Here is a 57,034-nt window from a genome sequence, read left to right on the forward strand (position 1 = left end):
GATAGGCCGGAGATGGAAGCCCTGTGAGGGGTGGAGTTGACCGGTACTAATAGGCCGAGGGCTTGCCACAACGAGTTGTTCGCATCCACTGTGTGACCCTGAGTCCACAACCATCCACGTCCCCCGGGTGACATCGGGGGGTGTGGGGTGGTGTGTGTGCTCGGCCCCTGTCCCGGGTTCGGGGTAGGGGTGATAGTTGATAGTGTTGTCGGTGGTCATTGCGGTAGGGAAACGCCCGGTCCCATTCCGAACCCGGTAGCTAAGCCTTCCAGCGCCGATGGTACTGCACTCGCCAGGGTGTGGGAGAGTAGGTCGTCGCCGACATTCAACTTCATGGGAGATGCCCCGGACTGTCGAGTCCGGGGTATTTCTCATTTCTGGACTCTTTTCGCGCCGCGGCGTATCGGGTCCGGGGTGTGCTCCGTTGTGGAGTTCCCCGCGCCGCCGGTGGGCCGGCGCACCTCGCATGCTTTCCTGCGACCTCGCACCCTCTGCAGGGGCTGCGAGGTCGCAGGAAGGTGTGCGACGTGGGGTGCGCGGGGAGCGGCGGGCGGGAACACCGGCCGCCGCAGGCGTCAGAGATCGGCGCCCACGGCGTCGTCGACGCACGAGAAGCCGTCGGCGCGCAGCAGCGCCGCGAGCTCGCGGTGGACCCGGGCGGGCCAGAGCAGACCGCCGTAGACGAAACCGGTGTAGGCCTGCACCAGCGCCGCGCCGGAACGGATCCGACGGTAGGCCTCCTGCGAGTCGGCGATCCCGCCGACGGAGACGACGACCTGGTCGTCGTCGAGGCGGGTCCGCAGCTGCCGCACGACCGCACGGGCCCGCTCGGTCAGCGGACGGCCGGACAGGCCACCCGCACCGGTGGCGGTGACGACGTCCGGCGCGGTGCGCAGGCCGTCGCGGGAGACGGTCGTGTTCGTGGCGACGACCCCGTCGAGCCGCATCCGGCGGGCCAGGTCGGCGACGGCGTCGAGATCCTCCGGCGCCAGGTCGACCGTGATCTTCACCAGGAGCGGCACACGACGGTCCCCGGACACCCGGTCCAGCTCCTCACGCACCGCGACGAGCAGCGGCTCCAGCACGTCGACCTGCTGCAGGTCCCGCAGCCCGGGGGTGTTCGGGGAGCTGACGTTGACCACGACGTAGTCGGCGTAGGCGCCCAGCGCGGCGGCGCTCGCACGGTAGTCGGAGGCGGCGTCCTCGGCGGGTACCGCCTTGCTCTTGCCGATGTTGACCCCGAGCACCGGCATCCCCGGCCCGGAACGGGCGCGCAGCGCGGCGAGGCGGGGCCCGACGGTCCCGGCGCCGGAGTTGTTGAAGCCCATCCGGTTGACCAGCGCGGCGTCGTCGACGAGCCGGAACAGGCGGGGCCGTGGGTTGCCGGGCTGCGCCCGACCGGTCACCGTGCCGATCTCGACCGCGCCGAACCCGAGCCTGCCGAGCGCGAGGACACCCTCGGCGTCCTTGTCGAAACCGGCGGCGAGACCGAGCGGGCCCGCGAACTCCAGACCCAGCGCCCGCGTGCGCAGCACGGGGTCCGACGGGGCGAACCGCTCCGCGACCCGCTCACCCACGACGGGCGCGGTCCCGAGTGTGCGGACCACACCGAACCCCATGCGGTGCGCGGGCTCGGACGGGACGTGCCGGAGCACGTGGCGCATCAGGGCGTCGTACATGCCCCCATCCTCACACCGGCCTAGGAGGTGCGGCGGGACAGCCCCAGCTGGTCGAGCATGCGGCGGTCGCGCTTGGTCGGGCGGCCGGCGCCGCGGTCGCGGTGGGCGAACAGCGGTTGCCCCGCGGTGCTCGGCTCCGGCGGGGTGTGGTCGACGTAGCACTCCTGCGCGACCGGCGCCCCGACCCGCTTCTCGATCACCCGGGTGACCTCGACGATCCGGTTCCGGTCGTACACCCGCGCCCGCACCCGGTCCCCGACCTGCACCGTCGCGGCCGGCTTCGCGGGCCGGTCGTTGATCCGCACGTGCCCGCCGCGGCAGGCGGTCGCGGCGTCGGCACGGGTCTTGGCCAGGCGCACCGACCACAGCCACCGGTCCACGCGGGTCCCCTCCATCGGACCATCGTGCCATCCGGGACGGCAGTCCGGGCCTCAGTAGTGCACGACGCCCGGCGTCCCCCCACCCGCGGCGACGGCGTCGCCGGTGATCGCGACCGAACGGGGCGAGCACAGGAACGTGATGACGTCGGCGACCTCCGCGGCGGTCGTGATGCGGCCGATCGTCGTCGTCGCGTCCAGTTCTGCGCGGGCCTCGGCCCCGGTGATCCCGGCCGACCCCGCCCGCGCGGCGACGGCGTCGGGCGTCCGCTCGGTCTCGGTGACACCGGGGTGCACGACCGTCACGTTGATGCCGTGCGGACCCAGCTCCTGGGCGAGTGCCGCGGTCATCGAGGCCACCGCGACGTTGCGCACCGACCCCACCAGCGACGACGACTTCCGCGCGTTCAGACCGCTGACGTTCACGATCCGGCCCCACCCCTGCGCGCGCATCAGCGGCGCGACCGCCCGCGCGCACCGCAGGTAGCCGAGGACCTTCGTCTCCAGCTCGACCCGCACCGCGTCGTCGGTGATCGACGCCAGGTCGGTCGGCGGGCCCGCGCTCGCCGGCCGCGCGGCGGCGTTCACCAGCACGTCCACCCCGCCGAACCGGTCGGCGACGGCGGCGACCCCGCGGCGGACCGCGTCGTCGTCGGTGGTGTCGACGGCGACGGCCGCCACCTCCGGCGCACCCCCGGCGCGCAGTGCGGCCGCGGCGGCCTCCAGTGCGCCGGCGTCGCGCGCGAACAACGCCACCCGGGCGCCCTCGGCGGCGAGCGCCCGGGCCGTCGCCAACCCGATGCCGCGGCTCCCACCGGTGACGATCGCCCGGCGCCCGTTCAGTTGCAGATCCATGATTCCCACCGTGCCGCAACGGTGGCGGGACCGCAGGCGTCTACGGTGTGCGCGTGGCTGAGCCGATCGACTCCGTGCTGGTGGTCTTCAACCCGGGCAGTACGGGGGACGCCGACGTGCTCGCCGAACAGCTGCGCGACGAGCTCGCCGCCGCCCGGCCCGAGCTGGCCGTGCGGCTGGTGCCCACCGAGTACGCCGGGCACGCCCGCGTCATCGCCCGCGAGGCCGCGTCCGCCGGCGGGCGCCCGCTCATCGTGTCGGCGTCCGGCGACGGCGGCTACAACGAGGTCGTCAACGGGATCATGGACGTGCCGGGCACCGACGCCTCGGCCGCCGTCCTCGCCGCCGGGAACGCCAACGACCACGACCGCGTCACCGCACGCCGTCCGCTGGTCGAGGCGATCCTCGACGGCCGCCCCGAGCCGATGGACCTGCTCGAGATGCACCGCGACGACGACCCGCCGCACTACGCGCACTCCTACATCGGGTTCGGGCTGACCCCCGTCGTCGCACTGCAGATCGAGAAGGGCGGCAAGGGCAGCATCCGCGAGCTGATCACCACGGTGCGGGCGTTCTGGGCGTTCACCCCGTTCGAGGTGGAGTTCTCCCGCGGCGACCGGCGCCGGATCGACAACCTGGTCTTCGCCAACATCGGCGAGATGGCCAAGGTCGCCGAGCTGTCGGCCACCAGCCGTCCCGACGACGGCCGGTTCGAGGTCGTGCTGCTGGAGCACCGTCCGAAGTGGAAGCAGCTGTGGGTGGCGGCCCGGGCGGCGTTCGCCGGGCTCGGCCGGCAGCCCGCGACCTCGGACTTCCGGTTCATCGCGTGCGGGCCGATGCCGGTGCAGATCGACGGCGAGGTCGACGAGGTCACCGGCGGCACCGCGATCCGCGTCCGCTGCGCGGCCGGGGCACTGAACGTCGTGCGCTGACCCCCGCCCGTGCTCACGGGGCGAGCGTGAACTCCACCGCGCCGAGGCCGTCGCCGAAGCTCGCCCGCACCCGGGCGCCGCGGTGCACGGGCATCGGGACGGTCGTCGTCCCGGTGGTGACGACCGCGCCCGCCTCGAGCCGCAGGCCGTAGCCGGGCAGGAGGTCGGCGAGCCACGCCAGCGCCGTCCACGGGTCCCCGAGGACGGCCGCGCCGGACCCGGCCGCCTGCTCGTCGTCGACCTGCAGGGTGGTCGGGGTCGCGGCGAGGTCGAGGTCGAGGGCGCCGGGGAGCTCCGGGCCCAGCACGAACCGGCCGGCGCACGCGGCGTCGGCCATCAGCGACGGCGCACCGGCCGCGACGAAGTCGGTGAACCGGGACTCCGGCAGCTCCACCGCCCCGTGCACGGCGGCGACCGCGGCGCGCAGCTCCTCCCGGGTCGCGTCGGCGCCGACCGGCGCACCCATGACGAACGCGAACTCCGCCTCGGCGACGGCCATGTGCAGGTCGTCGGACGGCACCACGTCACCGGGGGAGTGCCGGAACCGCTCGAACAGCGCCCCCGGGAGCGGGGCGTCCACCCCGATGTGGGCCTGCCCGGCGGGCGCGGTCGCCGCGAGCTTCCAACCGTAGGACGGCCCGGCCCGCTCCGACAGCCTGCTCTGCGCGGTGAAGCCCTCGGCCAGGCTGCGCGGACGCAGCAGCTCCGGCAGCGCGGCGATCCGCTCGCCGGTGGTCCAGGCCTGCCACAGCGCACCGGCGGTGCCGTCGGCCCGCACGAGGTCGACGGCGGTCGGGTCCATGCCCGCGGAGCTGTTCTCGGCACCCATCGGGGCGGCATCCTGCCAGGGCCGCGGATCAGCCGTCGTCGCCGGTCCGGGCGCGCAGCACCGCGGCGACGCGGCGGACCCGCTCGTCGGCGAGCGCGTCCTCCAGCGACACCGGCAGCGGGATCCGCCAGTTCGGGTACTCGTCGACGGTGCCGGGCAGGTTCGGCTGCCGCGTCTCGCCCAGCACGTCGTAGAGGGAGGCCAGGACCAGCCTTGACGGCGCCGACGCCAGCAGCGCGTGCAGCGCCAGGACCACGGTGTCCTCGGCCCCGTCCTCAGCCTCGTCCGGGGAGCCGAGCAGCCCCTCCGAGGCCAGCAGCGCCAGCAGCTCGTCCCGCTCGGCGCCGGCCTTGGCCTCCTCGGTCGTCGGGTCGTCGAGGAGCCCCAGCTCGGCCCGCACCCGCACCTGCTCGCCGGCCAGGAACCCGGGCGCGGTCGGCAGGTCGTGGGTGGAGATCGTCGCGACCGACCGCTCGGGCCAGCGCCGCGGCGGACGCAGCGGGCCGTCGTCGCCGCCGGTGACCGGGTCGGGGTCGCGGGAGAACCACAGCACCGTCGAGCCCAGCAGGTTCCGCTCGGCCATGTCCTCGCGGATCCGCGGGATCACCGTGCCCAGGTCCTCGCCGACGACCAGCGCGCCCGCGCGGTGGGCCTCCAGCAGCAGCACCGCGAGCATGGCGTCGGCGTCGTAGCGGACGTAGGTGCCGCGGTCGGCCGTCTGCCCCGACGGCACCCACCACAGCCGCCACAGCCCCATGACGTGGTCGATCCGCAGGCCGTCGGCGTGCGCGAGCAGTGCGCGGGTCATGTCGCCGAACGCGGCGTAGCCGGTGTCGGCGAGCCGGTCCGGGCGCCACGGCGGCAGGCCCCATGTCTGGCCGCGCTGGTTGAACGCGTCCGGCGGGGCACCGACCGTCGCGCCGAGCGCGAGCACGTCCTGCAGCATCCACGCGTCGGCGCCCTCGGGGTCGCAGCCCACGGCGAGGTCGTGGATGACCCCGACGGGCATCCCCACGTCCTTCGCGGCGGCCCGGACCCCGGCCAGCTGCGCCTCGGCCTGGCGCTGCACCCAGGCGTGGAACGCGATGCGCGGCGCCAGCTCGGTACGGGCGGCGGCGACGCCGGGGGCGTCGGGACGACGCAGGTGCTCGGGCCACAGCGACCAGCGGCCGCCGTAGCGCTCGGCCAGCGCGCAGTAGGTCGCGAAGTCGCGCAGGTCGGCATCAGGGTCGCCGTCGGGGTACCCGGCACTGCGCCACAGCGCCTCCAGCGCGGACCGCTTCGCCGCCCAGACCCGGTCGTGCGCGATCCGGTCGCCGGTCGTCTCCGGGCGCAGGGCGTCGACCTCGGCGCGGGTGGCCGCGTCGGCGGCGGCGTAGGCCGGGAGGGCGGTGACCCGCAGGCACAGCGGGGTGGCGTAGCGACGCGAGGACGGCGTGTACGGCGACGGCTGCACCGGCGGCACCGGGGTGATCGCGTGCAGCGGGTTGAGCAGCACCGCGCCCGCGCCGTGCCCGCCGCGGATCAGCGTGGTCAGGTCGCCCAGGTCGCCGATGCCCCACGAGTCGCGTGAGTGCAGGGCGTAGAGCTGCAGCATCCAGCCCCACGTCCGGGGCGGGTCGGGCAGCGTGGGCGGCGCGACGACGACGTGGGCGCGCCCGGCCGTCGTCTCGCACGTGTAGCGGCCCGGCTCCAGCCCGGCGGGGAGCTCGCCGTCGACGTCGCGGGCCCATCCCTCGTCGCCACGCGCACCGTCGACGGCGGTGAGGCGCCCGCGGCCCGGCACGGTGCGGGAACGGTCGCTGCGCAGCCCGATCGTCGGCGGCAGCGCCTCGGCGCCGGCGCGCTCGCGGGCGCCGGCGAGCGCCACCCGTCGCGCGTCGGGGGAGGCGACGTCGACCTCCAGCAACCCGAGGACGGTGCGGACCACCGCCGCGTCGATCCGCTGCTCGGTCCTGCTGCCGTCGAGGTACGAGGTCGCGACGCCGTACGCGTCGGCGATCTCGGCGAGCTCGGGGGTCACCGGGTCGCTGGTCATGGGTCGATCCTGGCGGATGGGCGGCCGCCCGGCCCGGCCGCCCGGGGTGAGACGGGCGACCTCCGCGACCGACACGCGGGACGCCTCCGATCACCCCCGGTCAGGGGGCCCACGGTGCTACGGTGCGTCGCCGGATGCGCCGACCCGGTCACCGTGGCCGGCCGGGCAGCGGGGCCCGGCGACGGGCACCTCCTCCCGGGCCGCACCGTGTCGTGGACGACGGTTCGCGCAGCTCCGGCAGGAGGACTTCCAGATGTCGACGTGGGCCCTGCTCGGGCTGGTAGTGGTGGTGGTGCTGGTGGCCGTCGGGATCGCCGGATTCCTGCGGTGGGGGCGGGGCCGGGAGGACGACGTCGCGTCGTCCGAAGGGGACCGTCCGCGCACCGTCGCCGATCTCGTCGACCGCCGCGCCCGCGGCCTCGACGACGGGCCGCGCAGGCCCGCGCCCGACCCGTCTGCGCCCCCGGTGTCCCCGGGTTCTCCGGCGCCTCCGGTCGACGATGCCCCGGAACCCGTGGTCGACGAGGAGCCGGCCCCGGACCGTGAGGTCGCCGGGTCCGACGCCGCGGTGGACGACGATCCCGAGGACGCGGTCTCCGCGACCACGCCCGTCGCCGCGGTCCGTCCTCAGGAGGAGCGCCCGCGGCCCGCCGCGGAGGCCGCCCCGGACGTCGGGCCGTCGTCGTCGGCGCCCGACATCACCGAGGCGGTCGGCGCGGCCGACCCCACCGACGAGCTGCCGACGGTCCCGCGGGTCACGCCCGACGTGAGCGCGGGCCCGGTCGGCCCGCCCTGGTCGCGCGGATTCAAGGACGGCAAGCCGCTCGAGCCCGTCGAACCGGCACCGGCCCGGCGGGCCCCGGCCCCGACGCCGTTCGTGCGGCGACGGGCCGTCGCGGACCCCGCTGCCCGCACCGCCGACGAGGCGACCGCGGCCACCGGTTCCGGCCCGGACAGCTCGGCGCCCGACATCAGCACGCCCACCTCCGGGACCGCGGTCGTCGGGGGCGCGTCGACGACCACCCCCGAGGCGCCCGCCGCCGCGGACGGGACCGCCGCCGGTGAGGGCGCGTCCACCGACGTCACCACGCCGGGTGCCGCGTCGGCCGGGTCCACCGCCTCGGCCGGGGACGCCGCCTCCGTGGAGGAGGCCCACGAGGCCCCGCCCGCCGCGACGACGCAGTCCCGCGCGCCCTTCGACCCGGACCTGGTCCGGCGGGTCACGGCACTGCCGTCGGAGCGCACGTCGGTCCGCGCCCCGGCCGACCCGGACACCGAGCGGGAGTTCCGCGAGGCCCGGGACCGCATCTCGACCCCGCACACCTGGGCGGGCCGCGTCCCCGAGCAGGCCGCGGCGCCCGAGACGGCCGGCGACACCCCGCCGGTGAGCCGGATCCCGTCGATCGGGCTCGCCGCCACCGGCGCCCGCTCCGTGCGCGAGACCGGTGACAACCCCGAGCCGCCGCCCCGGCCCGCCCCGCGGGTCCTGCGGTCGGCGCGTCCGGGGAGCGGACCGCGGCATCTCGCCCCGTCGCTGCGCGGGACCTCCGTGACCGACAGCGGCCCCGACGAGGACGCCGCTTCTCCCGGGGACACCGCTTCTCCCGGGGACACCGTTGTGTCCGACAGGACCGGGGACGCCGGTTCTCCCGCGGGCTCCGGCGGCACGGTGACCACCGACCGCACCGCCGGTGCGCACGACGCCGTCGACGTCCGTGGCCCGGCCGGGGACACCGACGCCTCCGTGCCGGACACCGGCGAGACCGAGGCCCTGACCGGGGCCGCGGCGGGGCCCGGCACGACCGACGACGCCGTGACCGACGACGCCGTGACCGACGACGCCGTGACCGACGACGCCGTGACCGACGACGCCGTGACCGGCACCGACGCGACCGGCACCGACGAGGCCCGCACCGACGAGGCCCGCACCGGCACGACCGAGGGCGCCACCCGCACCGTCGCCCCGCTCGCTGCCGCCGCGGTCGTCGCCCCGGTCGCCGCCGTCGCGACCGCGCCCGACACGACGGTCCCGGACCCGCCCCGCCAGGCACCGCAGGAGCAGGCACCGCCGGAGCAGGCCCCGCGGGAGCAGGAGCAGGACCCGCAGGCCGAGGCCCCGACCCCGGACCCCACCACCCCGGAGCGGTCCACGACCGCGCCGGAGGCCGAGGAGACCCCCGTGCGCGCCGGCCCGACCACCGCCACCCGTCCCGACCACGCCGAGGACGTCTCCCTGTCGGTGCTCCGGACCGGCCCCGTGCCGTCGGCGGTCGTGCCGGACACGGCACCGCAGGTGGTCGCGGTCCGCGTCGTCGACGCCACCGACGCCCCGCTGTCCGGCGCCGAGGTCGCGCTGCGCGACCGCTCCGGCGGGCCGATCGGCTCCGCCACCACCGACGCCGACGGGACGGCGCACGTCACGGCGCCGGGCGCCGGGGCGTTCGTCGTCGTCGCCCGCGCCGACGGGTACCTGCCCGGCGTCGCCACCTGCACCGTCGGCGACGACGACGCCGGCACCACCCTGCGTCTGGCCGCTGCCGCCGCCGTCCACGGCTCGGCGCCCGCGGGCACCGGTGTCGTGCTCTCCCAGGACGGCGAACCGGTCGCCTCGACGACCGCCGCGGCGGACGGGACCTACCGCCTCACCGACCTCGGCCCCGGCCGCTACCTGCTCGCCGCGGGCGACGGCCCGGGCGTGGAGGTCGACCTCGCCCCCGGCGGCGACGAGCGACGGGACCTGGCGGGCTCGTGACCGGCGCCACGGAGGTCCACGGCCGGCTCCCCGGCGTCGGCGGCATCGAGCTGTTCTGGCAGGGCCGCCTCCCCGAGGGCGACCCGGGCGGTGTCCTGCTGGTCAGCCACGGCATCGGTGAGCACTCCGGCCGCTACGACGCCGTCGTCGACACGCTGGTCCCGGACGGCTGGGCCGTGTACGGCCTCGACCACCGCGGCCACGGCCGCTCCGGCGGCACCCGGGTGCACGTCCGCCGCTACGACGACCTGCTCACCGACTTCGAGACCTTCCGCCGCGAGACGATCGCCCGCCATCCCGGCGTCCCGGTGTTCCTGCTCGGGCACAGCCTCGGCGGCCAGATCGCGCTCGCCTTCGCGCTGCGCCACCAGAACCGGCTCGACGGGCTCGTGCTGTCCGCGCCCGCACTGGCCTCCGACGCCGTCCCGGCGGCGCTCGTGCCGCTGCTGTCGGTCGTCGCGAAGGTCGTGCCCACGGTCCGCCCGGTCGGGATCGACACCTCCGCGATCAGCTCGGACCCGGCCGTCGTCGCCGACTACGACGCCGACCCGCTCGTGCATCACGGCCGCCCCACCCTGGCCCTGGGCGCGGAGATCTACCGGCAGATGGCAGAGCTGCCCGTCCGGGCCGCCGAGCTGCGGATCCCGCTGCTCGTGCAGCACGGGACCGCGGACCGGCTGACCGACCCGGCGGGCACCCGGCTGCTCGACGAGCGCTCCGGGTCCGCCGACACCACCGTGCTCTGGTACGAAGGCTTCTGGCACGAGATCTACCACGAACCGGGCCGGGCGACCCCGCTCGCGGACCTGCGGGACTGGCTCGACCGGCGCCGACACGCGGCCCGTCAGGCGACCTGACCCGACCGATCCCCGTCTCACCGCGCCGGACCCGCCCCGGTGATGCCATCCTGGGGCCGGCACGGCGGAACGGGGTGGCGCGCACGGTGGATCGGTTCGACCGGCGGACGGAGGACGAGTACGTCCCCGTCCGCGACCTGCTGGCGGCGACCGACTGGTCGGCGACCCCGCTCGGCGCGCGAGACACCTGGGACCGCGAACTCGAGGACACCATCCGGTTCATCCTGGAGAGCCGCCAGCCGCTCGTCGCGTGGTGGGGACCCGAACTCGTCCTGTTCTACAACGACGAGTTCGCCCGGCACTCCGGCCTGCGCCACCCCCGGTCGTTCGGCAGACCGCTGCGGGAGGGCTGGCCGGAGACCACCGCGCACCTCGGGGGCCACCTCGACGAGCTGCTCTCCGGGGACAGGGAGGGCATCTACCGCAGCGACGACCGGATCGTGCTGCATCGCTGGGACACCCCGGAGGTCACGTGGTGGACCTACTCCGCCACCCCGGTCCGCGGTCCCGACGGTGGCGTCCTCGGCCTGATCGTCTTCACGGCCGAGACCACCCCGCAGGTCGTCGGCGGCCGGCGGATGGCGCTCCTGGCCGCGCTCGGCGAGGTGGCACGGGACGCACCGACGCTGGACATCGCCGTCGAACGGCTCTGCACGGTCCTGACCGACCTGCCCGACGACGTCGGCTGCGCCGTGGTGACGACGGTCGGCGCCGACCCCGGCCCACTGGCCACCGTCCGCATCGACGCGCCGCCCGCGGGCTGGCTCGCGGACGACCTCGACCCCGACCACGCCACCGACGTCGAGTTCCTCGCCGTCGATCCGGTCGCGGTCCACGGCGAGGACGGCGTCCCGGTCACCGACGTCGTCCGGGCGACGGTGCACACCCCCGACGGGTCGGCCGGCATCGCCGTCGTCATCGGGGCGCCGCCGCTGCTCCCGCTCGACGAGGACCACCGCTCGTTCCTACGGCTGATCGCGGGCACCATCGGCGGCCTGCTGTCCGCCGCGCTCGCCCGCGACCGCGAGCGCGACCGGCGCGACGACGCCGGGCTGATCGAGCAGGCCCGCGCCGAGTACTACGCCGGCCTCGGCGACGAGTTCCGCGACCCGCTGACCCTCGTCCTCGGACCGCTGGAGCGGCTGCGCGACCACGACGACGCCGCCGTCCGCACCCAGGTGGAGCTCGCGCAGCGCAACGCGCAGCGGATGCTCAAGCTCGTCGACGGGCTGCTGGACGTCTCCGCCCTGCAGACCGGCAGGCACGACGGCCTGTTCGCCCCGACCGAGATCGGGACGACCACGGCGGCGCTCGTCGACGCGTTCGCGCCCGTCGTCGAGCGGGCGGGGCTGGAGCTGTCGGTGTCCTGCCCGCCGCAGGTCCGGCCGGTCTGGGTGGACCGCGACGCCTGGGAGAAGGTCGTCCTCAACCTGCTCAGCAACGCGGTCAAGTACACCCGCGAGGGCACGATCACCGTCGACCTCGCCCAGGACGGCGAGCAGGTCGTGCTGCGGGTCGCCGACACCGGCGCCGGCATCGTCGACGGCGAGCTCGACGCGGTGTTCGACCGCTTCCACCGGCCCACCCGGCGGCACGGCCGCAGCGGCGACGGCAGCGGCCTCGGTCTGCCGCTGATCCGCCAGCTGATCCGTCTGCACGGCGGCACCATCGGCGTGAGCAGCGATCCCGGCGCGGGCAGCACGTTCATCGTGCGGCTGCCGCTCGGCTTCGCCCACCTGCCCCCCGAACGCCTCGTCCGGGCCCGGGTCGGGTCCCGCACCGCCCCGCAGCTCGCCGCGCCCTACGTGGCGGAGGCGCTGCGCTGGCTGCCCGACGCCCCCGAGCCCGCGGGCGCCCCGCCGGTCCTCGCCCGGGGACGCTCGGTGGACGGGTCGGTCGTCGACGGGCTGGAGGTCGACCACCGCGACCGGGTGCTCGTCGTCGACGACGACCGCGAGATGCGCGGCTACCTGCGCGACCTGCTCGTCGAACGCTGGACCGTCCGGGTCGTCGCCGACGGCGCGGCCGCGCTGGAGTCCGCCCGCACCGACCCGCCGGACCTGGTCGTCGCCGACGCGGCGCTGCCCGGCAACGGCGGTATCGAGCTCCTGCGGGCGCTGCGGTCGGACCCCCGCACGGTCGGGGTGCCGGTCGTGCTGCTGTCGTCGCGGGCCGGGGAGGAGGCCGCCGTCGAGGGCTTCGCCGCCGGCGCCGACGACTACCTGGTCCGCCCGTTCTCCGCCCGCGAGCTGCTCGCCCGGGTCGCGAACCACCTGCAGCTCGGCCGGGTCCGCCGGGCCGCCGAGCTGCAGTTCCGGGCCATGGCCGACTCCACCCCGGCGCTGATCTGGGTCGACGACCCGGGCGGGCACCGGCTGTTCGTCAACCGGGGCTGGCTGGACTTCACCGGCGTCGAGGACGCGGCTCAGGAGCTGGGCCACGACTGGCGCCGCCGCATCCACCCCGACGACCGCGAGCGCTACCGCTCGGTGACCTCCGCGGCCGCCCGGGCGCACGCGCCGTTCGAGGTCGAGTACCGGCTCCTGGACCGGGCGGGCCGCTACCGCTGGGTGCTGGACCGGGGCGCACCCGTCCGCGACGGCGAACGCTCCGCGGGCTACGTCGGCGGCTGCCTCGACATCGACGTCCAGCACCGCGAGCAGCGCAGGCACCGCATCTACTCCGAGGTCGCCGAGTCCCTGGAACGGGAGATCACCCGAACCGGCCGCACCGACCGGCTCGTCCGCGCCGTCGTCGAGGACCGGCTCGCCGACATCGCGGTCGTCCACGACGCCGACGCGGACACCGGCACCGGCACCCTCGCCGTCTCCGCGGAGCGCTCGGCGCTGGAACCCTCGCTGTGGCGGCTGGCCCCGCTCGTCCCCGCCGACGACGACGGCCGACCCGAGATCCTCGACGCCGCCCACCTCGACGAGGTCCTGAGCAGGCTCGCGCCCACCCAGCGCCGGGCCTGGACCCGGCTGCGCATGACCTCGGCGATGGTCGTGCCGCTGCCCGCCCGCGGACGTACCAGCGCCGTGCTGACCGTCGTCCGCACCGAGGCGGGCGACCCCTACACCGACGACGACCTGGACCTCCTGTCCGAGATCGGCCGCCGGGCCGGGCTGGCCGTCGACAACGCCCGGCTGCTGGAGCAGGAACGCGCCTCGGCCCAGCGCCTGGGCCTGCTGCACCGCGCCACCGCCAAGATGTCGGCCGCCGCGACCCCCGGCGAGGTCGCCGCGATCGCCGCGGACCACATCGTCGACCTGCTCGACGCCGACCACGCCGGGCTCTGGGAGATCCGCGGGGAGTGGCTGCAGGCGCTCACCGGGCACGGGTGGGACCGCGAGATGTGGCAGCGCGCCGCCCGGATCCGGGTCGACGCGCCGCTGGCGTTCACCGAGGTGCTGTCCGGGCACGAGCCGGTGTGGTTCACCACCGCGCACGAGTGGGCGACGCGCTACCCCGCGGCCATCGGCATCGCACCGGACCACGCCCAGACCATCGGCTACCTGCCGCTCATCGCCGGCGGGCGTTCGCTGGGGGTCCTCGCCGTCGCGATGCTGACCGAGCGACGGCTGTCCGACGCGGACAAGGAGGCGGCCGTCGCCGTCGCCGAGCTCGCCGCGCAGGCGCTGGACCGGGCCTCGATGCTGGACGCCGAGACCGAGGCCCGCCGGCTCGCCGAGCGCCTCGGCGCGGTCGCGACCGGACTGGCCCGGGCCACCGACCTGGAGTCGGTCGCCGAGGTCGTCGTCGAGCACGGCCGGATCTCGATCGGGGCCGACGCGGTCGCGGTGCTCGTCGTCGACGAGGGCGGCGCGCTCTCGCTGCTCCGGGAGGCCGGCTGGCCCGCCGACGGCCCGCCGATGCGCACCCCCGGCCGCGCGCACCCGCTGAGCCGCGCGGTCAGCAGCGGCGAGCCGATCTGGAACGCGGCCGGGCCCGCCGACGGCGAGGTGCGCCGCTACCCGGTGCACACCGCGGTGCCGCTGATGGTCGCGGCCCGCCCGATCGGGGTCATCGGGCTGCGGTTCCCGGTCGAGCCGGTGTTCACCCCCGAGCAGCGCAGCTTCGTGCTGACCCTGGCCAACCAGTGCGCGCAGGCGATCGTCCGCGCCCAGCTGCACCAGGCCGAGCACGAGGTCGCGGTCACCCTGCAGCGCAGCCTGCTGCCCCAGCGCCTGCCCGACATCGAACGGCTGTCGCTGGCCACCCGCTACCGCCCCGGCACCCAGGGCACCGAGGCCGGTGGCGACTGGTTCGACGTCCTGGACCTCGGCGACGACCTGGTGGCGCTCGTCGTGGGCGACGTCGTCGGCCGCGGTCCGGCGGCGGCCGCGGTGATGGGCCAGCTGCGGTCCGCGGTCGCGTCGAACCTGGTCAACGGCCAGCCCCCGGCGCGGGCGCTCGAGCAGCTCGACCAGTACGCGCTGCGGGTGCGCGGGGCGATGGCCAGCACCGTGGCCATCGCGACGATCGACACCGGGACCGGCGAGATGCGCTACGCCAGTGCGGGCCACCCCCCGCCGCTGGTCGCGGGCCCGGACGGGGTGCGGACCCTGTCCGAGGGCCGCGGCGTGCCGCTGGGGATCTCCGGGCGGCCCCCGTTCCCCGAGGCCGTCGACCGGATGGAGCCCGGCGAGACGATCCTGCTCTGCTCCGACGGCCTGTTCGAGCGCCGCGACGAGATCATCGACGACGGCCTGGCCCGGCTGTCCGCCGCGTTCGACGAGCTGTCCGCCGCGCAGCCCCGCGACATGGCGGACACGCTGCTGCACCGCATGTCCGAGGGGATGGTCATCCCCGACGACACGGTCGTCGTCGTCGCGCGGCTCATGCCGCCGCCGCTGCGGATCGCGATCGAGGCCGACCCGAAGCGGCTCGCCCCGCTGCGCCGCGCGGTGGCAGCCTGGGCCGCGCAGTGCGGGATGGGCCCGGACGCGGTCAGCGACCTGCAGCTGACCGTCGGCGAGGCCGCCACCAACTCCATCGAGCACGCCTACCTGCCCGAGGACACCGACGGGCGGGCCGGGGTCGGTCTCGACCTGGCGCTGACCGCGGACGGCTCGGTCGCGGTGCGCGTCACCGACGGCGGACGCTGGCGGCCCCCGCCGCCCGACCCCGGCTACCGCGGCCGCGGTATCGCGCTCATCCGCGAACTCGCCGGGGACGTGCACATCGACCCGTCGGACTCCGGCACCACCGTGCGGTTCCTGCTGCCCGCGATCCCGGTCGAGGTGGGCACCCCGGGCGCGGGCCCGCCGGTGGAGTTCGTCGCCGGGGAGCCCGAACCGGACCGCGACCGGGTCGACACCCCGTCCGGCGACGGCGACGACGGCACCGTCCGGGCCCGGCTGCGTGCCGTCCCGGACGCGCACGGTGTGCGGATCGGGATCGTCGGGGACCTCGACCTCGGTGGGGTCTCGGCGATCCGGGCCCCGCTGATGGAGCACGTCGACCGCGGGCTGCCCATCACGCTGAACCTGCCGGGGGAGGCGTTCGTCAGCAGCGCCGGGATGGCTCTGCTGTCGGAGGTCGCGCGCCGGATGCGCACCCACGGGGCGGCGCTCACCCTCGTCGCGCCCGCCGGCAGTCAGGCCCGTCGCTCGCTGGTGCTGTCGGGCCTCGACACCGTGATAGGGATGTCCGACGACGACGGCGTCTGACCTCCCGACCTGTCCGGACACCTGCGGGGTCCTCCCGCGGGCCGGACGGCGGGTTGAAACGGTGCCCACCGCTGTGATGCCATTCCCGACATGAGTCAGGCAGCGACCCTCGGACCCCTGTGGGGCACCCGTCGCGCCGACCACTTCGACCAGGGCTGTCGCCCGAGCTGAGTCCCCCGACCACGCTCGTCCGACCTTTCCCTGGAGCACCACCGTGTCCGCGCCTGCCTCCCTGCCCGCGTCCCGCCCCGCCCGCCTGCGCGTTCCGCACGCGCGACCCGTCACCGCGCCCACCCCGTACGGTCTCGAGGACCTGCAGGAGCTGACCCGCGAGATCGCCGCCGAGGTGCGCTCCGGGGGGCACGAGGTCGTCGTCGACCCGGACCGCCGCTGGTACCGGCTGCTGCGCAGCGACGGCTTCGTCGACGTCTGGCTGATCAGCTGGGCCACCGAGCAGATCGCGGAGCTGCACGACCACGCCGGGTCGCTCGGCGCCCTCACCGTCGTGTCCGGCTCGCTGACCGAGCGCCGCTGGAGCGGCCCGTCCGGGCTGCGCACCCGCACCCTGCGCCACGGCCGCGGCGCCGGGTTCCCGCTGGGCCACGTGCACGACGTCGCGAACACCGCCGACGCACCCGCGGTGAGCGTGCACGCCTACTCGCCGCCGCTGTCGGCGATGTCGTACTACGACGTCGAGGAGGTCGCGGGCACCACCGGGCACCAGCGCCTGCGCCGCACCCGCACCGAGCTCGTCGAACCCGGCCAGGGTGTGGGATGAGCCGCACCGTCGCCGACCTGCTCGCCGCCGCCCGCGCCCGGCTCGACCGGCCCGACCCGCGGCGGGCCGCGGAGCTCGCCGCCGCCGGGGCGCACCTGGTCGACACCCGGCCGGGATGGCAGCGCCGCGAGGAGGGGCAGATCCCGGGCGCGCTGGTCATCGAGCGCAACCACCTGGAGTGGCGCCTCGACCCGACCTCCGACGCCCGCGTCCCCGAGGCCGTCGACCACGACGTGGCCTGGGTGCTGTTCTGCTCGGAGGGCTACAGCTCCAGCCTGGCCGCCGCGTCGCTGCAGGACATCGGGCTGCACCGGGCCACCGACGTCGACGGCGGGTTCCGCGCCTGGGCCGCGGCCGGGCTCCCGGTCGAGGCCGGTCAGGACGACCCGTCCGACGCCACCCGCCCGCCGGACAGGCGCGCGTCGAGGTAGCCCGCGACCAGCGCGGTCAGCTCGTCGACGACGACCGCCCGCGCGAACCCGGGCCGCTCCAGCACGTAGCCGGTGGTCAGGTGCTCGACGGTCCGCACGACCGTCCACGCCGCGGCCCGCGCCGCCTCGGTGTCCCCGGCGCCGCGGGTGAGCAGCACCGTGGTGACCAGGTCGTCGATCCGGGCGGCGAACGCGGCCCGGCGCCCGCCGGGGGAGCGCGGCAGCTGCTCGACGATCACCCGCAGCAGGTCCGGCTCCTCGCCGAACGTGTCGAGCAGCGCCTCCAGGGTCGCGCGCACCGCCGGCGCGGTGCCCGCCCCCGGTCCGGCCGCGGCGACCGAGTCGAGGAACTCGCGCGAGACGCGAGCCTCCATCGCGTCGAGGTAGCGGTCCAGCACCTCGGTCAGCACCGCGTCCTTGTCCGGGAAGTACTGGTAGAGCGACCCGGGGGACACGCCGGCGGCGGCCGCGATCCGGTTCGTCGACGCGCCGTCGTACCCGCGGGTGACCAGCACGTCCCGGCCCGCCGCGACGATCCGCTCCACCATCGCCCGCGAGCGCTCCTGGCGCGGCTCGCGCCGCCGGGCCCCGCGGCCGCTCACCGGGTGCCCCGGAACGCGCGTTGAAGGCGAGCATTCGCTCGTGTCAGCATCGGTCCATGCTGGCAGAGCCGCCCGTCGCCCCGCGACGCTTCCGCAGTGCGCCCGAGCGCGCGGCGAGGATCGCCCGTCCGCTCGGCCTGGTCGCCGGGGTCCGCGACCCCGACCCCGCGCTGCTCGCCGAGATCGGCCGCCGGATGCTCACCCGCGACGAGACCGGCGCCGCGCTGGCCCGCGCGATGGGCCGCGACCGCGGTCGGGCCGACAGCGGTGACGCCGGCCGCGCGACCATGCGGGCACTGCACACCGCGCTGGCCGCGGGCGCCGCGCCGGCCGACGCGCCGCCCGCGTTGCGGGACTTCCTCGCCGCGGTCACCCCGGACCCGGACTGGCTCGACCGGGACCTGCTCGAACGCGGCGCCCGCGCCTACCGCAGGCTCGGCCGCAGCCGCGACGACGTGCTGCTGGGGCTCTCGCTGATCGGCGGCTACCGCTACGGCGGCCCCACCGAGCTGCTCGTCCGCACCGGCGGGCTCACCGGCGCCGGCGCGATGCGCCGCCTCGGGGAGACCCAGGCGTGGGCGTTCGCGGTCAGCCGTCCCGGCGGCATGGAGCCCGGCGGGGAGGGCTGGGCGGCGACGCTGCACGTGCGCGCCATGCACGCGCTCGTCGCGGAGCGCTTCGAGCGGGGCGACCGCTACGACGTCGCCACCCACGGGCTGCCGATCAACCAGGCCGACGCCGCGGCCACGCTCGGGCTGTTCAACAGCACCGCGATCCTCGGCTGCCGGCTGCTCGGACGGCACGTCCCGCGCGCCGACGGCGACGCGATCATGCACCTGTGGCGCTACGTCGGGTGGCTGATGGGCGTCGACGGCGACTGGCTGTTCGACACCGAGCGCGCCCAGAACGCGTTCAACCACCACATCGTGCTGGCCCAGGGCGACGTCACCCCCGCAGGCCCGCTGCTCGCGGGCGCGCTCGTCGAGGGGCTGCGCAGCGAGCGGACCGGTGGCCCCGCCGACCGGCTCCGCGGCGCCTGGGAGCGACGGCGGCTGCTGTCGCTGCTGCGGGTGTTCCTGCGCGCCGAGGGCCTGCGCGACCTGGACCTGCCGGTGACCGCGGCGTGGATGTGGCCGTCGCAGGTGCTGCGCAACCTGGTCGAGTCGCTGCTCGTCGCGCGGACCGCACGGGGGCGGCGGTGGCTGGAGCGCCGCTCGGACCGCCGCGTCGAGGCCGACCTGGCCCGCCGCTTCGGCCGTGATACCCCCGGCCCCCGCGACCTGGCCGCCTGACCCCTCCCGCCGGGATCAGGTGAACGCGCTGATCCCGGTCACGTCCCGGCCGACGATGAGGGTCTGGATCGTCTCGGTGCCCTCGAAGGTGTGGATGGCCTCGATGTCGGCCCAGTGCCGCACGACGTGGTGCTCCAGCAGGATCCCGTTGCCGCCGAGCAGGTCCCGGGCCTCGGAGAGGATCTTGCGGGCGGTCCGGGTGTTGTGCATCTTCGCCAGCCCCGCGACGGTCGGCGACAGCTTCCCCACCTCGGCGAGCCGGGCTGACTGCATGCAGTAGAGCTGCATCCCGGTCAGGTCGGCGAGCATCGCGACGAGCCGCTGCTGCACGATCTGGAAGCTCGCCAGCGGCTTGCCGAACTGCTCGCGCTCCAGGGAGTAGCGGAGGGCGGCGTCGTAGCCGGCGGTCGCGTGGCCCAGGGCCATCCAGGCGCAGGTGCCGCGGGTGGTGGCGAGCACGGCGGCGCAGTCGGCGAAGGTCCGCGCCTGCGCCAGCCGGTTCTCCTCCGGCACCCGGACCCCGTCCAGCTCGATGTCGGCCTGCCAGAGCGCCCGCAGCGACACCTTGCCCGGGATGACGGTGGCCTCGTAGCCCTCCGCCGGGGTCTCGACGACGAACCCGAGCACCTCGCCGGAGTCGGTGTCGCGCGCCCACACGACCACCAGGTCCGCGACGCTGCCGTTGCCGATCCAGCGCTTCGACCCGCGCAGCACCCAGTGGTCGCCGTCGCGGGTCGCGGTGGTCCCCAGCGCGACCGAGTCCGAACCGTGCATCGGTTCGGTCAGCGCGAACGCACCCAGCTTGTCCAGTGTCGACATCGCCGGCAGCCAGCGCTGCTTCTGCTCCTCCGAGCCGCACATCGCGATCGCCTTCATCGCCAGGCCCGCGTGCACCCCGAGGAAGGTGCCGAGCGAGCCGTCGCCGCGGTGCAGCTCCATGTGCACGAGGCCGAGCGCGAGCGGGCTCATCCCGGCCGCGCCGTAGCCCTGGATGTCCTCGCCGACGATCCCGAGCTCCGGTAGCCGCCGGAACAGGTGCCAGGGCAGCTCGGCGCGCTCCCAGTAGTCGTTGATGCCGGGGAGGACCTCGGCGTCGACGAACGTGCGGGTGTCGGCGAAGCGCTGCCACTGCTCGTCGGTGAACTGGTCGCGCACCGAGAAGAAGTCGGTGCCCAGGGCCTCGCCGAGTTCGGTGTACGGGGTGGTCGGTGCGGTCATGATCGCGGGCCCCTCGCCGTCGACGGAGACCTGATCCTCACACCGATCCGTCGATCCCGCTGTGCCCGACGAGGACAGGAACCGTCCGGGTCGTCCGGTTCAGTGGACCCATGACCGACGAGACCGTCCACCCGTTCCGGATCGACGTCCCGCAGGAACAGCTCGACGACCTGGCCGACCGGCTCTCCCGGACCCGCCTCCCCGCCCCGCTGCCGGGCGACGGATGGGACACCGGCGTCCCCGTCTCCTACCTCGCCGAGATCGTGGCGCACTGGCGCGACCACTACGACTGGCGCGCCGCCGAGGCGGGGATCAACGCGTACCCGCAGCTCACGACCACCATCGACGGGCAGGACGTCCACGCCCTGCACGTCCGCTCCCCGGAACCGGGCGCCCTACCGCTGGTGCTCACCCACGGGTGGCCGGGCTCGGTCGTGGAGTTCCTCGACGTCATCGGTCCGCTGACCGACCCCGCGGCCCACGGTGGCGACCCGGCGGACGCGTTCCACGTGGTGGTCCCGTCGCTGCCGGGATTCGGCTTCTCCGGCCCCGTCGCCGACGACGGGTGGACGACCGCCCGGATCGCCCGGGCCTGGGACGAGCTGATGCGCCGGCTCGGGTACGACCGCTACGGCACCCAGGGCGGCGACATCGGGGCCGCCGTCGCCCCCGAGGTCGCCCGGGTCGCACCGGACCGCGTGGTCGGTGTGCACGTGAACGGCAGCCTCGGCGCGCCGATGCACGCCCTGACCGACGACGAGACGGCCGCGCTGACCGACGCCGAACGCGACCGCGTGCGGCGGATCGGTGCCTTCATGCAGGAGGAGTTCGGCTACATCGCGATCCAGTCCACCCGGCCGCAGCTCGTCGGCGCCGCGCTCACCGACTCCCCGGTCGGGCAGCTCGCCTGGATCCTGGACAAGTTCCGGGAGTGGACCCACCCGCGGCACGAGCTGCCCGACCGCATCCTCGACCGCGACCGGCTGCTGACCAACGTGATGCTCTACTGGCTGACCGGCACGGCCGGGTCGTCGGCCTACGTCGGCTACGCGCTCGACGCCGGCAGCTGGGGCGAGCCCGAGCAGCCCTCCGGCGTCCCGACCGGGGTGATCCAGTTCGCGCACGACGTCGGGATCCGGCGCTACGCCGAGCCCGCGCACCGCATCACCCGCTGGACCGAGGTGGACCGTGGCGGGCACTTCGCGGCCCTGGAGGAGCCGGAGCTGCTGGTCGCCGACGTGCGCGCGTTCTTCCGCGAGCTGCGCTGAGCCCGCGCCTCCGGGACTACTCCCGGACCAGGCAGAACGGGTGTCCGATCGGGTCGAGGAAGACCCGGAAGCTGTCCGGTGCGGGCTGGACCTCGTGCTTGGTGGCCCCGAGCGCCAGCACCGCGGCCTCCCCGGCGTCGAGGTCGGGCACGTTGAAGTCGACGTGCCCGCGCTGCGGGCGCACCTGCCCGGGCCACTCGGGCGGGGTGAACTCCCCCTCGGAGATCTGCTGGAAGGCCAGGGTGGCGCCGGCCGCGCCCGGGTCGAGCTCGACCCAGTCGGGGTCGGTGTCGGTGGGCCCGCCGATCGGCCAGCCGGTGATCGCCGAGTAGAACCGGGCGAGGGCCACCGGGTCCGGGCAGTCGAGCGCGAACAGTGCGAACCTGGCGATGGGTGCATCGGTCATGGCGGCAGTGTGCCTGCGACCCCCGACAGTCACGCCTCAGAGCGCGTCGATCGCCCGCTCGATCCGCTGCACCGACACCGGATGGCGGGTCTTCATCGGGTGCGCGTACAGCGAGATGCGCAGCTCCTCGACCATCCAGCCGATCTCGCGCAGCGCGGGCGACGGCGGCGTGTGCTCGGGCAGGGCGGCCAGCAGACCGCGGTACTCCGCCTCGACCGGCGCGATCTCGGCGGTCCAGCGGGCGTCGCGGGCGGGGTCGGCGCGCAGCTTCTCCAGGCGCAGCTCGCAGCCCTGCAGGTAGCGCTTCACGTCGCCGATCCGGGTCGCCCCGGCGGCGGTGACGAAGCCCGGTGCGGTCAGCCGGCCCGCGACCGCCGTCACGTCGGCGACGCCGTCGCGGGTGGCGGGGCCGCGCAGGTCCGCCAGCTCCGCACCGACCCGGTGCCAGACCTCCAGCGCGCCGCGCACGGCGTCGAGGACCTGCAGCGTCGTCGACGGCAGCCGCATCCGCAGCAGCTCCGCGAGTCGCGCGTACTGCGCCTCGTCGAACGGGTCGCCCCCGCCACGGGCCATCAGGTGGTCGGCCGCGGCGGTGGTGCAGTCGTCGAGCAGGGCGTCGAGCGAGCCGTGCGGGTTGCGCGACAGGGCCAGCCGCGCCCGGTTGTCCAGGCCGCGCTGCACCTGCTTCCCCGGGTGGGTGGTGTCGAGCAGCAGGAGCCGCCGGGCGCCGCGGTGGTGGGCGGGATCGCGCTCGGGCGCCGTCGCGTACACCCGGACGTCGGCGCTCGTGCCGCGGTCGCGCAGGCCCGGGTAGCCGGTGACCGTGTGCGCGCCGCGCCGGATCGGCAGCTCGCGGGGGAGCTCGCCGATCGTCCACGACGTCAGCCCGGTCGCCTCGACGTCGCTGCCCGCGGCGGCCAGCTCCTCGCGGACCTTCGGGGCGAGGGCGCGGCGCAGCCGGTCCAGGTCGGTGTCGCGGGCCAGCTCGGCACCGGACTCGTCGAGCACCCGGAAGGTCACCGTCAGATGCTCGGGCAGCCGCTCCAGCTCCCAGTCCTCGCGCCGGATGTGCACGTCGCGCATCCGGCCGAGCTCGTCCTCCAGGACGTCCAGCAGCGGGCGCCGGCCGGTCTCGCCGCGCAGCCGGGCGAGCACCGCCTTCGCGTGGTCCGGGGCGGGGGAGAAGTTGCGGCGCAGGTTCCGCGGCAGCGTCCGGATCAGCGCGGTGACGAGCTCCTCGCGCAGCCCGGGCACCTGCCAGGTGAACGGCGTCGGGTCGACCTGGTTGAGCGCGGCCACCGGCACGTCGACGGTCACGCCGTCCTCGCGGTGGCCGGGCTCGAACGCGTAGGACAGCGGCAGGGTCAGCCCGCCCGCCTCGACGTGGTCGGGGTAGTGGGCGCGGTCGACCTGCTTCGCGGCCTCGGTCGCCAGCATCTCCTCGGTGTAGGTCAGCCGGTCCGGGGCCTGCCTCGACTCCTTCTTCCACCACCGGTCGAAGTGCGCACCGGAGACGACGTCGGCGGGGACCCGCTCGTCGTAGAAGGCGAACAGGGTGTCCTCGTCGACGACGAGGTCGCGGCGCCGCGCCCGGTGCTCCAGCTCCTCGACGCTGTCGAGCAGCTCCCGGTTGGCGTGGAAGAACGGGTGCCGGGTGTCCCAGTCGCCCTCGACGAGGGCGTGCCGCAGGAACAGGTCGCGGCTCACCTCGGCGTCGATCCGGCCGTAGGCGACGCTGCGGTCGGCGACCAGCGGCAGGCCGTGCAGGGTGACCCGCTCGGTCGCGACCGCCGACGCGCGCTTGCGTGACCAGCGCGGTTCTGAATACGTCTTCTTGACGAGATGTCCGGCGAGGGGCTCGATCCAGTCCGGCTGCACCGGGGCGACCGTGCGGGCCCACAATCTCGTCGTCTCGACGAGTTCGGCGGCCATCACCCAGCGCGGGGGCTTGCGCGCCAGTCCCGAGCCGGGCCAGATCGCGAACTTCGCGCCGCGGGCGCCGAGGTAGTCCTTCGGACCCCTCCGCTCCTTCTTCCCGTCTCTACCGTCCCCACCGCCCTTCCCTCTGACCTTCTCGGAGAGGGGGTCCTGCATGCCGACCTGCGACAGCAGCCCGGCCAGGACGGACTGGTGGATCCGGTCGGCGTGACGAGGCCATTCGGGGTCGTGGTCGCCTCCGTCCATGCCGGAGCTGCGGGCGGCCTGGCGGAGCTGGCCGTGCAGGTCCCACCACTCGCGCACCCGCAGGTAGTGCAGGAAGTCCTCGCGCAGCTCGCGGCGGAACCGGCTGCCCGACAGCTCGTCGCGGCGGGCGTTCAGGTGGTCCCACAGCCGCAGGTAGGCCAGGAAGTCCGAGCCGTCCTCACCGAAGCGGCGGTGCTTGTCGTCGGCGGCCTGGCGCTGCTCGGTGGGCCGCTCGCGCGGGTCCTGCACGCTCAGTGCGGCGGCGATGACCAGCACCTCGCGCAGGCAGCCGTTGCGGTGCGCCTCGACCAGCATCCGGCCCAGCCGGGGGTCCACCGGGAGCCGGGCCAGCGAGTGCCCGACCGCGGTCAGCGAGCGCCGGTCGGGGCGGAGCGCCCCGAGCTCGTGCAGCAGGTCGAGGCCGTCGGCGACGGCGCGGCGGTCCGGCGGCTCGACGAACGGGAACTCGGAGATCTCGCCGAGATCCAGCGCGATCATCTGCAGCACGACCGAGGCCAGGTTGGTCCGCAGGATCTCCGGGTCGGTGAACTCGGGGCGGGCGTCGAAGTCGTCGACGGCGTAGAGCCGGATCGCGATGCCGTCGGAGGTACGGCCGCAGCGCCCGGACCGCTGGTTCGCCGAGGCCTGGGAGATCTTCTCGATCGGCAGCCGCTGCACCTTGAGCCGGCGCGAGTAGCGCGAGATGCGCGCGGTGCCGGTGTCGACGACGTAGCGGACGCCGGGGACGGTCAGCGAGGTCTCGGCGACGTTGGTGGCCAGCACGACCCGGTTGCCGGCGTGCGGCGCCCAGACGTGCTGCTGCTCGGCCGTCGAGAGGCGGGCGTAGAGCGGCAGGATCTCGGTGTTCCGCAGGTTGCGCCGCTCCAGGGCCTCGGTGGCCTCGCGGATCTCGCGCTCACCGGGCAGGAACACCAGCACGTCGCCGGGGCCCTCGCGCTGGAGTTCGACGACGGCGTCGCCGATCGCGTCGTCCAACTCGCGGTCGGGGTCGGCGTCCGGGTCGTCCGGGTCGACGACGGGGCGGTAGCGCACCTCGACCGGGAACGTGCGTCCCGAGACCTCGACGATCGGGGCCGGGGTCGGGTCCCCGCCGTCGGTGGCCGCGCCGAAGTGCCGGGCGAAGCGCTCCGGGTCGATCGTCGCCGAGGTGATGACGACCTTGAGGTCGGGACGGCGGGGGAGCAGCCGGGTGAGGTACCCGAGGATGAAGTCGATGTTGAGGCTGCGCTCGTGCGCCTCGTCGATGATCAGCGTGTCGTAGGCCAGCAGGTCCTTGTCGCCGGCCAGCTCGGCCAGCAGGATGCCGTCGGTCATCAGCTTGACCATGGTGGAGTCGCCGACGGCGTCGGTGAACCGGACCTTCCAGCCGACCGCCCCGCCGAGCTCGACGCCCAGCTCCTCGGCGATCCGGGTGGCGACGGTGCGCGCGGCGAGCCGCCGCGGCTGGGTGTGCCCGATCATCCCGTGCACACCGCGGCCCAGCTCGAGGCAGATCTTCGGCAGCTGCGTCGTCTTCCCGGATCCGGTCTCTCCGGCGACGATCACGACCTGGTTGTCGCGGATCGCGTCGGCGATCTCCTCGCGGCGCGCGGAGACCGGCAGCGTCGCGGGGTAGGAGATCCGCGGCAGCGCGGCGCGGCGGCGCTCCACGCGGTGCTCGGCCTTCGCGACGGCATCGGCGACCCGCTGCTGGGCGCGCCCGTCGCGGGCCCGGTCCAGCCGGCCGCGCAGCCGCTCGGCCTCGGCCGGGCCGAGCGCGTCGAGGCGCTCGCGCAGGGCGGCGAGCTCGGCGTCGTCGAGCGGGGGGAGCGGCGGCTCGGCGGAGTCGCGGCCGTCGCCGGCGCGACGGCGCGGGCGGCCGGCGTCGGTCTCCCCGGCCGGGGCGGGGCCCGTCTGGTCCGGGCCGTCGCGGTCGGGGCCGCGACGGCCGGGCTGGTCGGGGCCGGGCGCCGTGACGGCAGCGCGCCGACCCCGAGGCCCGCGGCGGCGCTGCGTCGATGCACGGCGGCGCTGCTGATCGCGGGCCGGGACGCCGCGCGCGGCGCCCTCCGTCCCGGGGGCGGCCTGCGCTGCGGCGAGGTCCGATGAGGTGGTCTCGTGTGGAGGTGTGTCCTGCGGGGTGCCGGAGCTCCCGCCGCGCGGCTGGTGGTCGCCCCGTGCGCCGGGACGGCGGCGGGGTCGGCGCGGACGGTCGTGCGACGACGGCTGTGCGGAAGTCGGAGACGGGACGGGTTCGCTGGACATCGTTCGTTCAGTCTGCCTGCTCGCCCGGGACCGGGCGTGCGCCGACCATGGTGACCGGCCTCGCAGGCGTCGTCGAGGGGATTTCGGGAAGGGCAGGTATGGGGTCCGAACCGGACGCCGGTCGCCTCGCGGCGAGTGGCGCACCGCGGCTCCAGCCGAACGGAATTCCACGGCGGCGGTTGTCTATTGCGGCCCGGGGACTCGGTTCGCCCGGCTCGGACAGTCGTTCCAACGGGCGGGGGGCCGGGATCATTCCCGGCCACCCGGGATTTCTCCGGGCGCGCTCCCGTCGCAGGTCAGGGGCGGGGCAGCGCCGCCAGCACCCCGTCCGTCCACGGCGTCCACGCCTCGATCGCCCACGGCCCGAAGTCCCGGTCGGTCAGCACGACGGCCGCGGCGCCCGCGTCCGGGTCGACCCACAGGAAGGTGCCGGACTGGCCGAAGTGCCCGAAGGCCCGCGGCGACGAGCCCTCCCCGGTCCAGTGCGGGGACTTGCCGTCGCGGATCTCCAGGCCGAGGCCCCAGTCGTTCGGCTTCTGCCGGCCGTAGCCCGGCAGGAGCCCGTCGAGGCCGGGGTAGGCGACCGTGGTCGCCTCGGCGACGGTCCGCGGGTCCAGCAGCTGCGGGGCCTGCAGCTCCGCGGCGAAGCGCGCCAGGTCGTCGACGGTCGACACGGCACCGGCGCCCGCGGAGCCCTCCAGCCGGGTGTGCCCCATCCCGAGCGGGGTGCAGACGGCCTCGTGCAGGTACTCGGCGAACCCGATGCCGGTGGCGGCCGCGATGGTCTCGGCGAGCACCGCGAAGCCGGTGTTGGAGTAGATCCGCTTCTCACCGGGGGCGGCCTTGACCTCGTCGGTGTCGAACGCCAGGCCCGAGGTGTGCGCGATCAGGTGCCGCACGGTCGCGCCGTCCGGGCCGGCCGCGTCGTCCCAGTCGACGGCGCCCTCCTCGACCGCGACGAGTGCCGCGTAGGCCGAGAGCAGCTTGGTCACCGAGGCCAGCCCGAACTCGCGGTCGGTGTCGCCCGCGGTGGCGAGGACCGTGCCGTCCGCGGCGACGACGGCGGCGCCCACGTGGTCGACCGGCCAGTCCAGGACCCGGCGCACCGCCGGGGCGAGATCGGTCACGACGCGAGGTGCGGTCGGGTACGCATGACGTCCATCCTGGCAAACGGTCGGCTGCCCGGTCGCCCCGAGACCGCCCCGGGAGGACGCGTGCCCCTGCACCACGAGGTGACCGGCTCGGGACCGCCGCTGCTGCTGATCCAGGGCGGTGCGTCCGAGGCGGGCGCGGCGCGGATGCTCGTCGACGAGCCGGCCGTGACCCACCGGGTGCTCACCTACGACCGTCGCGGGATCGGTCGCGGCCGCCGCGGCGCTGCGCGGGCTGGTCGGCGGCAGGTGAGCGGAACGGCGCTGGTCGGCACGTCGGGATGGCGCCACCCGCCGTTCGACGACGACGCGAAGGTCCACGCACCGACCGGCGTCCGCGCACTGCCCGGCCGCCTCGACTGACCTGTTCGGTCCAGTACCTGCACGGCTGAACGGACCTGTCCTCACATTTGTTGATAAGCGTGGGTCGGCTGATACGCGGGCCGTCGTCGCCGCGACAGCCGTGACGTGACCACTCCGCAGAACCGCCACGGCGCCCCGGACCTCTCCGGCCCGCCGCAGCAGCAGTCCGGCCCGCACCGCGTCCCGCAGCAGAACCCGGGGCCCCAGGGCCCCGGCCGCCACCAGCAGCAGTACGCGCAGGACCCGCGCGGCGCCGCTCCGCAGGGCTGGGCGCCGCACCACCAGCCCCGGCCGCAGCACTCCGGCGGGTACCCGAACCCGTACTACGACGGCCACCCCGAGGTCCCCTTCGGCGGGCCGCCCTTCGGCCGCACCAACCCCGGTGGGCTGCCGCAGCAGGACCGCGGCCCCCGGCAGCAGGCCGCCGGCGCGCAGCCCTGGCCGAGCGCGGCCCAGCGGGCCGGCGTCCCGCAGCAGCGCACGGCGGCCCCCGTCGTCGCACCGGCCGGCGCGCCGCGCAACGGCTTCGGCGTCACCGCGCTGGTGCTCGGCATCCTGGGCCTGCTGTTCTCCTTCATCCCGATCATCGGGATGATCGCCTGGCCGCTGGTGCTCCTGGGCCTGCTGTTCGGTGTGCTCGGTGTCGTCCGGGCGAGCAGGGGCCGCGCGGACAACCGCGGCGTCGCGATCGCGGGCACCGTGCTCTCGGCGATCGGCCTGGTCATCTGCATCGCCTACGCCTCGGTCGTCGCCGCGGCGGTCTCCGGCCTGCCGACGACCCCGCCGACGGCGGCCCCGGCCGCGCCGGCCGTGACCGCGCCCGAGTCCGACGCCGTCGCGTCGGCCCCCGCCGCGTCCACCGGCGGCGACGTGATCACCTACGAGGTCACCGGGTCCGGCACCGCCGGGAACATCACCTACGTCAAGGACGACAAGATGGGCATGGAGCAGGTCAACGGGACCTCGCTGCCCTGGACCAAGGAGGTCACCTTCGACAGCGGTGTCTTCACCGTCCAGCCGCTGTCGCTGGTGGCCCAGTCCGGGTCCGGCGGGAACGGCGAGATCACCTGCCGCATCCTGCGCAACGGCGAGGAGCTCACCTCCTCGACCAGCTCGGGTCCCTACGCCGTCGTGAGCTGCAGCGGCAGCTGACCCACCACCCGTACGCCGGGACGCTCCACGGCGACGCGCCCGCGCAGTCGCCGGAGTGGTCACGCACGACGAGCGTCCCGACGGACGACGAGGCCCTCCCCGGGGACGCCCGGGGAGGGCCTCCCCACGTCCGAGGTCAGACCGCCGGCCCCACCGCCGGGGCCGGCACGCCCAGCAGCGGCGGCCCAACTGGATCGAGGCCGGTCGCCGCTTCGACGGGTCCGGCAGCAGCAGCACCGGCGGCAGCGGGGTCAGCGGCTCGCGGCCCGCCGGTACTGCCGGCTCGCCAGCGGTGCGAACACCGCGACGATCACGACCGACCAGATCAGCACGTAGAGCACCGGGTGCTGCAGCGGCCAGGCGTCGGAGGCGGACGCCGACGCCGGGATCGCGCCGTCGTTGCCGAACAGGGTCCGCGCGGCCGCGGTGACCGCCGACACCGGGTTCCACTCGGCGAACACCCGCAGCGGCCCCGGCAGCGAGTTCAGCGGCACGAAGGTGTTCGCCAGGAACGTCACCGGGAAGATCACGATGAACGACGCGTTGTTCACGACCTCCGGGCTCGGCACCAGCAGCCCGACGAACGCCATCACCCACGAGAACGCGTAGGCGAACACGATCAGCACCGCGAACCCGGCGAGCGCCTCGCCGACCGAGGTGTGGATGCGCCAGCCGACCAGCAGCCCGGTCAGCGACATCACGACCAGCACGATCAGGTTGTTCACCACGTCGGACAGGGTCCGGCCGGTCAGCACCGCCGACGACGACATCGGCAGCGAGCGGAACCGCTCGATGATGCCCTTCTTGACGTCCTCGGCGAGCCCGGCTCCGGTGTTCGTGGCCCCGAAGATGACGGTCTGCGCGAAGATCCCGGCCATCAGGAACTCGCGGTACCCGGCCCCACCGCCGGTCGGGTCGATCGCGCCGCCGAAGACGTAGGCGAACAGCAGCACGAACATGATCGGGGACAGGGTCGTGAAGACCAGCAGGTCCGGCACCCGCTTGATCTTGATCAGGTTGCGCTTCGCGACGACGGAGGCGTCGGCGAGCATGGTGGCGGCGGCGTTCACGGGGTCGGCTCCTCGGCCTGGTCCGCCTCGTCGGCGGGGCGCCCGGTCAGGGTGAGGAAGACGTCGTCGAGCGTCGGGCGGCGCAGCCCCGCGTCGTCGACCTTGGTGCCGGAGTCGGCGAGCCGGTCCAGCGCGGCACGCAGCACGTCGACCCCGCCGCTGACCGGCATGGTCAGCGAACGCCGGTGCCGGTCGAGCACGGCCTCGCCGACGCCGAGCGGGGCCAGGTCCGCCGCGGTCGCGTCGAGGTCCGCGCCCGCGCTGACGGTCACCTCGAGGCGTTCACCGCCGACCTGGGACTTCAGCTCGTCCGCGGTGCCGCGGGCGATGACCCGGCCGTGGTCGATGACCACGATCTCGTCGGCCAGCGCGTCGGCCTCCTCCAGGTACTGGGTGGTGAGCAGCAGCGTCGTCCCGCGCGCGACGAGCCCGCGGATCACGTCCCACAGGTCGTTGCGGCTACGCGGGTCCAGCCCGGTGGTCGGCTCGTCGAGCAGCAGCACCGGCGGGTCGGCGACGAGCGCCCCGGCCAGGTCGAGCCGGCGGCGCATCCCGCCGGAGTAGGTCCGGGCCGGACGGTCCGCGGCGTCGGTCAGGCCGAAGTCGGCCAGCAGCTCACGGGCCCGCTCCCGGGCCCGGCGGCGCCCCAGGTGGTAGAGCCGCCCGACCATCTCCAGGTTCTCGAAGCCCGTCAGGTACTCGTCGACCGCCGCGTACTGCCCGGACAGGCCGATCCGGCTCCGCACCGCGGCGGGGTCGGCCAGCACGTCCACGCCGGCGACGGTGGCCTCGCCCGCGTCCGGCGTCAGCAGTGTGGTCAGCACCCGGACGACCGTGGTCTTCCCGGCGCCGTTCGGGCCCAACAGGCCCAGCACCGTCCCCTCCGGCACCGACAGGTCCACCCCGTCCAGTGCCCGCAGCGACCCGTAGGTCTTGACCAGTCCCGTGGCGCGGATCGCGTCCGGCATCGTGATGTCCCCCTCGAAAGGCCTGAGCGGACGCCACTGTGCCCTATCACCCCGACAGTTCCGGCCCTGTTTCCGCTCGGCGACGCGCGTGCGCGACCAGCATCCGTCGCCCGACCAGCATCAACGCCGCCGACACCAGCATCGCGACGGCGTTGACCGTCCACGCGGTCGGGAAGCCCGCGTGGGTGGCGAGCGAGCCGAAGGCGATCGGTCCGGCGAAACCGCCGGCGTAGACACAAACCTGCACGATCGACGTCGCCGCGGCCGGGGCGGACGGGTTGAGCCGCACCACGGCGAACTGCAGCAGACCCGGCCACGCCCAGCCCAGCCCGAACGCCAGCACCACCCCGACGACCAGCGCGGGCGTCCCGGGCACGGCGAGCAGCAGGAACCCGCCGGCGCCCGCGGCGAGGCTCGCCGCGACGACGGCGACGTGGCCGCCCGAGCGGTGCTGGTACTCGTTCCGGCGAGCCTGCTCTCGGAAGTCGGCCAGCCACCCGTGCAGCATCCGCACCGACAGCCCGACGACGCTGCCGAGGGTCAGCATCAGCCCGGCCGTGCCGGGGTCGATCCCGCGGTCCACCGCCGAGGCGACCAGGAAGATGCCGAGCGCGGTGGCCGTCCCGGCGGCGAGCCCGGAGGCCGCGCCGATCACCGCGAGCGCGGCCGTCGCCCGGTCGCCCTTCCCTGCGCGTGCCGCCGGACGGGCGTCGGTGCGCGGGCACGCGAACAGCGCGGCCAGGGCCACCACCGCACCGGTCGCGACGCGGAAGGCGGACGGCGACGCGGTGTCCGTCGTGCCCGGTTCGGTTGCGATGCTCACGTTCAGCAACGCTCACCGATAGGGGTCATCCCTGGATGCGGGAGTCCCCGCGACCTGCCCATTCCTTCTCACGCAGCTCGAACTTCTGCACCTTGCCGGTGGAGGTCTTGGGCAGCTCGTCGACGACCTCGACGTACTTGGGCGCCTTGTAGCGGGCGATCCTCGTCTTGACGTGGTCGATGAGCTCCTGCGGATCGGCGGACCGGCCGGGCTTGAGCACGGCGAAGGCCTTGCAGACCTCGCCCCACTTCTCGTCCGGCACGCCGACGACGGCGGCTTCGAGGACCGCGTCGTGAGACACGACGGCCTGCTCGACCTCGACGGTGGAGATGTTCTCCCCACCGGAGATCACCACGTCCTTGGCGCGGTCGCGCAGCTCGACGTAGCCGTCGGGGTGCACGACGCCCAGGTCCCCGGAGTGGAACCAGCCGCCGCGGAACGCCTCGGCCGTCTTCTCGGGGTCGCGGTGGTAGCCCTTCATGACGTTGTTGCCGCGCATCACGATCTCGCCCATCGTGGCGCCGTCGCGGGGGACGTCGGCCATCTGCTCGTCGACGACCCGCACCCGGTCCGCGCACACCATGCCGACGCCCTGGCGGGCCTGGAGCCGGGCGCGTTCCTCGGCGTCGAGGTCGTCCCAGGCGTGCTGGTACTGGTTCACCGCGTACGGCCCGTAGGTCTCGGTGAGCCCGTACACGTGCACGATCCGGAACCCCATCCGCTCCATCTGCAGGATCGTGGTCGGCGACGGCGGCGCCCCCGCCGTGGTGATCACCAGCCGGTAGTCCAGGGTGACGGCCTCGGCCGCGTTCATGATCGTCGTGACGACGGTCGGGGCGCCGTTGAGGTGGGTGACGCCGTGCTCGCCGATGAGCCGCCAGATGGTGTCGCCGCGGACCTCGCGCAGGCAGACGTGGGTGCCGCCGATCGCCGTCACCGCCCACGGGGTGCACCAGCCGTTGCAGTGGAACATCGGCAGCGTCCACAGGTAGACGCTGTCCGCGGTGTGCCCGGAGTGGACGATCTCGCCGAAGGAGTTCAGGTACGCACCGCGGTGGTGGTACTCGACGCCCTTCGGGTTGCCGGTCGTCCCCGAGGTGTAGTTGATCGTGATGGTGGCGCGCTCGTCGTCGACGGCCCAGGGCCGCGGGTCGTCCGAGCCGCGGGCGAGCAGGTCGGCGTAGCTCGTCCCGGAGCCGTCGCCGTCGCCGGGCGCCGCCGGGTCGACGACGGTGACGATCTCGCGGACCGTGGTCAGCTCGTCGGCGACCGGGCGGACCTTCTTGTACAGGACGGCGTCGACGACCAGCACCGTCGCCGCGGAGTGGTCCAGGATGTAGCGGACCTCCTCGGTCGACAACCGCGTGTTGATCGCGACCAGGACCGCGCCCGCGAGCGGCACCGCGAAGTGCGCGACGAGCATCTCCGGGACGTTCGGCAGCAGGTAGGCGACCCGGTCACCGGGTCCGACGCCCGACGCGGCGAGTGCGTTCGCCACCCGGGTCGCCTCCGCCGCGAACTCGGCGTAGGTGTGCCTGCGGTCGCCGTAGACGATCGCCGTGGACTCCGCGAACACCTCGGCCGATCGGCCCAGGAAGGCCAGCGGGGTGAGCGGGGTGGTCCAGACGTCGGTCGTCGCGCCCTGTGTCACGGTCGGCTCCTTCTCAGGCGGTGCACTCGTCGCCGCGATCCTGCTCGCCGCGGGGAGTACCCGGCAACCCACGCCCGCGGAGCCTCGGCCCCGGGCTCAGCCCTCGATCGTGATGGCGGCCTTGGGGCAGCTCCGTGCCGCCTCCTCGACCTTCGGCCGCAGCGACTCGGCCGGGTTCTCGTCGAGGATGTAGAGGTAGTCGTCGTCGCGCACCTCGAAGACCTCCGGCGCGACACCCATGCAGACCGCGTTGCTCTCGCAGCGGTCGAAATCCACGATGACCTTCATGGCACCCATGGTGCCCCCGCCGGGACGACGCCGCAGGACTGAGGGCTCCCTGACCTGCGGTTATGCTTCCCTTCCCCGCTCGGAAAGGCTGCAGGTCAGCGGCTGTCGCGGGGCTGGGCAGCGGTCGGCAGCGGCTGCGGCGCGGGGTTCGCGCGGGCCTGCACGGGCGTCGGCGGCGGGGTGGTGTGCGGTATCCCGGTGAGGATCGCGGTCGTCGCCCGGGTGGTGACCGGGATGCTGCCGACCGCGGGCAGGCGCACCTCGTCGGGTTCGAGCATCGCGGCGACGCCGAGCAGGGCGCCGAGCGCCACCGGGGCGGCCAGTGCCGCGAGTCGCAGTCGCGCCGGGTCCACGGCACACCTCCACGTCGACGACCGCGCGGGGGATGCCGGGGAGCAGCAGCGGCCGTCGACCAACCATCGGGACACGGCCGCCCGCCGTTACCGCCATCGGGTGATCCGGGTCAAGCGGGACGCGTCCGGACCACCCGATGGAGGGGGTTCACTCCCTGCGCAGCACCGGACGGAGGGTGTCCAGCACCGACGCGTCGTCGATGGTGGAGGGCACCGGCTCCTCGACGCCGTCGGCGATCCCGCGCATCGTCTTGCGGAGGATCTTGCCGGAGCGGGTCTTGGGCAGGGCCGGGACGACCGCGACGTCCTTGAGCGAGGCGACCGCGCCGATCTGGTCGCGCACCATCTGCACGAGCTCGGCGCGCAGCCCGTCCTCGTAGCCCTCGGCATCGCTGTCGACGCCGGACTTCAGCACCACGAACCCGCGCGGGATCTGACCCTTCATGGTGTCCGCGACGCCGATCACCGCGCACTCCGCGATGTCCGGGTGCGAGGCCAGGACCTCCTCCATCCCGCCGGTGGACAGGCGGTGGCCCGCGACGTTGATCACGTCGTCGGTGCGGCCCATGACGAAGACGTAGCCGTCGGCGTCGAGGTGGCCGCCGTCGCCGGTGAGGTAGTAGCCCTCGAACGCCGACATGTAGGAGCTGACGTAGCGCCCGTCGTCGTTCCACAGGGTGGGGAAGGCGCCGGGCGGCAGCGGCAGCTTCGCCACGATCGCGCCGTCGACACCGGGTTCGACCGGCCTGCCCCGCTCGTCGAGGACCTGGACGTCCCAGCCGGGCATGGCACGGGTCGGGGATCCGGGCTTGATCTCCAGCAGCTCGATGCCCGCCGGGTTGGCCGCGATCGGCCAGCCGGTCTCGGTCTGCCACCAGTGGTCGATGACGGGGATGCCGAGCAGGTCCGAGGCCCAGCGGTGGGTCTCGGGGTCGAGGCGCTCGCCGGCGAGGAAGAGGTACTTCAGCGACGAGACGTCGTACTGCCCGAGGAACTCGCCCTTCGGGTCCTCCTTCTTGATCGCCCGGAACGCCGTGGGCGCGGTGAAGACCGACTTCACGCCGTTCTCCTGGACGACCCGCCAGAACTGACCGGCGTCCGGCGTCCCGACCGGCTTGCCCTCGTAGAGCACGGTCGTCGCCCCGGCCAGCAGCGGCGCGTAGACGATGTAGGAATGGCCCACGACCCAGCCGACGTCGGACGCGGTGAAGATCGTCTCGCCGGGGCCGACGTCGTAGATGTTGGGCATCGACCAGGCCAGGGCGACGGCGTAGCCGCCCGAGTCGCGCACCACGCCCTTCGGCTTGCCGGTGGTGCCGGAGGTGTAGAGCACGTAGAGCGGGTCGGTGGCCTTCACCGGGACCGGGTCGGCAGGCGTGGCGCGGGCGACGGCCTCGGCCCAGTCGACGTCGGTCGGGCCCAGCTGCGCGGTGGCCTGCTCGCGCTGCAGGATCACCGTGGACGCGGGCTTGCGGTCCGACAGCTCGATCGCCCGGTCGAGCAGCGGCTTGTACTCGATGACGCGCTTGCCCTCGATGCCGCAGGACGCCGAGACGACGACCTTGGGCCCGGCGTCGTCGATCCGGACGGCGAGCTCCTTGGCGGCGAACCCGCCGAAGACCACCGAGTGGACGGCGCCGAGGCGGGCGCAGGCGAGCATCGCGATCGCGGCCTCGGGCACCATCGGCATGTAGACGACGACCCGGTCGCCGTGGCCGACGCCCTGGTCGCGCAGCACGCCCGCGAACAGCGCGACCTCGTCGCGCAGCTCCGCGTAGGTGTAGGAGCGCCGCGACCCGGTGACCGGCGAGTCGTACACCAGGGCGGTGCGCTCGCCGTTCCCGGCGTCGACGTGCCGGTCGAGCGCGTTGTGCGCGACGTTCAGCTCGCCGTCGGGGAACCAGCGGTAGAACGGCGGGTTCGACTCGTCGAGTGCGCGGGTCGGTGCGACGTCCCAGTCGATTCCGTCGGCCGCGCGGAGCCAGAAGCCCTCACGGTCGTCCACACTGGAACGGAAGATCTCCTCGTAGGCGGTCACCGTCGTCCTCTTCCCCTGGCGATCCCGGCGGCCCACGGTGGCCGCCCCTCGTGTCGCCGACGACCCTAGGAGGTGACACCGACAGTGTGCAGCCCTCGCGTGGGCGACCGCTCCGAAGAGACGGGCCGTTCGTCGACGACGATGCGCCGATCGTCGCAGTGTGACCGGGCAGATCCGTAACGTGATCGGGTGACGGCCCGACACAGCGCGTGGGGGACCCGTCCGATCCGCGGGCGGGCACGCGGACGGGAGGCGGTGCCGGTGCGGCCCGACGACGGTGCGGTCCGGTGGCGTGGGCGGCGGGGTCCCGCCGGTGCGGCGGTGCTCGGGACGCTGCTCGCCGGGCTCGTGGCCGCGGGCTGCGCCCCGGTTCCGTCGGTCGTCCCGGCGGCGGCCGCGGCGACGACGTGCACCCCCGGCTGGACGGCCGCCTGGCACGCCGCGCAGCAGGCCGTGCCCGGCGACAGCCTCGCCGGCCGGACGTTGCGGATGGTGGTGCGGCCCGGCGCGGCGGGGGAGCAGCTGCGGCTGCGGTTGTCCAACCGGCACGGCGACGGGCCGCTGCGGGTCGCGGCGATGACCGTCGGCACCGCCGGCCCGGGCGCCGCGGTGGCCCGGCCGGTCCCGCTGACCGTCGGCGGAGCCCCCGCGGCCGAGATCCCGGCGGGCGCCGAGGTGCTGACCGATCCCGCACCGGTCGCCGCCGCGGCAGGCGTGCCGCTGACGGTGAGCCTGTTCCTCGCCGAGGTGCCGCGCACGATCGGCTCGCACCCGGTCGCGATGCGCACCGCGTGGCTGTCCGGGCCGGGGGACCGCACCGCGGCACCGGACGCGGCGGGTTTCGACACGACCCTGCAGTCCTGGCCGGTGCTGACCGGTCTGGAGGTCCTGGCGCCCCGCCCGGACGGCGTCGTGCTCGCGATCGGGGACTCCCTCGTCGACGGTGTGGGGTCCACCCCCGGCGGCGACGACCGTTTCCCCGACCAGCTCGCCGCCCGGCTGTCCGCGGCGGGCGGCGACCGGCCGATGACGGTGCTGAACGCGGGGCTGTCGCGCAACCAGCTGCTGCAGGACGACCCGCCGGCCGGCGGTGACGCGCCGTCGACCCGCTGGGACGACGACGTGGCCGCCGTCCCCGGCGTGCGCGACGTGGTGCTGCTCGTCGGCACCAACGACCTCGCCGCCGGCGCGGCCGGCGGCGACCTCGTCGCCGGGCTGCAGGGCTTCGCCCAGCGGGCCCGCGCCGCGGGGCTGCGCGTGTTCCTCACCACCATCCCGCCGTCGGCCAGTGGCGGTCGCGCCACCCCGACGGCCGTCGCGGCCCGGGACGAGGTGAACGGCTGGCTCCGTTCGGACGGCCGCCGCTGGGCCGACGGGGTGATCGACGCGGCCGCCGCGCTGGGCGACCCGGGTGACCCGCGCCGGCTCCGTCCCGACCTGGACTCCGGCGACGGGCTCCACCCGTCGCCCGCCGGGTACCGGGCGCTGGCGGCATCGGTGCCGGTCGGGGAGCTGTCCGGCAGTCCCTGCCGGGTCTCGCCGGATCGCTGAGCCGCACCCGTCCCCGCACAGCGCTGGGTGACCGGTCGTCACCCGGGAAGGGGCGTGCGGGGTCCCCGCACGATGGGTAACGTCTTGGTCACGGCCACAGCACGTGGCGGTACCGACGGACACCGGCACGCGGCGCGTCCCACGGACGGGCCCGGAGCAGGTCCTGGCGGCCTACGGGGAGGCCTCGTGACCATCGGCGCGAAGCGCGGCATCGACGACGACACCAGCTCCATTCCGGCGCCGCGGAACGCGGCCGACGCCTTCAAGGTCTCCGACGACCAGGTGCAGCGCGCCCGGCTCGTCGTGGCCCGGAACTCGGACGACTCCGAGGACCTGCGCGAGCTGCTCGACATGCTGGGACTGATCTCCGGCAACCCGGAACAGCCGCCACCCGTGGCGCGCTGACCTGCGGCGACGCCGGAACCGGGGGGTGGTTGCAGGGTCCCGCGGAGCGGTGTCGTAAGGTTTCCTCACTCCCAACGGACAGCCGTTGAGGGAAGGTCGAGGCCCTCGGGCCTGGTCCCAGCCCCCATCGTCTAGCGGCCTAGGACTCCGCCCTTTCAAGGCGGCAGCGCGGGTTCGAATCCCGTTGGGGGTACCGGGAGAGGTATCGGATACGATGGCTCTCGCGAGAGCAAGGCCCAGTGGCGCAGTTGGTTAGCGCGTCGCCCTGTCACGGCGAAGGTCGCGGGTTCGAGTCCCGTCTGGGTCGCTCCACTCTCTGGATCTCCGGTTCACCGGAGGCCGGGGCCAGGTAGCTCAGTTGGTACGAGCGTCCGCCTGAAAAGCGGAAGGTCGGCGGTTCGACCCCGCCCCTGGCCACAGTCCTGATCCCCCGCAGAGCCGGCCGGCAGCCACCGACCGGCTCTCGTGCGTCCGGGGTCGCCTCCGGTCATGATCGGCCGATGAGCACCCACCCGCACGACATCACCGCTCCCGGCCCGCCCCGGCTGGAGGAGATCTCCGACGGGCTCTACGCCTACGTCCAGCCGGACGGCACCTGGTGGATCAACAACGCGGGCCTGCTCGTCGGGCCGCAGGGGGCCGTCGCCGTCGACTCCTGTTCCACCGAGCGCCGGACCCGGGCCTTCGCGGCCGCGATCGGCGAGGCCACCGACCGGCCGGTCCGCACGCTCGTCAACACCCACCACCACGGCGACCACACCTGGGGCAACGCCCTGTTCTCCGGCGCGACGGTCGTCGCGCACGAGCGGGCGCGCGCCGAGATGATCGCCTTCGGCCCGCCCCGGGACCTGCCGTTCTGGGACCACGGCGACTGGGGCTCGCTCCCGCTGGACCCGCCGTTCCTCACCTTCACCGACCGCATCGCGCTGCACCTGGGGGACCTGCGGGCCGACGTCCTCCACGTCGGGACGCCCGCCCACACCATCGACGACGTCGTCGTGCACGTGCCCGACCGGTCGGTCCTCTACTGCGGTGACCTGGTCTTCAACGGCGGCACGCCGTTCCTGCTGATGGGATCGGTGACCGGCGCGATCGACGTCCTGGAGCAGGTGGTGCTCCCGCTCGGGGCCGCGACGACGGTGCCCGGCCACGGGCCGGTGTTCCAGGGCGACGGGCCGGTCCGGGACACGCTCGACTACCTGCGGTTCGTCCTCGACCTGGCCGAGCGCGCCCGCGACGCCGGTATCCGCCCGCTGGAGGCCGCCCGTGACACCGACCTCGGCCGGTTCACCGACTGGTCGGACGCCGAGCGCATCGTCGGGAACCTGCACCGCGCCCACGCCGAGCTCGACGGTGCCGAGCGCGGTGCGCCGATCGACATCATGGCGGCGCTCGCCGAGATGGTCGAGTACAACGGCGGCCGCCCACTCACCTGCCTGGCGTGAGCGCCGGTCGCCCCTCCCGCAGTGCGACGACGGCACCGGCCACCACCAGGACCGTCAGCACCCCGGCCGCAGCGACGGTGAGCACGTCCGGGGCGACGAGCGGCTGCCCGCGCAGGGCCTGCCAGGTCAGCAGCGCGAGCAGGCCGGTGTAGCCGGCGGCGGCCGTCGTCATCAGGTCGCGGCGCACCCGGGGATCGGCCAGCCGGGCCACCCGTCCGGCGGCCAGCTCGAACACGATCAGCAGCAGCGGCAGCAGCTGCAGCGCGTGCATCCCGACGAAGTGCGGGACGCGCAGGTCGCCGCCCAGCGTGCTCCAGCCGACCAGGGGCAGGCCGGGGCCGCCGTCGGGGAGGCCGACGGTGTGCGCCCCGGCGATCCCGCGGAAGTCCGCGAGCTGGTCCGGGGTCGGTGCCGTCATCAGGAACCCGAGGGCCATCCCGGCCAGCGCGAGGACCGCACCGGCCCGGATCGCGACCGTGCGGGCGGGGTCGAGGTCGCGCACCGCGAACAGGCCGGCGGCGATCCACAGCGTCGCCAGCCAGGCGAAGGCGATCGACACACCCATGGCGGTCCACAGGCTCGCGTCGAGCCGGGAGGTGTTGTTGAAGTGGCTGGTCGTGCCGCGCCCGGCCTGGACGGCGATGACGACGATCTCCACCGCCAGGGCCACCGCCGCGACCGTGCCCGCGAGGAACGCGCCGCGGGCCCGGCCGCGCCGGGCGCGCAGCTGGTCGTACAGCCAGGCCCAGGTCACACAGAAGATGGCGATGGAGACGGCGAACTTGGTGGGCTTGAGCCACACCGGCGCGCCGAGCACCTCGCGCGGGTCGACGAGGGTGCCCAGGACGCCGAGCGGGACGGCCGCGGCGCAGACGAGGCCGACTATCATCAACGGACGGTGCCGCGCGACGATGGTTCCCATGCGGATACTGTAGATATCCGATATCCATACTGTCCATGTGGATCAGGTGGAACCGAGCGCGGCCCGCGTCCGTTGTCCACCCGTGTCCGTGATCGTCGACCGAGCCCTGCGTACCGCCGTCACCGCGTTGCCGCGGCGCTGGCGGACCGACCGGCGCTCCGCCCTGGTCGGGCTGACCGCGCTCCGCCCGCACCTCGGCGTCGCAGGACTGGGGGTCGCGGGTCTGTTGCGGCTCGCCGGTCTGCGCCGCAGCGCGACGGCGGTGGGCCTGGCCGGCGCCGCGGCCGCCGCTCCCGCGCTGCGACGGGTGCTGCCGCGACCGGCCGGGCCGCTGCCGGACGGGCCCGAGCTGACCGTGCTCGTCGCGAACGTGCTGCTGGGGCGGGCCGACACCGGTGCGCTCGCCGCGACGGTGACCCGGGAGCGGCCGGACGTCGTCGTGCTGCCCGAGGCGGGTGTCGCCTACCTCGACCGGCTGCTGCCCCTGCTCGCCGGCTACCGCGGCTGGTCCTCGGTCCCGCCCGGCGTCCCGGACCAGCGCGGCACGGTGGTGCTGGTCGCCCCGCGGGCCGGGGACGTCGACGTCCGGCCCGGGCAGGGGATGCGGCTGCCGCACCTGGAGGTCGCCGGTGGGCTGCTCGGCGCCCGTACGCTCTACGCGGTGCACACCTCCGCGCCGACGAACCCGCGGTGGACCGAGCTGTGGGCCGGTGAGCTCGCGCTGATCGGGGGGTGGACCCGCACCCGGCCGGCGCCGGTCGTGGCCGGGGACCTCAACGCCGTCGTCGACCACCGGCGGCTGCGCGACGCGTCCGGCGGCTGCGTCGACGCCACCGACGGCACCGGACGGGGGCTCGTGGCGACCTTCCCGTCGTCGCTGCCGCGCTGGGCCGGTATCCGCATCGACCACGTCCTCGTGCCCCGCGGATCGGTGACCCGCCGCCACGTCGTCCTCGAGACCCCGGGCAGCGACCACCGCGCGGTGCTGGTGACGGTGCGGCTGCCCGCGACTCAGGAACCGGCGCGGTAGAGCCGCGCGGAGCGGCTCTCCTGGGCGATCCGGCGCAGGGCCGCGAGCAGGGCGTCGCCGAGGACGGTCCCGACCAGCGCGGTCTCCGCGGCCTCCTCGCGGTCGGTGGTCCGCCCGATCGCGGCCAGATCGCCCTCCGCGGCGCGGTCGGCGGCCTCGGCCCACGCCCGCAGGGTCTCCTCGCCCGGGCCCCAGCCCAGCTCGTGCATCCGGGCCAGCACGGACCGGGCCCCGGCCAGGGCGGGGGCGTCCCGGCCGACCTGCCAGCCCACGTGGGTCATGACCCGGGCCAGGTCTGCCTCCGCCTCGTCGAGCGAGCCGGACGCGCCGACGTCACCGGTGATCGCGTAGACCGTCCGGCCGAGCATGTCGTGCAGGCCGACCGCGGGGTCGTCGACGGCCGACAGCACCTCGCGGACGGTGGCGATCGGCAGCCCGCCGACCTCGACGAGCGCCCGGATCAGGCGCAGCCGGCGGACGTGCGCGTCGTCGTAGCGGGCCTGGTTCGGAGACGTCGTCTCGCCGCGGGGCAGCAGGCCCTCGCGCAGGTAGTACTTGATCGTCGCGACGGGGACACCGGACGACCGGGACAGATCCGAGACTCGCACATCGGAGACTCTAGCTATCCGTTTCGGTCCGGGGCTCCGACAGCCCGTCGACGATGCCGAAGGTCACCGCCTCCGCCGCCGACAGCCACCGGTCCCGGGCGTCGTGGGGCAGCGGGGCGCCGCAGTACGCCGCGGTCAGCGACTCGATCTCGCGGCGGCGTCCGGCGAGGTGGTCGGCCCGCACCCGGACGTCGCCGGGGTGCGAGCCCCGGACCGGGCCGTCGGCGGTGGGTAGGAACGCGGCGTGCGCGCGGGCGAGCCGCTTGCCCGGCGTCCCCGCCGCGACGAGGAACGGCACCGGGCCCGCGAGCGATCCCGCGGCGACGGTCGCGACGTCGACACCGAGCGTGCGGACCGTGTCGTGCACCGCCATCGCGGCGACCGGGGAGCCGCCGGGCGCCAGGACGTGCAGGGTGATGTCGCGGCGCGGGTCCTCCGCGGCCAGCAGCAGCAGGCGTGCGCAGGTCTCGGCGGCGACGTCGTCGTCGAGCTCGCGGGCGAGCAGCACGATCCGCTCGCCGAGCAGGCGGTCGGCGGGGTCGGACGGCGTGGACAGGACGGGCATCGGATCTCCGCTCCTCGGGTGCCGTCCGAGGTTAGGGCCGGGGCGGGCCGCCCGACCTGCGGTTACGCCGACGGCGGACGGGGTTCGCCCTCGGCGGAGGTCGGGTCGGTGCCTGCGGTCGCGACCCGGCGCAGCAGCGTCCGGAGCGCGCCCTGTTCGTCCGGGGAGAGCGGCGCCAGGATGTGGGCCTCGGCAGCGCGCAGCCGCGTCTCGGTCTCGCAAAGCAGCGCCCGGCCGGCCGTGGTCAGCACGATCCGGCGGGCCCGCCGGTCGTTCGGGTCGGGGTGCCGCTCGATCAGCCCCGCCTCCTGGACCTTGTCCAACAGGTAGGTCATCACGGTGCGGTCCACGCCGAGCTTGCGGGCGAGTGCGAGCTGGGTGGGCGGATCGTCCCCGGCCGCGGCGGCGAGCACCTGGAAACCGCGCTGACCGCCGGGCAGCGCGCCGACGACGCACTGCACCGCCGTGGCGTGGTCGCGCGCCACCCGGGTCAACGCCCACGCCAGGTCGCACTCGACGCTCTGTGGGGCGGACGGACCGGACATCGTCACAGGATACGTGCTTGCCACGGTCTTCTCTTGTGCAGATACTCTGTTGCGCAGAACATCTTCACTACACATCGATCCGGGAGGTCACCGTGTCCCTGTTCCGACTCGACGCGAGCATCCGTACCGAGGGCTCCGTCAGCCGCGAGATCGCCGACGAGGTCGAGCGCACCTACCTCGACGCGCGACCGGACGCCGAGGTCGTCCGCCGCGACCTGGGCACCGCCCCGCTGCCTGCCGACCTGTGGACCACCGCGGTCGCGGCCGGGTACGTGGCCGAGGCCGACCGCACCCCGGAGCAGCGCGGGGCCCTCGCGCGGATCGAGGAGCTGGCCGACGAGGTACTGGCCGCGGACGCCGTCGTCATCGGGTCCCCGCTCTACAACTTCGGCATCGCCGCGCACCTGAAGACCTGGGTCGACGCCCTCATCACCGACCCCCGGTTCGCGCCGGGGAGCACGCCGCTGGCCGGCCGTCCGGTCGTGCTCGTCGTCTCCCGGGGAGGCGGCTACGGGCCGGGCACCCCGCGCGAGGGGTGGGACCACGGCTCCGGCTGGATCACCCGCATCCTGGGCGACGTCTGGGGCGCCGACGTGACCGTCGTGGAGACGGAGCTGACCCTCGCCGACGTGGTGCCCGCGATGAGCGAGCTGCGCCCGCTGGCTGCCGAGAAGCGCGAGCGCGCCCGCGCCGACGCCCGGGCAGTGGGGGAGCGGGTCGCCGCGGTGACGCCGGCCGCCTGAGGCCCGGTCAGGGCGCGGCCCGCAGCGCGGCGCCGTCCGGTCCACCCGGCACTCGTCCCGGTCGAGCAGGCCCGGGCGACCGTCCAGGACCCGGATGTCGCCCGGGCAGGGGTCGCCGTGGAGACCGCGCCGCGGTGCCCGCCGCCGAGCCGGGCCGTGATGCGCACTCCCGGCCAGGCGACGAGCCCGGGCGGCGTCAGCCCGCCTTCGGCTCCCACAGCTCCGGCCGGTCGGCCAGCTTCAGCGGTAGCCCGAAGTAGCCGAACAGCTCGGTGTTGAGGAAGATGCTCAATCCGGTGACGGCCCCGTCCTCGATCCGTAGGGCCGTGATGCCCCAGGCCTCGAACTCGCCGTTCGGCCCGGACGGCTTCCACTGGGCGAAGCCGACCGTCCCGTTGATCTCCACCGGAGCCACCCGCGACCCGCGGCAGCCCTGCCCGGGGCCGGTCGCCATCCAGGCGATGACGTCGTCCCGGCCGCGAAACCACAGCTCGAGCGGGGGCATGTTCTGCTCGACGTCCTCGTGGAGCAGCGCCGTCAGCGCCTCCATGTCGAACGCCTCGAACGCCGCCATGTAGCGCATCAGCAGCGCGGTCTGCGCCGGGTCCATCGCCGGGGAGGTCTGCGGCGCCGCCTCCGAGATGCCCTGTTCGCCCAGGGTGGCGCGGGCGCGCTGCAGGGCGCTGTTGACCGAGGCGACCGAGGTGTCGAGCAGCTCGGCGACCTCGGCGGCCTTCCAGCACAGGACCTCACGCAGGATCAGCACGGCGCGCTGGCGGGCCGGCAGGTGCTGCAGCGCCGCGATGAACGCGAGCCGGATCGTCTCCTTCGCGACGGCCTTGTCCGCCGGGTCCCCGGCGGGCGTCGACACCCGGGCGTCGGGCATCGGTTCGAGCCACTCGGCGTCGGGCAGCGGCTCGCGCAGCGACTCGGCGACCGGTGCGCCGGGGCCGCCGATGTCCATCGGGACGGCGCGGCGCTTGCGGCCGTTCAGCGCGTCGATGCAGACGTTGGTGGCGATGCGGTACAGCCAGGACCGCAGGGAGGAGCGGCCGTCGAACTTCGCGACGCCCTTCCAGGCCCGGACCATCGTGTCCTGCACCGCGTCCTCTGCCTCGAACGCCGAGCCGAGCATCCGGTAGCAGTAGCCGGTCAGCTCGCGCCGGTGGTCCTCGAGGCGTTCCTCGGGTGGCCGCTCGTCCACGGTGGTGTCTGCGGCGCGCGCGGGTGCGCTCATGGTTCCCCCTCGACGTACCCGTCCGGGTGGGTCCCGGTCCGTCTTGCCGCGAGTGTGCCGTGCCACACCGACAAAGTGGAGGGCCCACGCGACGAACGGCCGCCGAACAGGGGCGACGTGCGCCGACGGGCCGACCGCGACGTGGGATGATCGGGGCCGACGGCGTTCCGCTCGACCCTTCCGGTCCGCCGGTCGCAGGCACGACGGAGGAGTCGGGGAGCGCAGCGGGGCGACGATGTCAGCGGTGACCGAGAACGACGGGATCGGGAGCACCGGCGGGGGCGGTGAGCGCCGCGCCGGTCGTCGCCCGGTCACCTCCCGCTCGGAGATCGAGCACATCGCGCTGGAGATGTTCAGCGACCAGGGGTTCGAGCACACGACCGTCGACGACGTCGCGCACGCCGCGGGCATCGGGCGTCGCACGTTCTTCCGGTACTTCGCCTCCAAGAACGACATCGCCTGGGGCGCCTTCGACGAGCAGTTGGTGCGGATGCGTGCGGTGCTCGCCGCCCAGCCGTCGGACCTGCCGACGCTGGAGGGCGTCCGGCGGGCGGTGCTGGAGTTCAACCACGTCGAACCGGACGAGCAGCCCTGGCACCGGCGCCGGCTGCGGCTGATCCTGCAGACCCCGGCGCTGCAGGCGCACTCGACGCTGCGCTACGCCTCGTGGCGTGAGGTCGTGGCCGACTACGTCGCCGAGCGTCGTGGCGGGGACGCCTCGGATCTCGTCCCGCAGAGCATCGGGCACGCCTGCCTGGGCGTGTGCATCGCGGCCTACGAGCGCTGGCTGGCCGACGACGGCTCCGAGCTCGCCGACCTGCTCGACGAGGTGCTGCGGGCGCTGCAGCGGGGCTGGGTGACCGAGCTCCCCTGAGACGCGCCGCGACGGCGCCCCGGTGTGGGACGCCGTCGCGTGGTGGTGCCTGCGTCGCCGGTCAGCGGGTGGTGCCGAACAGCCGCTCCCAGAGGCTCGGGCGGGTCGGGGCGGTGCGCTCCGGCACGTCCCGGGCGTCGGCCGGAGCCGCGGTGTCCGCGGGCGCGGCGCTGTTCGGCGCGGTGCCGTTCGGCGCGGTGGCCTCCGGGGCCGTGGCGACGGCCGGTGCACCCGGGGCCGTGGGCACGGCCGGGGTCCCCGGGACGGCGGGCGCGGCCGGCGCACCCGGAACGACCGGGGTGGCCGGGGCCTGGGGTGCACCCGGGACGGCGGGTACGGCCGGAGCGCCCGGGACCGCGGGGGTGGCCGGGGCCTGGGGGAGGGCCGGCGGCTGCGGGGCCGCGGGTGCCTGCGGGGCGGCCGGGGTCACCGGCGCGGCGGGGGTCTGCGGCGTCCCCGGGACCTGCGGCGTCCCCGGGACGGCCGGCGGCTCGGGGGCCTGGCGGCCCGCGGAGTCCGGGGTGAGGGCGACGGCCGGGGTCACCGAGGAGGCCGGTGGCGCGGGTGCGACCCGGGCGTCGGGCGCGGCCGGAGCAGCGGGCGCGGCCGGCGCACCCGGAACGACCGGGGTGCCCGGGACCGCGTGGTCGGCCGGTGCGCCCGGGACGGCCGGAGCGGCGGGAACCTGCGGCGCGGCGGGTGCGCCGGGGACGGCGGGCGCGGCCGGGACACCCGGGGCGACCGGGGCCGGCACGTCCTGGACGGGGACGGTGGTGTCGGCGGGCGCCGCCGGGGCGGTCGCCGCGCCGTTCCCGAAGAGCGTGTCGAACAGCCGGTCCAGCGGGCCGTCGGACGCCGCGGCGGGCGCGTCGGTGACGGTCGCGGCCGGGGTGGAGGCACGAACGGGCTCGGCCGCGCCGGCCACGCCGGCGCCGTACACACCCAGGGTGCCGATCATGAGGGTCAGGGCGACGGAAGTGGTGACTCGGGATCGCACGGTCTCTCCAGTTCGCTGTGCTGCTGCACGGGGTGACGGACGGCGCTGAGCTTGCGGTGACCGGGCGTCGTCCACCAGTGACCCGATCGTGGCCACACGAGTCACAGTGGCCCCGTCGGTCACGCTGTGAGCGGACCGGACCGCAACGCGCCCGGAACGGGCGACCCCGTCCGGGGCTGCGCGGGGCCGCCGGGCGGGCCCGGGCCGCCGTCGCCACCCGAACCGGGGAGGACGTGCGCCCGGCGCTCACCCGACGGCGTGGAACACGTCCCGCGCTCACCCGTTCGGGACGGTGATGACTGCCCGTCGCCGATCGACGGCCCGGATCTCACGCGGCGTGATCGCTCCCGGAACTGTGCGACCGGCGGTCGGCGCCGCGGAACGGACCCGTGCGGGGGCGTCGAGTGAGGACGGTCGACGTGCCGGGGAGCCGTGGTAGCGTCCGCGTCGGTTGCAGTCGTTCTTCTCCGATCGCCGTGAAGCGTCCGTGTGAAGTTGTGACGGTGGGCGTCGTCGATCGGTGCTGAGGTGCCATGACGGTGTCCACGCGACCTCCGGCTCTTGCTGTGAGGGCCGGAACCGTTCCATCTGAGAAGGACACACGCTATGCCGCAGGGCACCGTCAAGTGGTTCAACGCCGAGAAGGGCTTCGGCTTCATCGCCACCGACGACGAGGGACCGGACGTCTTCGTCCACTACTCCGCCATCGAGTCGAACGGATTCCGCACGCTGGAGGAGAACCAGCGCGTCGACTTCCAGGCCAGCCAGGGCAAGAAGGGCCCGCAGGCCGACTCGGTCCGCGTGATCTGACTTCTGCGCGGGCACGACCCGCGCAACACGACGGCGCCGGCTCCCTTCGGGGACCGGCGCCGTCGTCGTTCCCGGGGTCAGCCGAAGGCCGGCCGCAGTCCCTCCCGCGCCCGCAGCGCCGCCGCGGCGACCACCGCCACGGCGCCGAGCGCCGCGACCACGGTCACCGGCACCGTCCCGGTCGACGCGGACTCCACCGCGATCCAGGCCAGCGCCCAGACGGCCGTCGCCGCGTAGGGCAGCGCCGCCGTCGTCCGCCGGGTCGCGACGCCCGCGCCCAGCACACCGACACCGAGCAGCGCCGCGGCCGTCACCGGGCCGAGCGGGGCGCCCCAGTAGGTCAGCGTCACCGAGAACCCGGCCACGGTCGCCGCCGACACCCAGCCCGTGTAGAAGGCCAGCGGGCCGTGCAGGAGCGCCCGGTCCGCCACCCCGTCGGCGGGGAACGCGGCGAGCCGGCGCAGCACCACGGCCAGGGTCACGAGCAGCGCGACGATCAGCAGCTGCGCGGTCCCCAGGAGCTCCTGGGAGAACACGACGATCCAGCCCGCGTTGAGCACCGCCGTCGCCGCGAACAGCCAGCCGGTCGCCCGGTGCACCGGACGCGAACGCTGGCCGGGCAGCGACTGGTACACCGCGTACACGAGCAGGGTCAGGTAGATGAGGCCCCACACGGAGAACGCCACCGTCGCCGGGGTGATGAGTGAGGGGTAGCGGTCGCTGAGCACCCGCTGCGACTCCCCGAACGTCCCGCTGCCGCCGAGCGAGCCCGCCACCGCCTGCAGCACCGCCGCGGCGAGCACCGCCCAGGTCCGTGCCGTGTCCATCCCGGTGGCCGGGCCGGCCGTGCGGCCCGCCCTCGCCGTCGTCGACGCCATGTCCAGTCCTTCCGATCGTCACAACCATCTCGATGATAAAGACAATCGACGCACGAGGCATGTCGAGCGGTACGACGACCGGCACTGCGCCGGACGGCGGCGGGGTTGCCACCGGTCGTCGGCCCGCTGCGCCCGGTCACCCGCCGCTGACCGGTGGTCGTGACGCCGTGCGGTAGGCGCTCCCCGCTCGTCTCGCCGCTGTGCACCCTCGCCGCGTTCCCCTCGCGAAGTCGTGCCCGGAGCCCCCATCCTGGTGTTGTACTTCACAGGGAAAGCGGCACCACAGGGGTTGTCGCACAAGCGGAAGGAAGTGACCTCCATGTCCTGGTGGGACAGCTACCGAGCCGTCTACGGCGCGGAGCTGCGGGCGGCCGCTCGCGAGTACGCCGACCACGGTTGGCCGCTCGTGCCGGGGCCGGGCGCGGAGGTCATGCTCGCGACGGGCGACGTGCTCGACGTGATCGAGGTCCCGGCGGCCATCGGTCGCCAGGTCTGTCGGACGCTGCGTGAGGCCGGCGAGGTCGTGCCGGTCGCCGCGACGCCCGAGGGGACCTGGTGGTTCCCGATGAGCCCGCGGCACGCGCTCCCGGCCGAGCTGAGCCTGCACACCGACGTCGTGCTGCACACCGACGGTATCGGCGTCGTCGCCCCGCCGACCGAGCGTCCCGAGGGCTGGGTGCAGTGGCGCGTGGCCCCGGCGCGGGTCGGCTACCGGGTGCCCGGGGCCGCGGTCGTCGTCGAGGCGATCTGCGACGCGGTAAGTCGTCGCGGCAGCGAGCGGGCCCTGCCCGACGAGCAGGAGGCGCGGGCCGAGCAGCCCGGCACCCCGGGCGCCCTGCGGCGCTGACCCTCCCGCGCGGCCCGGACGGAACCGAGGATCCGGCCCGCGCGACCGCGTACCGCCCGCCCGGGTTCCGTCCCGTTGCCGTCCCCGCCGATCACCTCGCGGGGACGCCGGGACCGGCCGGCCGGTACGCCCGGAAGCGGCGCCCGAGGGGGCACTTCTCCCTCGCCGTGCAGCCGCTCCACCGGCCACGGCCGGGTCCGGCGGGACATCCCCCGGGCCCGGCCGGGACCCCACCTCGTGTGCCCCCGGCGCCCGATGTCGGTGTCCCCGGGCACTATGGGTGTGTGCAGACCTCCCGCGCGCCGGAGCGCCCGACCCCCGTCCCGCAGCGGGGCCGCACCATCGGGCCCGTTCCCAGCGTCCCCCTCGGCGGCTTCGGCCCCGGTGACGAGCAGAAGCGGCGCGACCTGCGGCGCATGAAGGCTGTCGCCACCGGGTTCCTCCTCGGTGCGACGGTCGTGTTCTTCGTCGCGAAGTACTTCGAGGTCGTCCGTGGTGTCCCCGGAGCGGACTACGTCCGGGCCGCCGCCGAGGCCGGCATGGTCGGTGCGCTCGCCGACTGGTTCGCCGTGACCGCGTTGTTCCGGCACCCGTTGCGGATCCCGATCCCGCACACCGCGATCATCCCGCGCAAGAAGGACATGATCGGTGACAGCCTCGGCGACTTCGTCGGGGAGAACTTCCTGTCCGAGTCCGTCGTCCGCGACAAGCTCGAGCGGATCGGGGTCAGCGAGTCGGTCGGGCGGTGGATCGCCGAGCAGCAGAACGCCGACCGGATCACCACCGAGCTGGTCACCGCCGCGCGGGCCCTCGTGACCGTGCTGCGCGACGAGGACGTGCAGAACGTCATCGAGACCGTCGCGGTGCGCAAGCTGATGGAGATCCCGGTCGGCCCGCCGATGGGCAAGGCGCTGGAGGGCGTCCTGGCCGACGGCGCCCACCGCAGGCTGGTCGACCTCGTCTGCGACCGCGCCTACGACTGGGTCGCCGACAACCAGGAGATGGTCCTGCGGGTCGTGCACGACCGCGCGCCGTCCTGGACGCCGCGCTTCGTCGACGACCTCGTCGCCGACAAGCTGTTCGCCGAGATCCGTGGCTACGCCTGGGCCGTCAAGACCGACCCCGAGCACCCGCTGCGGCACGCCGTGGACCGCTACCTCGCCGAGTTCGCCCGCGACCTGCAGCACGACGAGACGACGATGGAGCGCGCCGAGCAGGTCAAGCGCCAGGTCGTCGAGCACCCGGAGGTGCAGCACTTCATCGGCCGCGCCTGGACGGTCGTGAAGTCCATGGTCCTCGACGCCGCCGACGACCCGTCGAACGAGCTGCGCCTGCGCGGCCGCGACGGCCTCATGGCCTTCGGACGGAGGCTGGGCCGCGACGCCGAGCTGCGCGCGAAGCTCGACGGCTGGCTGGCGGACGCCGCGTCGTACGTCGTGCGGCACTACCGGCACCAGATCACCACGCTCATCACCGAGACCGTCGCCCGCTGGGACGCGGAGGAGACCTCGCGCAAGATCGAGCTCCAGGTGGGCCGCGACCTGCAGTGGATCCGGATCAACGGCACCGTCGTGGGTGCGCTCGCCGGCCTGGTCATCCACGCCGTGGGGGAGCTCGTCATCGGGTGACCCGGTCGGGTGTCCCCGAATGACATCGCACCGTCACCGGGCCGTCACCGACGTGGCGCACGCCACGTGACCAGCGCTAGCACTGTGCTTGCAAGAGCTAGCAGTGCCGCGTACGGTCGGTTCCGTCAGCGAGGAACGGATCGAGGCGAGGTGAGACGGATGGCCGCCGAGGCACGGCACGGAGAGCGTGAGTCCGTCGAGCCCGTCGAGCGCGTCGCGCAGGCCGTCGAGAGCGTCGGTCAGACCGTGGGGCACGCGGTGGAGGACATCGGGTCCTACATCCGCACCCAGCGCGAGGCCGCCCAGGTCTCCATGCGGCAGCTTGCCCGCACCGCGGGCGTCAGCAACCCGTACCTGAGCCAGGTCGAGCGCGGACTGCGCAAGCCGTCCGCCGAGATACTGCAGCAGATCGCCAAGGGGCTGCGGATCTCCGCCGAGGCCCTGTACGTCCGCGCCGGGATCCTCGAGGAGCGGCCCGCCGGTCAGGTGACCGACGCGGTGCTCACCGATCCGACTCTGAACGAGCGGCAGAAACGTGTGCTGCTCGATGTCTACGAGTCCTTTCGCAGGGAGAACGGCCTCTCTGCCGGCACCACCGACACCCCCACCGATACGAGGAAGTGATCACCATGGCCGTGAACCTCCCCACCAGCGCCGACGTGCAGAAGCTGCGCGAGCAGACCGCCGAGCAGGCCGAGGTCGTCCGCACCCCGCTGCTCGCCGTGCTCGGCGCCGGCGACTACGCCGTCACCACCGTGAGCAAGGCGGTCAACGACGCCCGCTCCACCGCCACCAAGCGCGCCGAGGAGGTGCAGACCCGCGTCCAGGAGCTCCCCGACGAGCTCAAGGAGCTCCGCGGCAAGCTGTCCTCGGACAACATCCGCAAGCAGGTCGAGGAGTTCCGCTCCGAGGTCGAGGGTGTGTACGTCGGCTTCGCCCAGCGCGGTGAGAAGGCCTGGGGTCGGATCCGCAAGCAGCCGCAGGTCAAGCAGGCCATCGCGACCGTCGAGGGCCTGACCGAGAAGTTCGACACCCGCGTCGACGAGTTCGTGGACGAGACCCACGACGCCGCCGTCAAGACCCTGGGTGCGGTCACCACGCAGACCCGCTCGGTCGGCGAGAAGGTCGCCCGCCGCGCCCAGACCGCCGCGGGCGAGGCCGCTGAGACCGTCACCGAGGTCTCGAAGGAGGCCGCCGAGGCGATCGAGGAGGCCGGCGACGAGGTCGCGTCCACCACGCGTTCGACCGCGCGCCGCACCGCCGCCAAGACCGACCCGAAGACCGCCACCGGCGCGAAGGTCCCGGCCCGCAAGCCGACCACCCGGCGTGGCACCTCGACGGCGTCGGACAAGAAGTGACACCCGCCGGGCCCCGCGCCCGGTGAGCACGACCCGCGCCCCCGGCCGATCCACGATCGGCCGGGGGCGCCGTCGTGTGCGGGACACGGACCGTCCCGCACGGATACGGCGCCGGAGGTGACCGGCGCCCGGGTTGTCCGTACTCTGGCCGCGTGTTGTCACTGCCAGGTGCCCCCGATGAACTGATCATCTTCGTGATCAAGTGGATCATGGTGGTGGTCGGCGGGTTCTCGTTCGGGCACGCACTGATGCAACGTGCGGACGCCTTCACCGCGGCGGGCAAGCTCACCAAGAACGCGTGGCTGAGCATCACCGGCGTCGCGCTGCTGCTGCTGATCATCACGAACGGCCCGATGTTCGGCGGCGCCATGTTCTGGCTGGCCGCCACCGTCGCGACGCTGGTCTACCTGGTCGACGTCAAGCCCGCGGTGATGGAGGTCCAGGGCGGTGGACCGCGCTGGTGAGCCACCCGGTCCTCGGGACGCTCCCGGCCGTCCCGGCGCTGGACCGGCCCGACCTGCCGCGAACTGCGTGGTCGTCGCCGGGAGGCGCGGCGGCGAGACGCGGTACGCCGCCTGCGTGGTCCTCGCGACGACCCGGGTCGACGTCAACGGTGCGGTGAAGGGCCGCCTCGACGTGCGCAAGGCGTCGTTCGCGCCGATGGACGCCGTCGCCCTGACCGGGATGGCCTACGGCGGCATCACCCCGATCGGGCTCCCCGCGGACTGGCCGCTCCGGCTGTCGCCCGGCGTCGAGGTCGTGCCGGACCTCGCGCGCTGAGTCAGCAGCCCGTGCTGCGGGCGGCCTCCGCGGCGGTGAACTCGAGCCGGTAGCCGCCCCCGCGGGGGAGCAGGACGGCGGACCCGTCGGTCGAGGTCCAGCCCGCGGGCAGCAGCAGGAACTGGCTGCCGGACTGCACGACGAGCTTGAGACCGTCGTAGCGGAAGCGGTAGCCGGCGTCCGGACCGGCGCACGGGGTCACCGTGACCCCGGGTCCGGTGAGGCCGAGCGACCGCTCGCTGTAGACGGTGGTGTCGGCGAGCCACGGCAGGCTCTGCTCGAACTGCACGCCCCGCCCGGCGCCGACGCCCGACGCGTAGGCCCCGACCGCCCAGAACAGCCCGACGCCGAGCAGCACGAAGGACACGCCCCACTCGGTGACCGCGGCCGTCGCCGGGACCGGGCTGGTCCCGCGGGCGAGCCGCGCCGCCGCGAGCAGCGCCAGGACCGCGGCGCACAGCGAGAGTCCCCGCAGCTCCGGGACCTGCACGAACAGCTCCGCACCCGCGGTGTCGGCGACGGCGAGCGCCCCCGCACCGACGCCGACGGCCGCGAGCAGCGGCACCAGGACGCGGCGCGACCGGAGCCGCGCCCGCTCCGAGAGCCGGGGGCGGACGAGCTGACGGCCCCACAGCACGAGCAGGACGGCCGTGCCGGTCAGGGCGAGCGGCGGGATCATCCCGTCGGCGCTGCGGACCAGGTAGTCGGCCGGCGTGAGGTCCATCGCGGTGTAGGAGACGCCGAGGTGGTCGAAGAAGCCGAAGGCGTGCATCCGGCCGAAGTAGAGGAGCAGCGCGGTCAGCAGCGTCGCCGGGGCGACGACGGTGCCGAGCGCCTGCAGGGCCCGGGGCAGGGACTCGGGTCCGGGCTGCGGCGCCGGACCCGTCGCGGCCGGCCCGGTGCCGACCGGCGTCGGCGCGGGGGGCGTGGTGCGGTGCGGACCGGCGACGCGTCGTCGGCGCGGCGGTGCGGTCACCCGCCGCCGTGCCCGGTGTCGTCCTGCGGGGTTCCGCCCACTTCCGGGGCGGGCTCGCCGCCGTCGCCCGCGGCCGGGTCGGGCTCCTCCGCCGGGAGGCCGTCGATCGGATCGCAGCTGCTGTAGCCGACCGTCACGCGGACGGTCCGCCCGACGATCGTGGCCAGGTGCGTGCCGGGGGTCGGTGTCGTGGCGCAGGCGAACCAGCTCCCGGTGGCACCCGGCGGCGACGCGGCCCGGTCGATCACGACCGTGACGCAGCCGGTCGGGGCCGGGGCGCACTCCGCCATCAGCTCGGCGCGGTAGGCGTCGAAGGTGTACTCGCCCCCGAGCTTGTCCGGGATCGAGCCGCGTGGCGGCGCGCCGCCGAGCCGGGGGGCGATCCGGGTCGGCTCCCCGCCGCCACCGGGGCGGGTGGGCGGCGGCGGGCGTCTCGTGGGGCGGTCCGTGGTGGTGGGCGCGGCGGGGTCGTCGACGGTGGGGCCCGCGCGGGACGGGGTCGGCGCGGGGGGCGTTCCCGTGGTCCTCGGCACCGGCGGCGCCACCCCGGGTGGACCACCGGTCGGGACGGGCGTCGGCACAGAGGTCGACGCCGTCGTCGCGGGCGGGACGATCCGGGGCGGCAGGTCCGCCGGGGGTGGGCCGCAGGCGGTGCAGGCCACGACCGCGCAGGCCACCACGCCGAGCCGGTTCCGCATCCCGACCTCCCGAGTGCGGCCCGGTCACGCACCGGTGCCTCAGCCGTACTCGGCGTGCCCGCGGTCGCCGTTACGTGCTCCGGGGTCCGCGTTCGCCCTGAGCGGACACGACTCAACTCCGGGAAGCGGAGGGGTCTCCGTGTGGTTGGGCAGGACATGAGTGACGTGCTGACGCTCCCGGTCCTGCCCCTCGACGACGCCGTGGTCCTGCCCGGCATGGTCGTCCCCGTCCGCCTCGACGACTCCGACACCCGTGCCGCGGTGGACGCGGCCACCGCCGCGGCCCAGGACCGCGACGACGGGAGACGGGTACTCGTCGTCCCCCGCATCGACGGCCGCTACGGCGCCATCGGCGTCGTCTCCGTGCTCGAGCAGATCGGCAGGCTCCCCAACGGGGACCGGGCCGCCGTCATACGCGGTGAGCGGCGCGCCCGCATCGGGTCGGGCGTCTCCGGCCCGGGCGCGGCGCTCTGGGTCGAGGCCGAGCCGGTCGACGCCGGCGAGCCCACCGGCCGCACCCAGGAGCTCGCCCGCGAGTACAAGGCCCTGGTGGTCGGCATCCTGCAGCAGCGGGGCGCCTGGCAGGTCATCGACTCCGTGCAGCAGACCAGCGACCCGGGCGCGCTCGCCGACCTCGCCGGGTGGGCGTCGTGGCTCGACGTCGCGCACAAGGCCGAGCTGCTCGCCGAGACCGACCTCGACGTCCGGCTGGAGAAGCTCCTGGGGTGGACCAAGGAGCACGTCGCCGAGCAGGAGGTCACCGACAAGATCTCGAACGACGTCCGCGAGGGCATGGAGGCCCAGCAGCGCGAGTTCCTGCTCCGCCAGCAGCTCGCCGCGATCCGCAAGGAGCTCGGTGAGGACGACCCGGAGGGCTCCGACGACTACCGCGCCCGCGTGGAGGCCGCCGACCTCCCCGACGACGTCCGTACGGCCGCGCTGACCGAGGTCGGCAAGCTGGAGCGCTCCTCGGACCAGAGCCCGGAGTCCGGCTGGATCCGGACCTGGCTCGACACCGTCCTCGACATCCCGTGGGGCACCACGACCACCGACTCGTCGGACCTCGTGGAGGCCCGTCGCATCCTCGACGCCGACCACGCCGGCCTCGACGACGTGAAGGAGCGCCTCGTCGAGTTCCTCGCCGTGCGCGCCCGTCGTGAGCGCAAGGGGCTCGACACGGTCGGCGGCCGCGGCTCGGGCGCGGTGCTCTCGCTGGTCGGCCCGCCCGGCGTCGGCAAGACCTCGTTGGGGGAGTCGGTCGCCCGCGCGCTCGGCCGGAACTTCGTCCGCGTCGCGCTCGGCGGCGTCCGGGACGAGGCGGAGATCCGCGGTCACCGGCGCACCTACGTCGGCGCGCTGCCCGGCCGCATCGTCCGCGCCGTCCGCGAGGCCGGCTCGATGAACCCGGTCGTGCTGCTCGACGAGATCGACAAGGTCGGCAGCGACTTCCGCGGCGACCCGACCGCGGCGCTGCTGGAGGTCCTCGACCCGGCGCAGAACCACACGTTCCGCGACCACTACCTGGAGGTCGACCTCGACCTGTCGAACGTCCTGTTCCTGGCGACGGCGAACGACGGCTCCGCGATCCCCGGCCCGCTGGCCGACCGCATGGAGATCGTGACGCTCGACGGCTACACCGAGCCGGAGAAGGTCGCGATCGCCCGTGACCACCTGCTGCCGCGGCAGGTCGCCAAGGCCGGTCTCGACGACGGCGACGTGGAGTTCACCGACGTCGCCCTGTCGATGATCGCCGCCGAGTACACCCGCGAGGCCGGTGTCCGGCAGCTGGAGCGCGGCCTGGCGAAGGTGCTGCGGAAGGTGGCCGTGCAGCTGGACGCCTCCGAC

50 protein-coding genes, 3 tRNA genes, 1 rRNA gene and 1 pseudogene (1 of these 55 cut by a window edge) are annotated in these 57,034 nt (G+C 74.9%); 29 read left to right on the top strand and 26 right to left on the bottom strand.

Features of this window, described 5'->3' with window-relative positions; all coding sequences use genetic code 11:
• The first annotated feature begins 207 nt into the window (after positions 1–207).
• Positions 208–324, top strand: a 5S ribosomal RNA gene (gene rrf, locus WHI96_RS21685).
• A gap of 251 nt (positions 325–575) precedes the next feature.
• Here rrf and WHI96_RS21690 read toward each other — a convergent pair.
• From WHI96_RS21690 to WHI96_RS21700, 3 genes are read right to left on the bottom strand one after another with little or no spacing between them, the layout of a single operon-like run.
• Entirely contained in the window at positions 576–1,679 is a 1,104-nt protein-coding gene (locus WHI96_RS21690) for a quinone-dependent dihydroorotate dehydrogenase (RefSeq protein ID WP_345654728.1), read from the bottom strand.
• A gap of 20 nt (positions 1,680–1,699) precedes the next feature.
• On the bottom strand, positions 1,700–2,074 hold the full coding sequence (locus tag WHI96_RS21695) for an RNA-binding S4 domain-containing protein (protein WP_345654731.1): 375 nt from the start codon (positions 2,072–2,074) through the stop codon (positions 1,700–1,702).
• A 36-nt stretch (positions 2,075–2,110) separates the two neighbouring features.
• The gene (locus WHI96_RS21700) at positions 2,111–2,911 is read right to left on the bottom strand and encodes an SDR family NAD(P)-dependent oxidoreductase (protein WP_345654734.1); all 801 of its coding nucleotides are present in this window, start codon (positions 2,909–2,911) and stop codon (positions 2,111–2,113) included.
• Positions 2,912–2,964: 53 nt separating this feature from the next.
• Between WHI96_RS21700 and WHI96_RS21705 the strand changes: the two genes are divergently transcribed.
• Complete coding sequence (locus WHI96_RS21705; protein WP_345654737.1) at positions 2,965–3,843, top strand: diacylglycerol/lipid kinase family protein; 879 nt, start codon at positions 2,965–2,967, stop codon at positions 3,841–3,843.
• Positions 3,844–3,856: 13 nt separating this feature from the next.
• On the opposite strand, the gene WHI96_RS21710 is transcribed toward WHI96_RS21705, so the two are convergent.
• Positions 3,857–4,672: a 2-keto-4-pentenoate hydratase gene (locus tag WHI96_RS21710; RefSeq protein WP_345654740.1), complete on the bottom strand. Its 816-nt coding sequence runs from the start codon at positions 4,670–4,672 to the stop codon at positions 3,857–3,859.
• A 28-nt stretch (positions 4,673–4,700) separates the two neighbouring features.
• Entirely contained in the window at positions 4,701–6,710 is a 2,010-nt protein-coding gene (gene malQ, locus WHI96_RS21715; RefSeq protein WP_345654743.1) for a 4-alpha-glucanotransferase, read from the bottom strand.
• Between the two features lie 253 nt (positions 6,711–6,963).
• Here malQ and WHI96_RS21720 point away from each other — a divergent pair, with 253 nt between their 5' ends.
• From WHI96_RS21720 to WHI96_RS21740, 5 genes are all read left to right on the top strand, one after another.
• A complete protein-coding gene (locus tag WHI96_RS21720) occupies positions 6,964–9,462 on the top strand; it encodes a carboxypeptidase-like regulatory domain-containing protein (protein WP_345654746.1) in 2,499 nt (832 codons plus the stop codon).
• On the top strand, positions 9,459–10,319 hold the full coding sequence (locus WHI96_RS21725; RefSeq protein ID WP_345654749.1) for an alpha/beta hydrolase: 861 nt from the start codon (positions 9,459–9,461) through the stop codon (positions 10,317–10,319). The genes WHI96_RS21720 and WHI96_RS21725 overlap by 4 nt, the downstream gene beginning before the upstream one ends.
• A gap of 86 nt (positions 10,320–10,405) precedes the next feature.
• On the top strand, positions 10,406–15,991 hold the full coding sequence (locus WHI96_RS21730) for a SpoIIE family protein phosphatase (RefSeq protein ID WP_345654751.1): 5,586 nt from the start codon (positions 10,406–10,408) through the stop codon (positions 15,989–15,991).
• A 214-nt stretch (positions 15,992–16,205) separates the two neighbouring features.
• Positions 16,206–16,769 (top strand): cysteine dioxygenase, encoded by a 564-nt coding sequence (locus WHI96_RS21735; RefSeq protein ID WP_345654754.1) that lies wholly within the window; start codon positions 16,206–16,208, stop codon positions 16,767–16,769.
• Positions 16,766–17,200 (top strand): rhodanese-like domain-containing protein, encoded by a 435-nt coding sequence (locus WHI96_RS21740; protein ID WP_345654757.1) that lies wholly within the window; start codon positions 16,766–16,768, stop codon positions 17,198–17,200. Before WHI96_RS21735 ends, WHI96_RS21740 begins: the two co-directional genes overlap by 4 nt.
• Here the strand turns inward: WHI96_RS21740 and WHI96_RS21745 are convergent.
• Complete coding sequence (locus WHI96_RS21745) at positions 17,146–17,802, bottom strand: TetR/AcrR family transcriptional regulator (RefSeq protein WP_345654760.1); 657 nt, start codon at positions 17,800–17,802, stop codon at positions 17,146–17,148. The two genes, WHI96_RS21740 and WHI96_RS21745, sit on opposite strands and share 55 nt — an antisense overlap.
• Before the next feature lie 56 nt (positions 17,803–17,858).
• Between WHI96_RS21745 and WHI96_RS21750 the strand changes: the two genes are divergently transcribed.
• Entirely contained in the window at positions 17,859–19,094 is a 1,236-nt protein-coding gene (locus WHI96_RS21750) for an oxygenase MpaB family protein (protein WP_345654763.1), read from the top strand.
• A gap of 15 nt (positions 19,095–19,109) precedes the next feature.
• On the opposite strand, the gene WHI96_RS21755 is transcribed toward WHI96_RS21750, so the two are convergent.
• Positions 19,110–20,312 (bottom strand): acyl-CoA dehydrogenase family protein, encoded by a 1,203-nt coding sequence (locus WHI96_RS21755; protein WP_345654765.1) that lies wholly within the window; start codon positions 20,310–20,312, stop codon positions 19,110–19,112.
• Between the two features lie 110 nt (positions 20,313–20,422).
• On the opposite strand from WHI96_RS21755, the gene WHI96_RS21760 reads away from it, so the two are divergent.
• A complete protein-coding gene (locus WHI96_RS21760; protein ID WP_345654768.1) occupies positions 20,423–21,580 on the top strand; it encodes an epoxide hydrolase family protein in 1,158 nt (385 codons plus the stop codon).
• Positions 21,581–21,596: 16 nt separating this feature from the next.
• On the opposite strand, the gene WHI96_RS21765 is transcribed toward WHI96_RS21760, so the two are convergent.
• The gene (locus WHI96_RS21765; protein WP_345654771.1) at positions 21,597–21,986 is read right to left on the bottom strand and encodes a VOC family protein; all 390 of its coding nucleotides are present in this window, start codon (positions 21,984–21,986) and stop codon (positions 21,597–21,599) included.
• Positions 21,987–22,022: 36 nt separating this feature from the next.
• Positions 22,023–25,922, bottom strand: a complete 3,900-nt coding sequence (gene hrpA, locus WHI96_RS21770) for an ATP-dependent RNA helicase HrpA (protein WP_425571744.1) — start codon at positions 25,920–25,922, stop codon at positions 22,023–22,025.
• On the opposite strand from hrpA, the gene WHI96_RS27920 reads away from it, so the two are divergent.
• A complete protein-coding gene (locus WHI96_RS27920) occupies positions 25,845–26,279 on the top strand; it encodes a hypothetical protein (protein ID WP_425571745.1) in 435 nt (144 codons plus the stop codon). The two genes, hrpA and WHI96_RS27920, sit on opposite strands and share 78 nt — an antisense overlap.
• A 452-nt stretch (positions 26,280–26,731) precedes the next feature.
• Here the strand turns inward: WHI96_RS27920 and WHI96_RS21775 are convergent, their stop codons facing one another.
• Positions 26,732–27,562 carry a serine hydrolase domain-containing protein gene (locus tag WHI96_RS21775; protein WP_345654774.1) on the bottom strand — a complete coding sequence of 277 codons (831 nt, stop codon included), beginning with the start codon at positions 27,560–27,562 and terminating at the stop codon, positions 26,732–26,734.
• A gap of 87 nt (positions 27,563–27,649) precedes the next feature.
• Between WHI96_RS21775 and WHI96_RS21780 the strand changes: the two genes are divergently transcribed.
• Both WHI96_RS21780 and WHI96_RS21785 read left to right on the top strand, forming a co-directional pair.
• A complete protein-coding gene (locus tag WHI96_RS21780) occupies positions 27,650–27,949 on the top strand; it encodes a hypothetical protein (protein WP_345654777.1) in 300 nt (99 codons plus the stop codon).
• 105 nt (positions 27,950–28,054) lie between these two features.
• Complete coding sequence (locus WHI96_RS21785; RefSeq protein WP_345654780.1) at positions 28,055–29,101, top strand: MmpS family transport accessory protein; 1,047 nt, start codon at positions 28,055–28,057, stop codon at positions 29,099–29,101.
• Between the two features lie 251 nt (positions 29,102–29,352).
• Here WHI96_RS21785 and WHI96_RS21790 read toward each other — a convergent pair whose 3' ends face one another.
• From WHI96_RS21790 to WHI96_RS21820, 7 genes are all read right to left on the bottom strand, one after another.
• Entirely contained in the window at positions 29,353–30,171 is an 819-nt protein-coding gene (locus tag WHI96_RS21790; RefSeq protein WP_374203828.1) for an ABC transporter permease, read from the bottom strand.
• Complete coding sequence (locus WHI96_RS21795) at positions 30,168–31,139, bottom strand: ATP-binding cassette domain-containing protein (protein WP_345654783.1); 972 nt, start codon at positions 31,137–31,139, stop codon at positions 30,168–30,170. Before WHI96_RS21795 ends, WHI96_RS21790 begins: the two co-directional genes overlap by 4 nt.
• 46 nt (positions 31,140–31,185) lie before the next feature.
• Entirely contained in the window at positions 31,186–31,962 is a 777-nt protein-coding gene (locus WHI96_RS21800) for an MFS transporter (protein ID WP_345654786.1), read from the bottom strand.
• A gap of 25 nt (positions 31,963–31,987) precedes the next feature.
• Positions 31,988–33,613, bottom strand: a complete 1,626-nt coding sequence (locus tag WHI96_RS21805; protein WP_345654788.1) for an acyl--CoA ligase family protein — start codon at positions 33,611–33,613, stop codon at positions 31,988–31,990.
• A 96-nt stretch (positions 33,614–33,709) separates the two neighbouring features.
• Positions 33,710–33,901, bottom strand: a complete 192-nt coding sequence (locus WHI96_RS21810; protein WP_062399810.1) for a ferredoxin — start codon at positions 33,899–33,901, stop codon at positions 33,710–33,712.
• A 95-nt stretch (positions 33,902–33,996) separates the two neighbouring features.
• Complete coding sequence (locus WHI96_RS21815; protein ID WP_345654791.1) at positions 33,997–34,254, bottom strand: hypothetical protein; 258 nt, start codon at positions 34,252–34,254, stop codon at positions 33,997–33,999.
• Between the two features lie 148 nt (positions 34,255–34,402).
• A complete protein-coding gene (locus tag WHI96_RS21820) occupies positions 34,403–36,292 on the bottom strand; it encodes a propionyl-CoA synthetase (protein WP_345654794.1) in 1,890 nt (629 codons plus the stop codon).
• Positions 36,293–36,553: 261 nt separating this feature from the next.
• Between WHI96_RS21820 and WHI96_RS21825 the strand changes: the two genes are divergently transcribed.
• The 6 genes from WHI96_RS21825 to WHI96_RS21850 all read left to right on the top strand — a co-directional run bounded on the left by WHI96_RS21825 (position 36,554) and on the right by WHI96_RS21850 (position 39,693).
• Positions 36,554–37,843, top strand: coding sequence for a GDSL-type esterase/lipase family protein (locus WHI96_RS21825; protein ID WP_349302436.1), 1,290 nt, complete (start codon positions 36,554–36,556; stop codon positions 37,841–37,843).
• Between the two features lie 186 nt (positions 37,844–38,029).
• Positions 38,030–38,248, top strand: coding sequence for a hypothetical protein (locus WHI96_RS21830; RefSeq protein ID WP_062399816.1), 219 nt, complete (start codon positions 38,030–38,032; stop codon positions 38,246–38,248).
• Positions 38,249–38,368: 120 nt separating this feature from the next.
• Positions 38,369–38,441 (top strand) — tRNA-Glu (locus WHI96_RS21835).
• Between the two features lie 40 nt (positions 38,442–38,481).
• Positions 38,482–38,555, top strand: a tRNA-Asp gene (locus tag WHI96_RS21840).
• Between the two features lie 36 nt (positions 38,556–38,591).
• A tRNA-Phe gene (locus WHI96_RS21845) sits at positions 38,592–38,665 on the top strand.
• Positions 38,666–38,748: 83 nt separating this feature from the next.
• Positions 38,749–39,693, top strand: a complete 945-nt coding sequence (locus WHI96_RS21850; RefSeq protein ID WP_345654799.1) for an MBL fold metallo-hydrolase — start codon at positions 38,749–38,751, stop codon at positions 39,691–39,693.
• Here the strand turns inward: WHI96_RS21850 and WHI96_RS21855 are convergent.
• Positions 39,677–40,615 carry a hypothetical protein gene (locus WHI96_RS21855; RefSeq protein ID WP_345654801.1) on the bottom strand — a complete coding sequence of 313 codons (939 nt, stop codon included), beginning with the start codon at positions 40,613–40,615 and terminating at the stop codon, positions 39,677–39,679. The genes WHI96_RS21850 and WHI96_RS21855 overlap by 17 nt on opposite strands.
• Before the next feature lie 88 nt (positions 40,616–40,703).
• On the opposite strand from WHI96_RS21855, the gene WHI96_RS21860 reads away from it, so the two are divergent.
• Positions 40,704–41,645, top strand: a complete 942-nt coding sequence (locus WHI96_RS21860) for an endonuclease/exonuclease/phosphatase family protein (protein ID WP_345654803.1) — start codon at positions 40,704–40,706, stop codon at positions 41,643–41,645.
• Here WHI96_RS21860 and WHI96_RS21865 read toward each other — a convergent pair.
• From WHI96_RS21865 to WHI96_RS21875, 3 genes are all read right to left on the bottom strand, one after another.
• The gene (locus tag WHI96_RS21865) at positions 41,627–42,253 is read right to left on the bottom strand and encodes a MerR family transcriptional regulator (protein WP_345654805.1); all 627 of its coding nucleotides are present in this window, start codon (positions 42,251–42,253) and stop codon (positions 41,627–41,629) included. The two genes, WHI96_RS21860 and WHI96_RS21865, sit on opposite strands and share 19 nt — an antisense overlap.
• A 10-nt stretch (positions 42,254–42,263) precedes the next feature.
• Entirely contained in the window at positions 42,264–42,818 is a 555-nt protein-coding gene (locus WHI96_RS21870; protein WP_345654807.1) for an ATP-dependent Clp protease proteolytic subunit, read from the bottom strand.
• Between the two features lie 62 nt (positions 42,819–42,880).
• On the bottom strand, positions 42,881–43,363 hold the full coding sequence (locus WHI96_RS21875; protein WP_345654809.1) for a MarR family winged helix-turn-helix transcriptional regulator: 483 nt from the start codon (positions 43,361–43,363) through the stop codon (positions 42,881–42,883).
• A gap of 92 nt (positions 43,364–43,455) precedes the next feature.
• On the opposite strand from WHI96_RS21875, the gene WHI96_RS21880 reads away from it, so the two are divergent.
• Complete coding sequence (locus tag WHI96_RS21880) at positions 43,456–44,106, top strand: FMN-dependent NADH-azoreductase (protein ID WP_345654812.1); 651 nt, start codon at positions 43,456–43,458, stop codon at positions 44,104–44,106.
• A gap of 196 nt (positions 44,107–44,302) precedes the next feature.
• On the opposite strand, the gene WHI96_RS21885 is transcribed toward WHI96_RS21880, so the two are convergent.
• Complete coding sequence (locus tag WHI96_RS21885) at positions 44,303–45,343, bottom strand: sigma-70 family RNA polymerase sigma factor (protein WP_208824582.1); 1,041 nt, start codon at positions 45,341–45,343, stop codon at positions 44,303–44,305.
• Positions 45,344–45,578: 235 nt separating this feature from the next.
• On the opposite strand from WHI96_RS21885, the gene mftR reads away from it, so the two are divergent.
• A complete protein-coding gene (gene mftR / locus WHI96_RS21890) occupies positions 45,579–46,217 on the top strand; it encodes a mycofactocin system transcriptional regulator MftR (protein ID WP_425571741.1) in 639 nt (212 codons plus the stop codon).
• 61 nt (positions 46,218–46,278) lie between these two features.
• Here mftR and WHI96_RS21895 read toward each other — a convergent pair whose 3' ends face one another.
• On the bottom strand, positions 46,279–47,214 hold the full coding sequence (locus WHI96_RS21895) for a hypothetical protein (protein WP_345654821.1): 936 nt from the start codon (positions 47,212–47,214) through the stop codon (positions 46,279–46,281).
• Between the two features lie 606 nt (positions 47,215–47,820).
• On the opposite strand from WHI96_RS21895, the gene WHI96_RS21900 reads away from it, so the two are divergent.
• Positions 47,821–48,024 (top strand): cold-shock protein, encoded by a 204-nt coding sequence (locus tag WHI96_RS21900; protein ID WP_020627638.1) that lies wholly within the window; start codon positions 47,821–47,823, stop codon positions 48,022–48,024.
• A gap of 77 nt (positions 48,025–48,101) precedes the next feature.
• Here WHI96_RS21900 and WHI96_RS21905 read toward each other — a convergent pair whose 3' ends face one another.
• A complete protein-coding gene (locus WHI96_RS21905) occupies positions 48,102–48,902 on the bottom strand; it encodes a TspO/MBR family protein (protein WP_345654826.1) in 801 nt (266 codons plus the stop codon).
• Between the two features lie 319 nt (positions 48,903–49,221).
• Between WHI96_RS21905 and WHI96_RS21910 the strand changes: the two genes are divergently transcribed.
• The 6 genes and pseudogenes from WHI96_RS21910 to WHI96_RS21935 form a co-directional block, all read left to right on the top strand.
• Positions 49,222–49,749 carry a bifunctional DNA primase/polymerase gene (locus WHI96_RS21910; protein WP_345654829.1) on the top strand — a complete coding sequence of 176 codons (528 nt, stop codon included), beginning with the start codon at positions 49,222–49,224 and terminating at the stop codon, positions 49,747–49,749.
• A 284-nt stretch (positions 49,750–50,033) separates the two neighbouring features.
• Positions 50,034–51,377, top strand: coding sequence for a DUF445 domain-containing protein (locus WHI96_RS21915; RefSeq protein WP_425571742.1), 1,344 nt, complete (start codon positions 50,034–50,036; stop codon positions 51,375–51,377).
• A 159-nt stretch (positions 51,378–51,536) separates the two neighbouring features.
• Positions 51,537–52,001, top strand: a complete 465-nt coding sequence (locus WHI96_RS21920) for a helix-turn-helix domain-containing protein (RefSeq protein ID WP_345654832.1) — start codon at positions 51,537–51,539, stop codon at positions 51,999–52,001.
• 5 nt (positions 52,002–52,006) lie between these two features.
• Complete coding sequence (locus WHI96_RS21925; protein WP_345654835.1) at positions 52,007–52,735, top strand: hypothetical protein; 729 nt, start codon at positions 52,007–52,009, stop codon at positions 52,733–52,735.
• A 152-nt stretch (positions 52,736–52,887) separates the two neighbouring features.
• Positions 52,888–53,199 (top strand): DUF2516 family protein, encoded by a 312-nt coding sequence (locus tag WHI96_RS21930; RefSeq protein WP_425571743.1) that lies wholly within the window; start codon positions 52,888–52,890, stop codon positions 53,197–53,199.
• Positions 53,200–53,242: 43 nt separating this feature from the next.
• Positions 53,243–53,506 (top strand): annotated as a pseudogene (locus WHI96_RS21935) (YbaK/EbsC family protein); the annotation flags it as partial.
• A 10-nt stretch (positions 53,507–53,516) separates the two neighbouring features.
• On the opposite strand, the gene WHI96_RS21940 reads toward WHI96_RS21935, so the two are convergent.
• On the bottom strand, positions 53,517–54,491 hold the full coding sequence (locus tag WHI96_RS21940) for a hypothetical protein (protein WP_345654838.1): 975 nt from the start codon (positions 54,489–54,491) through the stop codon (positions 53,517–53,519).
• A complete protein-coding gene (locus tag WHI96_RS21945) occupies positions 54,488–55,189 on the bottom strand; it encodes a hypothetical protein (RefSeq protein ID WP_345654840.1) in 702 nt (233 codons plus the stop codon). The genes WHI96_RS21940 and WHI96_RS21945 overlap by 4 nt, the downstream gene beginning before the upstream one ends.
• Before the next feature lie 156 nt (positions 55,190–55,345).
• Between WHI96_RS21945 and lon the strand changes: the two genes are divergently transcribed.
• Positions 55,346–57,034, top strand: the 5' portion of a protein-coding gene (gene lon, locus WHI96_RS21950; protein ID WP_345654843.1) for an endopeptidase La. Its footprint extends 654 nt past the window's final position; the window shows 1,689 of its 2,343 coding nt (coding positions 1–1,689); it begins with the start codon at positions 55,346–55,348; its stop codon lies off the right edge, out of view.

Origin of the sequence: Pseudonocardia tropica (genome assembly GCF_040105315.1) — a bacterium.
In the GTDB taxonomy this organism is placed as follows: Bacteria; Actinomycetota; Actinomycetes; order Mycobacteriales; family Pseudonocardiaceae; genus Pseudonocardia; species Pseudonocardia alni.

What these genes read in the sequence shown, in the direction of transcription:
- WHI96_RS21690 (WP_345654728.1), bottom strand. Translation starts at nt 1,679, where the DNA reads ATGTACGACGCCCTGATGCGCCACGTGCTCCGGCACGTCCCGTCCGAG.
- WHI96_RS21695 (WP_345654731.1), bottom strand. Translation starts at nt 2,074, where the DNA reads ATGGAGGGGACCCGCGTGGACCGGTGGCTGTGGTCGGTGCGCCTGGCC.
- WHI96_RS21700 (WP_345654734.1), bottom strand. Translation starts at nt 2,911, where the DNA reads ATGGATCTGCAACTGAACGGGCGCCGGGCGATCGTCACCGGTGGGAGC.
- WHI96_RS21710 (WP_345654740.1), bottom strand. Translation starts at nt 4,672, where the DNA reads ATGGGTGCCGAGAACAGCTCCGCGGGCATGGACCCGACCGCCGTCGAC.
- malQ (WP_345654743.1), bottom strand. Translation starts at nt 6,710, where the DNA reads ATGACCAGCGACCCGGTGACCCCCGAGCTCGCCGAGATCGCCGACGCG.
- WHI96_RS21720 (WP_345654746.1), top strand. Translation starts at nt 6,964, where the DNA reads ATGTCGACGTGGGCCCTGCTCGGGCTGGTAGTGGTGGTGGTGCTGGTG.
- WHI96_RS21740 (WP_345654757.1), top strand. Translation starts at nt 16,766, where the DNA reads ATGAGCCGCACCGTCGCCGACCTGCTCGCCGCCGCCCGCGCCCGGCTC.
- WHI96_RS21750 (WP_345654763.1), top strand. Translation starts at nt 17,859, where the DNA reads ATGCTGGCAGAGCCGCCCGTCGCCCCGCGACGCTTCCGCAGTGCGCCC.
- WHI96_RS21755 (WP_345654765.1), bottom strand. Translation starts at nt 20,312, where the DNA reads ATGACCGCACCGACCACCCCGTACACCGAACTCGGCGAGGCCCTGGGC.
- WHI96_RS21760 (WP_345654768.1), top strand. Translation starts at nt 20,423, where the DNA reads ATGACCGACGAGACCGTCCACCCGTTCCGGATCGACGTCCCGCAGGAA.
- WHI96_RS21765 (WP_345654771.1), bottom strand. Translation starts at nt 21,986, where the DNA reads ATGACCGATGCACCCATCGCCAGGTTCGCACTGTTCGCGCTCGACTGC.
- WHI96_RS21795 (WP_345654783.1), bottom strand. Translation starts at nt 31,139, where the DNA reads ATGCCGGACGCGATCCGCGCCACGGGACTGGTCAAGACCTACGGGTCG.
- WHI96_RS21810 (WP_062399810.1), bottom strand. Translation starts at nt 33,901, where the DNA reads ATGAAGGTCATCGTGGATTTCGACCGCTGCGAGAGCAACGCGGTCTGC.
- WHI96_RS21850 (WP_345654799.1), top strand. Translation starts at nt 38,749, where the DNA reads ATGAGCACCCACCCGCACGACATCACCGCTCCCGGCCCGCCCCGGCTG.
- WHI96_RS21855 (WP_345654801.1), bottom strand. Translation starts at nt 40,615, where the DNA reads ATGGGAACCATCGTCGCGCGGCACCGTCCGTTGATGATAGTCGGCCTC.
- WHI96_RS21870 (WP_345654807.1), bottom strand. Translation starts at nt 42,818, where the DNA reads ATGCCCGTCCTGTCCACGCCGTCCGACCCCGCCGACCGCCTGCTCGGC.
- WHI96_RS21875 (WP_345654809.1), bottom strand. Translation starts at nt 43,363, where the DNA reads ATGTCCGGTCCGTCCGCCCCACAGAGCGTCGAGTGCGACCTGGCGTGG.
- WHI96_RS21885 (WP_208824582.1), bottom strand. Translation starts at nt 45,343, where the DNA reads ATGAGCGCACCCGCGCGCGCCGCAGACACCACCGTGGACGAGCGGCCA.
- mftR (WP_425571741.1), top strand. Translation starts at nt 45,579, where the DNA reads ATGTCAGCGGTGACCGAGAACGACGGGATCGGGAGCACCGGCGGGGGC.
- WHI96_RS21900 (WP_020627638.1), top strand. Translation starts at nt 47,821, where the DNA reads ATGCCGCAGGGCACCGTCAAGTGGTTCAACGCCGAGAAGGGCTTCGGC.
- WHI96_RS21905 (WP_345654826.1), bottom strand. Translation starts at nt 48,902, where the DNA reads ATGGCGTCGACGACGGCGAGGGCGGGCCGCACGGCCGGCCCGGCCACC.
- WHI96_RS21910 (WP_345654829.1), top strand. Translation starts at nt 49,222, where the DNA reads ATGTCCTGGTGGGACAGCTACCGAGCCGTCTACGGCGCGGAGCTGCGG.
- WHI96_RS21920 (WP_345654832.1), top strand. Translation starts at nt 51,537, where the DNA reads ATGGCCGCCGAGGCACGGCACGGAGAGCGTGAGTCCGTCGAGCCCGTC.
- WHI96_RS21925 (WP_345654835.1), top strand. Translation starts at nt 52,007, where the DNA reads ATGGCCGTGAACCTCCCCACCAGCGCCGACGTGCAGAAGCTGCGCGAG.
- WHI96_RS21945 (WP_345654840.1), bottom strand. Translation starts at nt 55,189, where the DNA reads ATGCGGAACCGGCTCGGCGTGGTGGCCTGCGCGGTCGTGGCCTGCACC.